Origin of the sequence: Cognatishimia sp. F0-27, from assembly GCF_020667845.1 — a bacterium.
In the GTDB taxonomy this organism is placed as follows: Bacteria; Pseudomonadota; Alphaproteobacteria; order Rhodobacterales; family Rhodobacteraceae; genus JAFMPQ01.
This window is the reverse complement of record NZ_JAFMPQ010000016.1, coordinates 57672-101164: the sequence shown is the minus strand read 5'-3', so window position 1 is coordinate 101164 and position 43493 is coordinate 57672. Positions and strand designations below refer to the sequence as shown.

The 43493-nt window shown below is 60.7% G+C and carries 40 protein-coding genes and 1 pseudogene; 16 read left to right on the top strand and 25 right to left on the bottom strand.

What is annotated here, in order from left to right; all coding sequences use genetic code 11:
- Positions 1-44: 44 nt before the first annotated feature.
- The 4 genes from J1C49_RS10680 to J1C49_RS10665 form a co-directional block, all read right to left on the bottom strand.
- On the bottom strand, positions 45-1376 hold the full coding sequence (locus J1C49_RS10680) for a TRAP transporter large permease (protein WP_227445811.1): 1332 nt from the start codon (positions 1374-1376) through the stop codon (positions 45-47).
- Positions 1377-1386: 10 nt separating this feature from the next.
- Positions 1387-1902 carry a TRAP transporter small permease gene (locus J1C49_RS10675; protein ID WP_227445810.1) on the bottom strand — a complete coding sequence of 172 codons (516 nt, stop codon included), beginning with the start codon at positions 1900-1902 and terminating at the stop codon, positions 1387-1389.
- A gap of 116 nt (positions 1903-2018) precedes the next feature.
- A complete protein-coding gene (locus J1C49_RS10670) occupies positions 2019-3167 on the bottom strand; it encodes a TRAP transporter substrate-binding protein (protein WP_227445809.1) in 1149 nt (382 codons plus the stop codon).
- A gap of 39 nt (positions 3168-3206) precedes the next feature.
- Positions 3207-3380: a hypothetical protein gene (locus J1C49_RS10665; RefSeq protein WP_227445808.1), complete on the bottom strand. Its 174-nt coding sequence runs from the start codon at positions 3378-3380 to the stop codon at positions 3207-3209.
- A gap of 175 nt (positions 3381-3555) precedes the next feature.
- Here J1C49_RS10665 and J1C49_RS10660 point away from each other — a divergent pair, with 175 nt between their 5' ends.
- The 4 genes from J1C49_RS10660 to J1C49_RS10645 all read left to right on the top strand — a co-directional run bounded on the left by J1C49_RS10660 (position 3556) and on the right by J1C49_RS10645 (position 6779).
- The gene (locus tag J1C49_RS10660) at positions 3556-3864 is read left to right on the top strand and encodes a hypothetical protein (RefSeq protein ID WP_227445807.1); all 309 of its coding nucleotides are present in this window, start codon (positions 3556-3558) and stop codon (positions 3862-3864) included.
- Positions 3865-4002: 138 nt separating this feature from the next.
- Positions 4003-4482 carry a TRAP transporter small permease gene (locus J1C49_RS10655; RefSeq protein ID WP_227445815.1) on the top strand — a complete coding sequence of 160 codons (480 nt, stop codon included), beginning with the start codon at positions 4003-4005 and terminating at the stop codon, positions 4480-4482.
- A gap of 3 nt (positions 4483-4485) precedes the next feature.
- The gene (locus J1C49_RS10650) at positions 4486-5757 is read left to right on the top strand and encodes a TRAP transporter large permease (RefSeq protein WP_227445806.1); all 1272 of its coding nucleotides are present in this window, start codon (positions 4486-4488) and stop codon (positions 5755-5757) included.
- Positions 5758-5789: 32 nt separating this feature from the next.
- Positions 5790-6779: a TRAP transporter substrate-binding protein gene (locus tag J1C49_RS10645; protein WP_227445805.1), complete on the top strand. Its 990-nt coding sequence runs from the start codon at positions 5790-5792 to the stop codon at positions 6777-6779.
- A 190-nt stretch (positions 6780-6969) separates the two neighbouring features.
- Here J1C49_RS10645 and gyrB read toward each other — a convergent pair whose 3' ends face one another.
- From gyrB to J1C49_RS10600, 9 genes are all read right to left on the bottom strand, one after another.
- A complete protein-coding gene (gene gyrB, locus J1C49_RS10640; RefSeq protein ID WP_227445804.1) occupies positions 6970-9387 on the bottom strand; it encodes a DNA topoisomerase (ATP-hydrolyzing) subunit B in 2418 nt (805 codons plus the stop codon).
- Positions 9388-9460: 73 nt separating this feature from the next.
- Positions 9461-10567, bottom strand: coding sequence for a DNA replication/repair protein RecF (gene recF, locus J1C49_RS10635; RefSeq protein ID WP_227445803.1), 1107 nt, complete (start codon positions 10565-10567; stop codon positions 9461-9463).
- A gap of 142 nt (positions 10568-10709) precedes the next feature.
- Positions 10710-11828: a DNA polymerase III subunit beta gene (dnaN, locus tag J1C49_RS10630; protein WP_227445802.1), complete on the bottom strand. Its 1119-nt coding sequence runs from the start codon at positions 11826-11828 to the stop codon at positions 10710-10712.
- A 200-nt stretch (positions 11829-12028) separates the two neighbouring features.
- On the bottom strand, positions 12029-13393 hold the full coding sequence (gene dnaA / locus J1C49_RS10625) for a chromosomal replication initiator protein DnaA (RefSeq protein WP_227445801.1): 1365 nt from the start codon (positions 13391-13393) through the stop codon (positions 12029-12031).
- A gap of 500 nt (positions 13394-13893) precedes the next feature.
- Positions 13894-14157, bottom strand: a complete 264-nt coding sequence (gene rpsT, locus J1C49_RS10620) for a 30S ribosomal protein S20 (protein ID WP_227445800.1) — start codon at positions 14155-14157, stop codon at positions 13894-13896.
- Between the two features lie 305 nt (positions 14158-14462).
- Positions 14463-15239: an enoyl-CoA hydratase gene (locus tag J1C49_RS10615; RefSeq protein WP_227445799.1), complete on the bottom strand. Its 777-nt coding sequence runs from the start codon at positions 15237-15239 to the stop codon at positions 14463-14465.
- Between the two features lie 64 nt (positions 15240-15303).
- Positions 15304-16155 (bottom strand): bifunctional DNA-formamidopyrimidine glycosylase/DNA-(apurinic or apyrimidinic site) lyase, encoded by an 852-nt coding sequence (mutM, locus tag J1C49_RS10610; protein ID WP_227445798.1) that lies wholly within the window; start codon positions 16153-16155, stop codon positions 15304-15306.
- Between the two features lie 124 nt (positions 16156-16279).
- Positions 16280-16921: a hypothetical protein gene (locus J1C49_RS10605; RefSeq protein WP_227445797.1), complete on the bottom strand. Its 642-nt coding sequence runs from the start codon at positions 16919-16921 to the stop codon at positions 16280-16282.
- A 26-nt stretch (positions 16922-16947) separates the two neighbouring features.
- Positions 16948-17625, bottom strand: a complete 678-nt coding sequence (locus J1C49_RS10600; protein ID WP_227445796.1) for a hypothetical protein — start codon at positions 17623-17625, stop codon at positions 16948-16950.
- 99 nt (positions 17626-17724) lie between these two features.
- Here J1C49_RS10600 and ubiE point away from each other — a divergent pair, with 99 nt between their 5' ends.
- Positions 17725-18477, top strand: a complete 753-nt coding sequence (ubiE, locus tag J1C49_RS10595; RefSeq protein ID WP_227445795.1) for a bifunctional demethylmenaquinone methyltransferase/2-methoxy-6-polyprenyl-1,4-benzoquinol methylase UbiE — start codon at positions 17725-17727, stop codon at positions 18475-18477.
- A gap of 4 nt (positions 18478-18481) precedes the next feature.
- Positions 18482-20023, top strand: coding sequence for a 2-polyprenylphenol 6-hydroxylase (gene ubiB, locus J1C49_RS10590; protein WP_227445794.1), 1542 nt, complete (start codon positions 18482-18484; stop codon positions 20021-20023).
- 221 nt (positions 20024-20244) lie between these two features.
- Here ubiB and J1C49_RS10585 read toward each other — a convergent pair.
- The 4 genes and pseudogenes from J1C49_RS10585 to J1C49_RS10570 form a co-directional block, all read right to left on the bottom strand.
- Positions 20245-20895: pseudogene (locus J1C49_RS10585) on the bottom strand (sugar transferase).
- A gap of 317 nt (positions 20896-21212) precedes the next feature.
- The gene (locus J1C49_RS10580; RefSeq protein ID WP_227445793.1) at positions 21213-21902 is read right to left on the bottom strand and encodes a metallophosphoesterase family protein; all 690 of its coding nucleotides are present in this window, start codon (positions 21900-21902) and stop codon (positions 21213-21215) included.
- Between the two features lie 180 nt (positions 21903-22082).
- The gene (locus J1C49_RS10575; RefSeq protein ID WP_227445792.1) at positions 22083-23501 is read right to left on the bottom strand and encodes a UdgX family uracil-DNA binding protein; all 1419 of its coding nucleotides are present in this window, start codon (positions 23499-23501) and stop codon (positions 22083-22085) included.
- A 7-nt stretch (positions 23502-23508) separates the two neighbouring features.
- Positions 23509-24744, bottom strand: a complete 1236-nt coding sequence (locus tag J1C49_RS10570; RefSeq protein WP_227445791.1) for a putative DNA modification/repair radical SAM protein — start codon at positions 24742-24744, stop codon at positions 23509-23511.
- 253 nt (positions 24745-24997) lie between these two features.
- Between J1C49_RS10570 and J1C49_RS10565 the strand changes: the two genes are divergently transcribed.
- The 8 genes from J1C49_RS10565 to infB all read left to right on the top strand — a co-directional run bounded on the left by J1C49_RS10565 (position 24998) and on the right by infB (position 34445).
- Positions 24998-25981 carry a tripartite tricarboxylate transporter substrate binding protein gene (locus J1C49_RS10565; RefSeq protein WP_227445814.1) on the top strand — a complete coding sequence of 328 codons (984 nt, stop codon included), beginning with the start codon at positions 24998-25000 and terminating at the stop codon, positions 25979-25981.
- A gap of 243 nt (positions 25982-26224) precedes the next feature.
- The gene (locus J1C49_RS10560; RefSeq protein ID WP_227445790.1) at positions 26225-26710 is read left to right on the top strand and encodes a tripartite tricarboxylate transporter TctB family protein; all 486 of its coding nucleotides are present in this window, start codon (positions 26225-26227) and stop codon (positions 26708-26710) included.
- A gap of 12 nt (positions 26711-26722) precedes the next feature.
- On the top strand, positions 26723-28240 hold the full coding sequence (locus J1C49_RS10555; protein WP_227445789.1) for a tripartite tricarboxylate transporter permease: 1518 nt from the start codon (positions 26723-26725) through the stop codon (positions 28238-28240).
- Positions 28241-28252: 12 nt separating this feature from the next.
- Positions 28253-28858 (top strand): HD domain-containing protein, encoded by a 606-nt coding sequence (locus tag J1C49_RS10550; protein WP_227445788.1) that lies wholly within the window; start codon positions 28253-28255, stop codon positions 28856-28858.
- Positions 28859-29062: 204 nt separating this feature from the next.
- Positions 29063-29653 carry a ribosome maturation factor RimP gene (gene rimP, locus J1C49_RS10545; RefSeq protein ID WP_227445787.1) on the top strand — a complete coding sequence of 197 codons (591 nt, stop codon included), beginning with the start codon at positions 29063-29065 and terminating at the stop codon, positions 29651-29653.
- A gap of 3 nt (positions 29654-29656) precedes the next feature.
- Complete coding sequence (gene nusA / locus J1C49_RS10540) at positions 29657-31291, top strand: transcription termination factor NusA (protein WP_227445786.1); 1635 nt, start codon at positions 29657-29659, stop codon at positions 31289-31291.
- 6 nt (positions 31292-31297) lie between these two features.
- Complete coding sequence (locus J1C49_RS10535) at positions 31298-31954, top strand: RNA-binding protein (protein ID WP_227445785.1); 657 nt, start codon at positions 31298-31300, stop codon at positions 31952-31954.
- Positions 31944-34445 carry a translation initiation factor IF-2 gene (gene infB, locus J1C49_RS10530; protein ID WP_227445784.1) on the top strand — a complete coding sequence of 834 codons (2502 nt, stop codon included), beginning with the start codon at positions 31944-31946 and terminating at the stop codon, positions 34443-34445. Before J1C49_RS10535 ends, infB begins: the two co-directional genes overlap by 11 nt.
- 72 nt (positions 34446-34517) lie before the next feature.
- Here infB and J1C49_RS10525 read toward each other — a convergent pair whose 3' ends face one another.
- Positions 34518-35357, bottom strand: a complete 840-nt coding sequence (locus J1C49_RS10525; RefSeq protein WP_227445783.1) for a hypothetical protein — start codon at positions 35355-35357, stop codon at positions 34518-34520.
- Between the two features lie 136 nt (positions 35358-35493).
- On the opposite strand from J1C49_RS10525, the gene J1C49_RS10520 reads away from it, so the two are divergent.
- Positions 35494-36204: an NYN domain-containing protein gene (locus J1C49_RS10520; protein ID WP_227445782.1), complete on the top strand. Its 711-nt coding sequence runs from the start codon at positions 35494-35496 to the stop codon at positions 36202-36204.
- Positions 36205-36220: 16 nt separating this feature from the next.
- Here J1C49_RS10520 and J1C49_RS10515 read toward each other — a convergent pair whose 3' ends face one another.
- From J1C49_RS10515 to J1C49_RS10490, 6 genes are all read right to left on the bottom strand, one after another.
- Positions 36221-37144, bottom strand: coding sequence for an AEC family transporter (locus J1C49_RS10515; protein ID WP_227445781.1), 924 nt, complete (start codon positions 37142-37144; stop codon positions 36221-36223).
- A 152-nt stretch (positions 37145-37296) separates the two neighbouring features.
- Positions 37297-37920 (bottom strand): HAD family phosphatase, encoded by a 624-nt coding sequence (locus tag J1C49_RS10510; protein WP_227445780.1) that lies wholly within the window; start codon positions 37918-37920, stop codon positions 37297-37299.
- Positions 37917-38375: a YaiI/YqxD family protein gene (locus tag J1C49_RS10505; RefSeq protein WP_227445779.1), complete on the bottom strand. Its 459-nt coding sequence runs from the start codon at positions 38373-38375 to the stop codon at positions 37917-37919. Before J1C49_RS10505 ends, J1C49_RS10510 begins: the two co-directional genes overlap by 4 nt.
- Positions 38372-39202: an S-formylglutathione hydrolase gene (fghA, locus tag J1C49_RS10500; RefSeq protein WP_227445778.1), complete on the bottom strand. Its 831-nt coding sequence runs from the start codon at positions 39200-39202 to the stop codon at positions 38372-38374. Before fghA ends, J1C49_RS10505 begins: the two co-directional genes overlap by 4 nt.
- A gap of 81 nt (positions 39203-39283) precedes the next feature.
- Positions 39284-39901 carry a TetR/AcrR family transcriptional regulator gene (locus J1C49_RS10495; RefSeq protein WP_227445777.1) on the bottom strand — a complete coding sequence of 206 codons (618 nt, stop codon included), beginning with the start codon at positions 39899-39901 and terminating at the stop codon, positions 39284-39286.
- Positions 39902-39970: 69 nt separating this feature from the next.
- Positions 39971-40159 carry a hypothetical protein gene (locus J1C49_RS10490; protein ID WP_227445776.1) on the bottom strand — a complete coding sequence of 63 codons (189 nt, stop codon included), beginning with the start codon at positions 40157-40159 and terminating at the stop codon, positions 39971-39973.
- Between the two features lie 154 nt (positions 40160-40313).
- On the opposite strand from J1C49_RS10490, the gene mbfA reads away from it, so the two are divergent.
- Entirely contained in the window at positions 40314-41288 is a 975-nt protein-coding gene (gene mbfA, locus J1C49_RS10485) for an iron exporter MbfA (protein WP_227445775.1), read from the top strand.
- 66 nt (positions 41289-41354) lie between these two features.
- On the opposite strand, the gene J1C49_RS10480 is transcribed toward mbfA, so the two are convergent.
- Positions 41355-42596 (bottom strand): MFS transporter, encoded by a 1242-nt coding sequence (locus J1C49_RS10480; RefSeq protein WP_227445774.1) that lies wholly within the window; start codon positions 42594-42596, stop codon positions 41355-41357.
- Between the last annotated feature and the right edge of the window lie 897 nt (positions 42597-43493).

The window sequence follows — 43493 nt, the reverse complement described above, 5'->3', positions numbered from 1 at the left end:
TCAGAACCGCCTTCTTCAGATACTCTCTCGCCATTCCTAAGGTCCTATCTGTAAATGTCCGGCAACAGCGCCGTCGAGATAAACGGCACGTATGCGATGAACAGGGTCACAATCAGCATGAACAGAACGAACGGTATGGCGCGGTAAGCGATCTTGAGGATCGACTCGCCGGTGATGCCAGACACGACGAACAGGTTCAGGCCAAGCGGGGGGGTGATGAAGCCAACGCCCAGAGCGGTGATCATCATGATACAGAACTGGATCTCGTTCATGCCGATATTGTCCGCCAGCGGCTTCAGGATCGGCGCAAGGATCACGATATTCGGTGTCGTCTCCATCACGCAGCCCGCGGCAACGAGAATCCCGACCATCATCAGGATCAAGACCCAAGGCTCTTCACTCACCGATGTCGCCGCAGCGACAAAACCCTGCGGGACTCCCATGATCGCGAGCGCCTGCGCCAGAGGCAGAGAGAAGGCGATGATTGGGAGGATCACACCGTTGACCTTGGCGGAACTCACCAGCATGGCGGGAAAGTCACTCAGTCTCAGGGTCCGCAGGATGAAGCCCATGATGATGGTGACAACCACTGCGGTTGCACCGGCTTCCGTGGGCGTCAGACGGCCGGAAAAGATGCCATAAAAGATGATGCCGGGCACGATGAAGGCATACCAGCCGGATTTCAGCGCCTTGCCGAGATTTGCCAGGTAGTCGGATAGAGAGATATTGCCGCCGCCCTCCCAGCCATAGAGCCGGTTCATGATGATGTTTGTCGCGAGGATCGACACGAGGATCGCAAGACCGGGGATGACGGCCGCCAGAAACAGGGTTGAGGCGGATATGCCCAGCACAAGGCCGATGATGATGTAGGCGATGGAGGGCGGGATCAGGATGCCTGTACAGGCACCGGCGGCAACAAGCGCGCAGGCGTAGGGCCGGGGATATCCGCTTTCGACGAGACGCGCGATGGTCATGCGGCCAACAGCCGCCGCGCCAGCGGCGTCCGAGCCGGATATCGCGGCGAACATGCCGCACACGAGCACCGTTGCAGAGCCAAAGCCGCCCTTCGCAAACTGGGTCAGCGCCTCGGCAACATCGAGAAACTTGCGGCTGAGGCCCGTGCGCACAAGCACGTCGCCGGTCAGGATAAACAGCGGCACGGCGGTCAGCGCGAAATGGTCGATCCCGTGAAAAAGGCTTTCACCGACAAGCGACAGCGGCAGCGCGCCAGACCACAGCAGCATCAGGATTGCCGCCGATCCGATCGCGGCCCAAACCGGCACCGCCAGCGCAACCAGCAAGACGAAAAGCAGCACGGGACCATAGAAATCCCAGCCGAGCTCGACGGTCTGGTTCTGGAGCTGATTCCAAAGCATGGCGTTTCCCTCAGTCGAAAAGTTTGTCGCCTTCGTAGACGGGCTTGCCCGCACGAAGGTCCGCGACATCGCGGAGGAAAGACTGCACAAGGCGGACCATCACCAAGGCGAAGCCAATCGGCACAGCGCTCAGAAAGAAGACCTGGCTGATCCGCAGACCGTGGGTCACGGACCCGAATTTCCAGGACACGTGGACCGCCTCGAATGACCAGTAGAACGCGATCAGCGCGACAACGAACATGACCAGATCGCCGAAGATATAGAGCAGGGCTTTCACCCGCCGGCCGACATATTGCATGAGAACATCGATGCGGATGTGTCCGCGCTCCTTGACGGCTGCTGCAGCGCCGATCCAGGCAAGATAAATGAAGCTGTAGCGCACGATTTCCTCGCCCCAGATGGAGCTGTAAGACAGGATTTCGCGGCGCAGCACCTCGATGAACATGGTCGCAACGAGCATGATATAGAACACCAGAAGCGCCCAGCGCTCCGCGTTCCGATTGAGGGCGTCAAGTATGCGGTGCATGGAGTTCTCCCGTCAGGCGCCGCACAGGCAAGCGCCGGGACTCATGTCAAAATGAAATCGGGTGACTGCGGTGTGTCGGGCGCGCCGGTCTCGGCGCGCCCGTGGTTTTACGCCGATCAGGCGTCGTGGACGTAGTAGCGGCCTTGCGTACCGGCGGCTTCTTCGAGCTTGGCAAAGGTCTCCATCGAACCGGCCAGCTCCGTCTTGAAGGTGTCCCATTCGGAACGCTGATATCCGCCGGTCTCCTTCCACACCGCCAACTGATCATCGGAGAGCGAGTGGAACTGAACACCGGCCTTGGCCAGCTCTGCCATGGCGTAGGTGCGTGCTGACGGCACCTTTGCGAGGTTCTGATGCGCGGTCATTTCGCCGGCAAACTCGATGCCTTCCTGCACATCGCCGGGAAGCGCGTTAAACCATTCGAGGTTCATCGAATAGACTTGGCTGTCAGGGACGGCCTGCGTGAATGTCACGTGGGACAGGATGTCGGAGAAGCCGAAGACATACAGTGCGCCCACCGATGGGTCGAGCGCGTCGGCAACGCCCTGCTTGATCGCGGAGGGTGTTTCGCCCCAGGCGACCGGCGTCGGGTTCGCGCCGACCATCCGGTAATACTGCTGAAGCATCTGGCTGCCCGGAACGCGGAACTTGACCCCCTTGAGGTCGTCCGGCGTGATCACGGGGCCCGCGCCACCGGCACGCACGGCGACGACACGCGGATCGATGTTGATGTAGAACAGCGCCTTGAAGCCGGACGCTTCGATCTTGGGATGCACTTCAGCTTTCCAGGTGTCGGATGTCACAAGGTTTGTGAAACGCTGGTTGGAACCGCAGAAATAAGGCAGGTTGATCAGGTCGACCGTGCTCGCGAACGGTGCAAAGTTTGCCAAGGAATGCTGCGCGCACTGGATCGTGCCGCCCTGAACCGCTTGCGCCAACGCACCACCGGCGCCGAGCTGTCCGCCCGGTGCGAGCTTCACATAGACCTTGCCGTTTGTGGCGTTCTGGATGTTCTCCTTGAGGTCGAGCTGCATGATCGGGTAGCTGCGCGATGCCCCCAGCACGTAAGCAGTGGCCAACGTCATCGTATGCTCGGCGGCACGCTCGCGGTCACGCTCTTCCTGTGCGGTTTGCGCTGCAGCCTCGGTGGACCAGAGCGTTCCGGCAGCGCCGGCAACAAGCGCGGCCGTGAAGCCGCCGGTTGTTGCAAGCTTCAGAAAGTTTCTGCGCTCTGTCGAGGCTAGCTCTTCCTTTTCGTAGGTCATGTGTCCCTCCCTTGAGACGTCGTTATGTCGGATGATTTGTTATTTTCGTGCGTCGCGTTCCCGTTTCAGGATCGCGATCGTGAAGGCTATCGAAGCTGTGAAAAGCACGATGGCTTCGCCGAGATCGCCCATGAATGCCGCCCCGCCCGTTGCGCCAAGCACGACATTTGCGACATAGGCAAAGAACAAAACCGCTGAGATGATCAATGCCATGGTCAAGCCCTCCCAAGCTTTCCGTAAGGTTAAATGTAAGCGCTTACATTTGCTTTTGGCAAGTGTTTTGTCACGTGCGATGCCGCGTCATCTCCGTTTTTGAGATACCTCTCTAGGTATATGAAAAGTCTCCATAATATCTGAATCGTGATGATGCGGGGAAACGGTCGCGCCGTTGCTGACCGGCCTTTCCCGCATCATGGTTGGCGACGCCGCGTTGCAGCATCCGGTGGCGTTCCACGTTTCGCCGAATCGTTATGCGCATTTGGTGGCGACTCTGCCAAACGAAGAGCCTCGGAGCAGTGTGCATGGAGAATTGTCGCAAGACGTCAAACGTTGGGGCGGGGCAAGGCGTCAGCTCGCTCGGATTAATGAGGTCTCCGAGACCGAGGCCGGCGGTTTGGGCGGCCCGGAGAAAGCCTCGGATGCGCTGACGGATGGCTTCGGTCTTTGGCGGCGCGTACCTCTGAAATCAGGGCGCTGAATTTCTCTTTGCTCTTTGCGCAGAATCGAATACCGTCAAATTCGAACAAAAAGTCGCGATGCGAACACTTTGGGGAGTGACTGCCGGGTGCTGCCGAGTTTTGTACAAGCGGTCGACCGAATGAACGCGGTCTTGACCATGATCGTCGGTTTCCTCCTCGCCATAGTTGCATTTGCCGTTTTATGGCAGGTACTTGTGAGGTTCGTTCTCACCGCGGCCGGGTATAACATCTCCGCTCCTTGGACAGAGGAACTGGCGCGCTATACGCTTATCTGGATGGTCTTTCTGGGCGCGGCAATCGGTGTCCGTCACGCGCGTATGATCGCACTAGAGTTCGGTGTGCGAAAAGTTCCGGCGAAGATTGGCGTCCCCATCAGATACGGTGTGATGTTGCTCTGCATCGGGTTTTTCGGGCTGCTTTTTTGGGTGGGGCTCGATTTCCTTGAATTGGGTCGGTCCGAAACCAGCCCTGTGCTCGGGATAAAAAAGGACAAGGTTTACTGGGCCATGCCCGTGTCGATGGTCATCATGATCATCAATTCGCTGGCCCTGATCGCAGAAACGATTTCGCTTGATCGCGATATCCGCTTTGCCGCTGATTTCGCGCCGGAGGATTGAGCCTTGGTCCTTCTGGTTGCTGTTCTCTTTGCCCTCTTCCTTGCCAGCGTCCCGATCGCGCTTTCCCTCGGTATGGCGTCTCTGGCGACGCTCATGGACAAGGGCATCCCCTTCATCGCCATTCCGCAGGTGGTGTTTGACGCGCTGGACAGTTTCGCGCTTATGGCGCTTCCGCTTTATGTTCTCGCTGGAAAGCTGATGCAGGAGGGCGGAATCGCGGCGCGCCTTGTGGGGTTTGCCAAGGCTTTGGTGTCGTGGATCCGTGGCGGGTTGGCAATCGCGGTCGTGATGACCTCGATGCTCTTTGCGACGATCTCGGGATCATCGGCCGCAACGGCAGCGGCGGTGGGGTCGATGCTGATCCCGGAAATGGAAAAACAGAAATACCCGCGCCCCTTCTCGGCGGCGACCACGGCATCCTCCGGAGAGCTTGGCGTGATCATTCCGCCCTCCGTCGCCATGGTGATCTACGGCGTCGTCAACGGCGTGTCGATCACCGACCTCTTCATTGCCGGGTTCCTGCCGGGGCTGATGATCGGGGTGTCGCTGATGACGACGGCGATCCTGATGGCCTGGATCATGGGCTATGGCGAGCGCCAGCCGTTCAAGCTGACCCCATGGCTTGCAGATGTGGCGGCGGCATTCTGGCGTGCCTCGCTTTCCCTGCTCCTGCCTGTCATCATTCTCGGGGGCATTTTCGGGGGGATCTTTACCGCAACCGAAGCCGCAGTCGTCGCGGTGTTCTATGCGCTGATCCTCGGGGTCGTGGTCTATCGCGAACTGCCGGTGTCCGCTTTGCCGCGCGTCTTTGCATCGGCGGCGGTGACGTCCTCGGTTGTCATGATCATTGTTGCGTTCGCGTCGATGTTCGGTTTCGCGCTGCACCTGTTGCGGGCACCGCAGCAAATTGGCCAATTGCTGACCACGATCACCGAAAATCCGATTTATTTCCTGCTGCTGGTCAACGTGTTCCTTCTCGTTGTCGGCATGTTCATGGAGACCTTTGCCGCAATCGTGATCCTGGGTCCGATCCTGTCACCCATTGCTGTCAGCTATGGCATCGATCCGGTTCATTTCGGACTGATCATGATCGTCAACCTCGCCGTCGGAATGGTGACCCCTCCTGTCGGCGTCAACTTGTTCATCGCCTGCGGTATCGCGCGCATCAGCATGGAGCAGCTCATGCGCCCGCTGGCGATCTTCCTGATGGTCCTCCTTACCAATCTGATGATCATCACCTACGTCCCGGGCCTGTCTCTGGTCCTGCTCCGATAATCGACAAGCACTCAACAACAGGGAACACAATCATGGGTATCACGAAAAAACTCTTTGGGCTGACAGCGGCGGCGATGCTTGCCGCGGGCGTCGCACAGGCGCAGAGCTACACGATGACGATGGCGCATGTGCTGTCTGACACGAGCCCCTATCAGGTGACGCTGAACGAGTTCAAAAAGCTCATCGAAGAGCGCTCTGGTGGCGATGTCGCTGTCGAGATCCAGTGCTGCGGACAGGCTGGCAACGAAGGTCGCGCGATCCAGTCGATGCGCACCGGCATCCTGACCGGGGGCTTCGTTGGCGGATCCACGCTGGAAACCGTGGTTGACGCTTATCGCGTGCTCTCCCTGCCGTATCTTTTCGAGGACAAGAGCCAGGCCTACGAGATCCTGCAAAGCGACATGGGTCGCGAGATGCTCGACCTTCTGGGTGAATATGGCATGTATGGGCTGGGATTCGGGTCGATCTACGAACGCTCCGTCGCCGCGAAGGATCCTGCCATGGTGTCAAGCATCGATGACATGCAGGGTCTGAAGATCCGCGTGTTGCCGACTCCGGGCTTTGTCGAGGCCTACAAGGCGATGGGCACGCAGCCGACCCCGATGTCCTATGGTGAACTGTTCATGGCGCTTCAGAACAACGTGGTGGACGCGATTGAAATCAGCCCGGACGCGCTTGTGGCTGACAAGTTCGTCGAGGTGGTGTCCTCCTACACCATGACCAAGGCGCACCAATCGACCACGATCATGGTTGTCTCCAAATCCTGGTGGGACGGTGTTCCCGCGGACATGCAGGAGATGATCCAGCAGGCCGCAACCGATGCAATTGCCGTTGGCATTGCCGCGCATGACGAACTTGCAGACGCAGGCATGGCCACTGCCGCCGAAATGGGCGTCGAGATCATCGAACCGGACCTCGCGCCATTCATGGAAAGCGCACGCAAGAGCTGGGATGTGATCCTCGCGGAATACCCGGATGCGCAAGCCTATCTTGAGCGTTTCCAGGCCGCGATGAGCGAATAATTCAGACGACACAAACGATGAAGGGCGGCCCTGACATGGGGCCGCCCTTTTCTGTGGTCGCATACGACACTTTGCCAAGTTGGACGCATGAGAGCGTCTGGTGACATTCCCGCAAGACGACGCATCACTCAACGCAATGAATTCTTTGATTTCAGGCAGCGTTGCGTGTTCAGGTTTTTCGCATTGCGCGTCAGAAGTCGAGATTTTCCACGCTCAGCGCATTGGTCTGGATGAATTCGCGCCGCGGCTCGACCACGTCTCCCATCAGCTTGGTAAAGAGGTCATCCGCTTCGGCCATGTCGTCAATCGTGACCCGCAAAAGCGTTCGCGCGTCCGGGTCGAGCGTGGTCTCCCAAAGCTGGCCGGGGTTCATCTCGCCGAGACCCTTGTAGCGTTGCAGCGTCAGACCCTTTTCCCCTTCGTCAAGGATCGCCTTGAGCAGTTCCAACGGTCCGTGGATCACCACGCGCCGGTCCTTGCGTTCCATCATGGCTTGCGTGCCATAGATCTGCTGTAGGCTTTCGGTAAAGCTGCCGGTGCGGCGCGCCTCGCCGGAGCGCAGCATCGGCCCATCCAGCGTCCGCACTTCTTCGACGCCGCGCAGGATCCGCGCCAGGCGGATGCCCTTGTCCTGCGTGATCCGGCCTGTCCAGCCGCGCTCATATTCCAGAGCCACCAGGTCGAGCCGTGCCGCCACCTTGTTCGCAACTCCTTGCAGATCGGCCTCCACGGCGCCCGGCACGAAGGCCCCGGCAATCGCGGCTTGTTCGAGGATGTGGCGCGGGTAATGCGTGGGAAAGGCATCCAGCACGCGCTTGAGCTGGCGGGCTTCTTCGACCACGCGCACAAGATCCTGGCCGGTGATGACCTCACCGGTGCCAAGCGTCAGATGGGTGCTCTCCACGCCTTGCTGCACAAGATAGTCCTCAAGGGCGGGCTGGTCCTTGAGGTACACCTCGGACTTGCCGCGTGCGACTTTGAACAGTGGCGGCTGCGCGATGTAGAGATAGCCGTTCTCGATGAGCTCCGGCATCTGGCGATAGAAGAACGTCAGGAGCAGCGTCCGGATATGCGCCCCATCCACATCCGCGTCGGTCATGATGACGATCTTGTGGTAGCGGATCTTGGAGACGTCAAACTCGTCGCGCCCGATCCCGGTGCCAAGCGCCATCACGAGGTTGCCGATCTCCTGGCTGCCAAGCATCTTGTCGAACCGCGCGCGCTCCACGTTGAGGATCTTGCCGCGCAGAGGCAGGATCGCCTGGGTGCGCCGGTCACGGCCGGTCTGCGCGGAGCCGCCAGCGCTGTCACCCTCGACAAGGAACAGCTCGGTCTTGGACGGATCCTTCTCCGAACAATCCTTGAGCTTGCCAGCGAGGAAGTTCACGTCCATCGCGGTCTTGCGCCGGGTCAGCTCGCGCGCCTTGCGGGCGGCTTCGCGCGCCAGAGCGGCCTCGACGATCTTTCCGACGATGATCTTGGCCTCGTTGGGGTTTTCTTCGAACCACTCGGCCAGTTTTTCATTCATCAAGCCCTCGACCGCCGGGCGCACCTCCGAGGAGACAAGCTTGTCCTTGGTCTGGCTGGAGAATTTCGGATCCGGCACTTTGACCGAAAGCACACAGGTCAGCCCTTCCCGGGCATCGTCCCCGGTGAAGCTCACCTTCTCCTTCTTGGAGATGCCGCTCTCGGCAGCATAGCGGGTGATGGTTCGCGTCAGCGCACCACGGAAGCCCGCCATATGCGTGCCGCCATCGCGCTGCGGGATGTTGTTGGTAAAGGGCAGGACATTTTCGTGATAGGTGTCGTTCCACCACATCGCGACCTCGACCCCGATGCCGTCCTTTTCCCCTTCCATGTAGATCGGTTCGGGCATCACCGACTGCTTCGAGCGGTCGAGATACTTGACGAACTCCCGCACGCCGCCTTCGTAATGCAGCTCCGTCTTGAGAGGCTCGGCCGGGCGCTCATCCTCAAGGATGATCCGCACGCCGGAATTCAGGAATGCCAGCTCTCGCAGGCGCTTTTCGAGCGTCTCGAAGCTGTAATCGAGATTGGAGAATGTTTCGGTCGAAGCGAGGAACCGGACTTCCGTGCCGGTCTCACCGTTGGAGTCGCCGACGACGCGCAGGTGTTCGACCGTGTCGCCATGCGCAAACTTGGCATAGTGCTCCTTCCCGTTGCGCCAGACCCGCAGTTCGAGCCAGACCGAAAGCGCGTTGACGACGGAGACTCCGACGCCATGCAGACCACCGGAGACCTTGTAGCTGTTCTGGTCGAACTTACCGCCTGCATGCAGCTGGGTCATGATGACTTCTGCGGCGGAAACGCCTTCCTCGGCATGCAAGTCGACGGGAATTCCGCGGCCATTGTCACGGACAGAAACCGAACTGTCGGCATGGATTTTCACACGCACGAAGTCGGCATGACCAGCCAGCGCCTCGTCAATCCCGTTATCGACGACCTCGTAGACCATGTGATGCAGGCCCGAGCCATCATCGGTGTCACCGATATACATGCCGGGGCGCTTGCGGACCGCCTCCAAGCCTTTGAGAACCTTAATAGAATCTGCGCCGTATGCGTTTGGATCGCCTGCGGGTTCGGACATCGCCGTTTCCTTTGTTCTTTTGCCTGATTTTATAGCCGCTTGCGCAAGGGATGTCACGCAATTGACCGCCGGTTCAGGCCTCCGGCATGTATGCAGAAACCTCTGAAATTCCCGCGTTTTCGGTAACGATGAATTGCTGCGCCCGTGCGCCCAGTTCCGCAAAGAGTTCCGGCCCGGTGCCGGTCATCCAGGCTTGTGCGCCAAGCGCGCAAATCTCGTCATAAAGCGCCGCGCGACGGCTTGCATCAAGATGCGCCGCAACCTCATCGAGTAGCACAAGCGGTGGCGTGCCGATGGTGTCTCGCAGGGCGCGGGCATTGGCGAGGATCAACGAGATCAGCAACGCCTTCTGCTCGCCGGTGGAGCAATCGGATGCGAGAATGCCCTTCGCGGCAAAGCGGCCTTGCAGATCGGTGCGGTGCGGACCGACAAGCGTGCGCCCCGCGCGCAGGTCAGTCGCGCGCCCGTCCTTCAACGCGTGTTCAAGCGCCTCGGCGGTCTCGGGAGCAGGCCCGTCGGGTGTCGAGAGCGCAAGATCTGCTGCCGGGAAGGCGGTTTCTGCCGCCGCCTGAGCCAACAGAAGGCGTTCCAGCGCCTCGGCGCGATTGGCAACGATAACGGCACCTGTGCGGGCCATCTGGTGTTCGAGAGCCCGATACCAATGCGGATCCCGGACTTGCTCCTTGAGCAAGCGGTTGCGTTCCCGCATGGCCTTTTCATAGTCGAGCGCAGCCTGGGCATGGTCGGGAAAGAAGCTGAGCGTCATCCGGTCGAGAAAGCGTCGCCGTCCTTCGGCGCCCTCGATCCAGAGCCGGTCCATGGTCGGAACCAGCCAGACAACCCGCGCGATCCGCCCTAGTGCGATCTGTGAGGCTGTCTTCCCGTCGATCTGCACGCGCCGCGCCGCGCCCTTGTCGGAGGCGAAGCTGATCTCGCTGACACCCTCCGCGTGATGCAGCAACCCGTCGATTTTCCAGCCGATCGCCTCGGGACGCCGCGTCATGTCCTGGGCGGAACCACGACGCAATCCACGGCCCGGCGAAAACAGTGATACTGCTTCGATCAGGTTTGTCTTGCCGGCGCCATTCGGCCCGTGGACAGCGACCGGCCGCCCGTCGATTTCAAGCCGGGACAGCCGGTGCGATCGGAAATGCGACAGGGAAAGCGACGTCAGGTGCATCGCGCGTCCGAGGGCTGGATTTCTTCACGACCTTGCATGACCAAACCCTGTCAAAGGCGCGACACTGTTTGAAACACATCACGAGAGCCGACTGCACTTCGGCACCAAGATCGGCTGTGCCAACCGGCGCGGTCTGGCGTCGTCACACGCGCATCGGCATGACCACATAGACGGCGGAGGTGTCATTGCCTTCGCGCATCAGGGTCGGATCACCCGAAGAGTTGAACATGAAAACCGCGTTTTCCCGGTCCACCTGATTGGCGATTTCAAGGAGATACTTTGCGTTGAAGCCGATCTCCAGCCGGTCGTCACCATAGGCGACGGCAAGCTCTTCTTCCGCCGCGCCGCTGTCTGGCGCATTCACGGAAAGGATGAGGCGGTCCTCGTCAAGCTGCAGCTTTACCGCGCGCGAGCGTTCCGACGACACAGTGGCGACGCGGTCCACGGCCTTGGCGAATTCCGCGGCATCCACTTCGAGCTTGCGGGTGTTGTTTTGCGGGATCACACGGGTGTAGTCCGGGAAGGTGCCGTCGATGACCTTGGAGGTCAACGTGATGTCGGGCGTTGCAAAGCGCACCTTGGTTTCGGAGACGGATACGGCGATATCCATGTCGTCCTCTTCCAGCAGTTTGCGCAACTCTCCCACCGTTTTGCGGGGCACGATTACGCCGGGCATGTCTTCTGCGCCAGTGGGCAGGTCGCTGTCGATCCGCGCGAGACGGTGTCCGTCAGTGGCCACACAGCGCAAGACACGCCCGCCATCGGCTTCTGCCACATGCATATAGACACCGTTGAGGTAATAGCGGGTCTCTTCGGTGGAAATCGCGAATTTCGACTTGTCGAACAGCCGGCGCAGCTGATTGGCCTTGGCCGTGAAGTTCGACGAATATTCCGAGGAGGCCATGACGGGAAAGTCCTCCTTCGGCAAGGTTGCGAGGTTGAACTGGGACCGTCCGGCAGACACGCTGAGCCGCCCTGCGGCCGCATCGTCTGAAAGCACGACCAGCGCGCCATCCGGCAGCTTGCGGACGATCTCGTGCAGGGTCACCGCAGAAACCGTCGTACCGCCAGACTTTTCGACCTGTGCGACCGCCTTGTCGAGCACTTCGATATCGAGATCGGTTGCCCGGAAGGTGACGGTTTCGCCTTCGGCTTCGATCAGCACATTGGCAAGGATCGGAATGGTGTTTCGCCGTTCCACAACCGATTGCGCCTGTGCGACGGCTCTCAGAAGCGTCGCGCGTTCCATGCTGATTTTCATGCCCATTTCCTTCGCTGCGGGACGCGTCCATCCCTGACCCGGACGCGCACGTTAGCCGCGCCAGCGTCCGCCGCCAAGCCCGTTTCGAACTTTCTCTGTAAAGGAACAAGACCCGTCAAGACAGTGCCGCTCCGCATGGCTGCGCAAAGCGGCACATGTGCCCGCCGGGACTCAATCTCAAGCGACGGGCCTTGCCGTGGTCAGGCTTCGAGCGACCGGCGCAGCATTTCGACATCCTCGTCGATCTGGCTGTCCTGTTGACGCAGCTCCTCGATCCGCTTCACCCCATGCATGACCGTGGTGTGGTCACGCCCACCGAAGCGGCGGCCGATTTCCGGCAACGATCGGCTTGTCAGGTGCTTGCACAGATACATGGCGACCTGTCGGGGCCGCGCGAAATTGCGAACCCGTTTGGGGCCGATCAGATCGCCAAGACGGATGTTGTAATGTTCGGCCACTTTGCGCTGGATCTCATCGATGGAGATCTTGCGCTCCGAGGCCCGCAAAACATCCGCGAGACTGTCGTGCACAAGCTCCATGTCGATCGGCCGTCCGACCAGTGACGCGAAGGCGAAGAGACGGGTCAGAGCCCCTTCGAGCACGCGGACGTTTGTCGAGATGCGATGAGCAAGGAATTCGAGCACCGATTGATCGATTTCCAGACCGCTGTAATGCAGCTTGTAGGTCTCTGCCTTGGACTGGAGAATCCCGAGGCGCAGTTCGTAATCCGTGGGATGCAGGTCAACAACCAGACCCGATTGCAGACGACTGCGAATGCGGTTCTCGAGATCCTTTATTTCATCCGGCGCCCGGTCGGCCGAGATGATGATCTGCTTGTTCTGATCGACAAGGGCATTGAACGTATGGAAGAACTCTTCCTGCGTGGAATCCTTCCCGGCGATGAATTGCACGTCGTCGACCATGAGCACGTCGACCGAGCGGAACATTTCCTTGAAGTCCAGCATCTTCTTTTCGCGCAGGGCCTGAACGAAGCGATACATGAATTGCTCCGCGGACAGGTAAAGCACGGTCATATCCGGCCGTCGGGCACGGAACTCCCAAGCGATGGCGTGCATGAGGTGGGTCTTGCCAAGGCCGACACCGCCGTAAAGAAACAGCGGGTTGAAAGCCACCGGACCGCCCTCTGCAACACGCCGCGCAGCCGCATGGGCCAACTCGTTCGGTTTGCCCACAACGAATGTGTCAAAGGTAAAGCGCTTGTCGAGCGGTGCGCCCGCGATCTCCGAGCCATTGACAGCAGAAGCCGTATCCCGGGACGCGCGAGTATCGGCCTTTCTGGCCGGCCGACCTGCTGGCACTCCGGTATCGACGCGGAAAGCGATGCGCCGCACATCCTCATCCACCTTGGCCATCTGCGAGAGGAGAAGATCACCGTAATTCTGAGATACGTAATTGCCGAAGAAGTTTGTCGGCGCCAGAAGCGTGACAACGCCTTCGTCCGACATCCCTTTGAATTTCAGGGGCTTTATCCAGGTATTGTAATTGTTCTTGCCGACTGTTTTCGACAGCACTTCCTGCAGCGTGCCCCAGTGATCTTTCGTCATCGGTCCCCCGTCTCGTCATTCGCCCTTGCGGAACCGACACCGGGATACCCGGGTTGGACCGCCATTGTTGGCACGCCACAACGCACAGGACACACGACGTATGCCGCATGCCACGTGGCACGCAGATACGCATAGGATGCAGGATACCGTTGCCTTCTGTCCCCACGGAAGGCATCGGGACCTACGACCCGTTGTATGTAATGGACTGGCCGGAATTTCTCCCGCACGTCCGGACCACCAAATCCAGACGAAGCAGACATTCTGGTTGTCACACCCTTGCCTGCTTACCTGTCCCCCCAGCGAGGCGACTCGCAGGCTCAAATTACCAAGGGGGGAGGAACCCGGGCAACCGAAAGTGACGCTTGACAGGCCACTTGCCTGAAAAGAATCTCGCACTGATCGAAAATTGACATCCCACGAAAAAAAGGCACCACATATAGCGGTGCCTCTTCGAGAAAATACCAAATTGACGATTGGTCAGAGTTGGTCAGTGTGGCTTTTCAGCCAAGCGCTTTTACGCGTGCCGACAGGCGCGAAATCTTGCGCGACGCGGTGTTCTTGTGAAAAACGCCCTTCGTCACACCGCGCATCAGCTCCGGCTGAGCAGCTTTGAGCGCGTCCTGTGCGGCGGCCTTGTCGCCGGATTCGATCGCCTCTTCCACCTTGCGAAGATACGTGCGGATACGCGAGCGACGCGCTTTGTTGACAGCGAAGCGTTTTTCGTTCTGGCGGGCGCGTTTTTTTGCCTGGGGCGAATTTGCCATGATGATCAGTCCTTTGAGGCGGCTAAAAGCCGGTGTCGGTTCGGAGCGCAACGCATTGCTTGACCCGTAACCAGTATCGGACCGATTCTTGCCAAGCGGGCATCACGCGCATTTCGAAGGCGCTCTTAGACCAATTCTTTCGCTTTGAAAACCCCTCTGCGGGAGCGACCGCGCCCAGCGCGATGATCGGATGAGTTCGATAGGCACCGCGAGAGACGCCACGTGACGGGCAGCCGCGCTGACACAAAAAAGCCCCGACGCCGAGGTCGGGGCTTGGACGTTGCTTCGCAGGAGCGTGCTGACGCTCACTTGTCGCGGAATTGCGCGGTGCGCTTGTCCATGAAGGCAGCCATGCCCTCTTTCTGATCTTCGGTTGCAAAGAGCGAATGGAACAGTCGCCGCTCATAAAGCAACCCTTCAGAGAGGGTTGTTTCATAGGCGCGGTTCACCGCTTCCTTCGCCGCGATGGTCGATGGGATCGACTTCTCGGCAATCTTCTCCGCAGCGGCACGCGCTTCTTCCATGAGCTTCTTGGCTGGCACGACCCTCGACACGAGGCCCGACCGTTCGGCCTCTTCCGCATCCATGAACCGTCCGGTGAGGTTCATGTCCATCGCCTTGGATTTGCCGATGAACCGCGTAAGACGCTGGGTGCCGCCAAGGCCGGCAATGACTCCGAGATTGATTTCGGGCTGGCCGAATTTGGCGTTGTCAGCGGCGATGATGAAATCGCACATCATTGCCAGTTCACAGCCGCCGCCGAGCGCATAGCCCGCCACAGCGGCGATCACCGGCTTGCGTGTCGACGTGATGGCGCGGCCTTCAGAGCCGAAGAAGTCCGACAGGAACATCTCCACATAGCTCTTTTCCGACATCTCCTTGATGTCTGCGCCGGCGGCAAAGGCTTTCTGCGAGCCCGTGATGATGATGCAACGCACCTTGTCATTGCCGTCGGCTTCTGCAAGCGCGGAACTCAACTCACCCAAAAGCTGGGTGTTGAGCGCGTTCAGGGCGTCAGGGCGATTCAGCTTGATGGTTGCGACGTGGTCTTCTTTCTCGACGATGATCGTCTCAAAGGCCATGATGCGGGGCTCCGTCCGGTTCCGTCAGAACCACAGGCTTAGCACGGGATTCGGGCAGTTCAAGCTATCTTTGACAGCTTGGGCAATAGAAGGACGACCGTCCGGATTGCACGATCCGCCGCACGGTATCGCTGCAACCGGGCGTGCGGCAGGGCGCTCCCTCGCGGCCATAGACATCGAAGCTGTGCTGAAAGTATCCAAGATTTCCATCGGCTTGCCTGAAATCTCGCAGGGATGATCCACCGGCTTCGATGGCTGCGCGAAGCACGTCGCGGATGATTGGAACGAGGCTGGCCGTTCGTGCGCGGGAAATGCGGCGGGTGCGTCGCGCCGGGTGGATGCCGCCACGGAACAGTGCTTCGCAAACATAGATATTGCCCAATCCGGCGACGATTTTCTGGTCCAGCAAGGCCGATTTGATCGGAGTGTTCCGCCCGGCCAGCGCCGAGACAAGGTGAGATTCGTCAAACGCGTTGCCCAATGGCTCCGGTCCGAGCGGCGCCAGAAGCTTGTGGCTCTCTGCGGTTGCGGTCTGCATGAGGTCCATGGCGCCGAAACGGCGCGGATCGTTGAAGGTGATGCGCGCGCCATTCTCCATGTCCAACACCACGTGGTCATGCTTTTCAGCGGCAGGATGGTCATGCACAAATTGACCGAGCGGATCGCCAGAAACGAGCATCCGCCCGGACATGCCGAGATGAATGAGCAGCGTTTCCCCGGTATCGAGATCGGCAAGAATGTATTTTGAGCGACGCCGCAGCCGCTCCACCCGGGCGCCGGTCAGGCGGCGGGCCATATCGCGCGGAAAGGGCCAGCGCAGGTCAGGGCGGTTGACGGCGGCCTGCGCAATGCGCACGCCCTCCATGGCTGGGGCAAGGCCTGCACGGACGGTTTCGACCTCTGGCAATTCTGGCATGATGGCGCTCTTTGGGCTGTTGCGCAGCAACAGGTGCGGCGCATACCCCCTGAAATCAAGCCCCTTATCACGCACATAGGCAAAGCCCGTATGCGGGCCTTCATTGCGCGTCTCGGCCAGATGCTCAGATTGACGCGCGTCGCGCGCCGGAGTTTGCGTGAGCGTGTTGCAAGCTGTGATGCTCGGCATTGAGCCGCAAGGCGGCCAGAATGACTTCGCGCAGCGCATCATGGCCGGTCACGTATTTGATCAGGTGACAGACCGAGCCATCACTGAATTCGAGCCTGTAACAGCCGTTTTTGTCTTTCTCGGCGCGCCTGAGCAAAGCGAGATCATAAACACGGTCGCGCAAGAGCAGGTCCATCGTGGCAAGCTGGTGCCCCGATACCTCCACCTTGAAAGCCCACATATAATAGGACCACCAGAGCGCGATGCCAAAAAGGACAAGGGCCGAAACACCGGCAGCAATGTTTGGAATGCCCTCCGCCAACAGCATGTACATGACGACACAAAGAAGTGTCGGCACCAGAATTTTGACCCCCAGATTGGACTCGCAAACAAGGACGTCATGTTCACGCCGGGCCGGACCGCTGCCCGCGGAGGAGATCTTTTCGACATAGGCCTCTTCTGCGCCGAGCGACCAGGGGCTCTCGCGTTCAAACATCTCGGAATAGCCGGACATCTTGCGAAACCACGCAAACCGGCTGAGCGGGATATAGAAAATTGCGGCGATAATGACGAGTTCTAGAAGGAATAGCGGTGCCATCGTGGATCTCCGGTAGGCAGTCTGGGTCAGCGCCCGTTGATATGAAGCGTGGAAAGAATGATTTCCTTGAGCGTGTCATGTCCTTCGACATATCGCGGGATCGGCGCACAGCCGCCGTCGGCAAAATGAAGGGTGTAGCTGTCATCGAAATCGCGCGCATGTGTCAGGGCGGCGAGATCGTAAGTGGTCATGTCGAAAAGCATCGTCATGCACCGCATCTCGGAGTGGTCAACTTCCACGCGAAAGCTCCAGATGTAGAATCCAAGCCAGACGATGAGCGCCCCGATGATGGTGAACGAGGCCACGTCAATGATCGTGGGCATGCCATCGGCCAATAAGAACGAGAGCAGCATCACTGCGACCACCGGGTAGCCGAGCCGCCAACCGAGTTTCGTTCTGAACACAAGCGTGGCGTTATCGCGGCGTGCGCGCTGCCGTCCCGCGCCATAGATGGTTTGGATGGCGCTTCCGGGATTGCCGCCGGGTAGGAGAAGATCGGCTCCGGCACTTGCCAGTTTTTCGAGCGCAGCACCGGGATTGCGATCGCGGATGTCGCGGCCCTCCTTTGCGTCGAAAAGCCAGCCAAGCTTATGGGCCAGCGCCAGACCGATCAGGAACGGTGAGAGCATGAGCAACACGCTCGTCGGCGTGCCCGCTTCTGCGAGACGGCCAGCCAGAAACTGCATCACCGGTGCTGCGTCCATGTTCCCCTGCGTCCCTTGTGCGCATTTGACTGTTTGTCCTCTGCGCACCATGTGTTTAGGCAGAAGTCGACAAGACAAAGGCCGGAACGGAACAATACGATGTCAGACACTGACGAAAAGACGACCCACTTCGGGTTCACAGATGTGCCTGAGGGTGAAAAAGCCGGGCGTGTTCAAGGGGTTTTCCGGTCCGTGGCGTCGAAATACGACGTGATGAACGACGCGATGTCCTTTGGTATTCACCGCATCTGGAAAGACGCGATGATGGACTGGCTCGCGCCGCGCGCCGGTCAGGCCCTGCTCGATGTTGCGGGGGGCACCGGTGACATATCGTTTCGATTTCTCAAGCGGGCGGGATACGGCCACGCCACGGTGCTCGACCTGACGGAGCCGATGCTGGTTGAGGGGCGCAAACGCGCGGAGGCCGAAGCCCGGGCCGATCAGCTTGACTGGGTCGTTGGCGACGCCATGGCGTTGCCCTTCGCGGATTACAGTTTTGATGTTTACACCATCAGCTTTGGCATCCGGAACGTGACGCGCCCGCAAGAGGCGCTCAACGAAGCCTTTCGCGTGCTCAAGCCCGGTGGGCGTCTCATGGTGCTGGAGTTCAGCCAGATTCCGAATGACATGATGCAGCAGGTCTATGACCTGTATTCCTTCAACATCATCCCGCGCATGGGACAGGTCATTGCCGGTGACCGTGACAGTTACCAATACCTCGTGGAATCAATCCGCAAATTTCCCGATCAGGAAACATTCCTTGGCATGGTCCGGGCCGCCGGTTTCGAAAATGCCAAATACCGCAACCTGACGATGGGCGTGGCCTGTCTGCATTCGGGCTGGAAGATCTGAACCCATGCGTGGTCCGCACAATCTTTGGCGCCTGGTGCGCACTGGCGCGACGCTGGAACGGACCGGCGCGATGGCCGTGGTTCTGGATGCGTTCGATGCGCCAGCCCCGTTGCGCGTGGCTGCACGGGTGCTTGGTTGGCCGTTCAAGTGGCTTGGCTACGAGGGCGACCGCTCTATCCCGCCGGTGGTGCGTGCGCTTCAGGCGCTTGGGCCCGCCTACATCAAATTTGGCCAGATCCTCTCGACGAGACCCGATCTTGTCGGCACGGACATGGCCAATGAATTGCGCGTCTTGCAGGACAAGCTTCCGCCGTTTGACGTGGCGGTGGCCCGCAGGGTGATTGCCGAAGAGCTGGGTATGCCGGTCGAAGCGGTGTTTTCAGACCTGTCGGAACCGGTTGCGGCAGCCTCCATCGCTCAAGTGCACCGCGCGACGCTTGCGGACAGCGGAGAGACCGTGGCCGTGAAGGTTCTGCGGCCGGGAATCGACCGGGCCTTCCGCAAAGACATCGACGCGTTCTATTTTGCTGCCGGAATGGTCGAACTCCTGTCGCCATCGTCGCGCCGCTTGCGTCCAAAGGACGTGATCGCACATTTCGAAGGCGTGGTGCTGGGGGAACTGGATCTCCGACTCGAGGCCGCGTCCGCCAGCGAGTTTTCCGCGAATACGAGCGGCGACGCCGGGTTTCAGCTCCCGGATGTCAAGTGGAACCATTCGAGCCGCCGCGTCATGACGATGGGCTGGGCCGAAGGGGCGCCGCTCGGTGACAATGATGCGCTTGATGCGGCGGGGCATGATCGCGTCGAGTTATCAGAGCGTATTCTCCAACTGTTCCTGAACCACGCATTGCGGGACGGGTTCTTTCATGGGGACATGCACCAGGGCAACCTCAAGGTTGCCGCCAATGGCGATGTGATTGCCTATGATTTCGGGATCATGGGTCACATCGATGAATACACCCGGCGTGTATATGCAGAGATTCTCTACGGCTTCATCCGGCGCGATTACAAGCGGGTGGCGGAGGTGCATTTCGAAGCGGGCTATGTTCCGGCCGATCGTGATGTGGACGAGTTTGCCCGTGCGCTCCGCGCGGTCGGTGAGCCGATCTTCGGAATGGACGCCACGCGGATTTCCATGGGCAAGTTGCTCGCCTACCTGTTTGAAGTGACAGAACGCTTTGGCATGGAGACCCGCACGGAGCTGATCCTCTTGCAGCGGACGATGGTGGTTGTCGAGGGCGTCGCGCGCTCGCTCAATCCCAAGATGAACATCTGGAAAGTCGCGCAGCCGGTCGTCGAGGCCTACATCAAAAACGCAATCGGCCCCAAGGCGGCGCTTCGCGATCTTGGCAAGACAGCTGTGGTCATGGCGCGGTTTGGTCCCCGGCTTCCGCAGCTTGTGGAGGCGGCGCTGATCCGCCAGGCCGACCCGCCACCACCGGAGACGGCACCTTTCTGGAGACGGCGGTCCGTTTGGGTTGCGGGAATGGTGGGGGTTGGCATTGGCCTGTCCCTCGCCGCACTGCTGGTTCAGCTGATCGACTGACCGGCCCAATGATGCGTGCCGAGGGGCGGTTTGCCGGGGGATGTGATGCAGTCTTTGGGGAGGACTGGTCCTTCCCCCCAACGCACACGTTCACGCGGGATGCGGCATAGTGTCGACATCAGAAGGCGGGGATTGACGGATTTCGGGTCCTGTCGGGCATGGGCAACCCGTCGACATACTCGGTAGAGTCGGGTTCGAGGTGCTTTGTCGAGCCCGGTGGATCAGGTGCCCTTGCGCCGAAACACCACCACAAGCGTGCGCCAGAAGATCCACATATCGAGGCGCATGCTCATCTGGCTGATATAGACCATGTCGGCGTGCACCTTCCGACGTGTCGCTTCAAGGCCTTCGGCGTAGCCAAGCTCTGTTTGAGCAAGCCCGCTGATGCCCGGCCTCACCACATGGCGCTGGTGATAGTGCGGAATTTCGCGCAAGAATTCGATTGCGTGATCGTAACAATCCGGACGCGGGCCGATCAGGCTCATCTCACCGCGCAGAACGTTAAGGACCTGAGGCAATTAATCCAGCCGGGACTTTCGCAGGAAACGTCCGAGCGATGTAATCCTGTCTGTTTCGAGCGGGTCGTCGGCATTCCGAACGGAGCCGGACACTGTCCGCATCGAGCGGAATTTGAACGCATTGAAAGGCTTGCAGCCCCGACCCATACGCGGTTGCACAAAGAACAGCGATCCGCGGTTGAAAAACGGGTTCAAAACCAACAACAGCAGTGCAACCACCACCATTGGGACGAGAAGCAGGGCGCCGAAGACAAGGTCGAAGGCCCTCTTGGCCGGGCCGTAAGTAGGGGATGCCGGCCGAACGTTCTGCTCACCAATATGCGGCAGATCTTCCGTCAGGGCTCTTGCGCTCACAAAATCAAACACTCGCCGCCTCTCGAGCGCCCTCTGGTAGAGGGTCACCAAATTTGACTCAAATTCGACCAATTAAGCTTTTATTTACCCGCAGTAAGCCGCTCAAGTCAATTGACTCGCCCTTCCCAACTGGCCGATTTCCGCCATATCGGGCTGAGACCTTGCGCCGGATGTCGGGTAACGCTCCCGAACTCAACCCCCAGTCGAAAAACGCGTTGATTTTGTTGGGTTTTTTACCGCGTCAGAAATATCGATACGTTAACCAATTTGTTAATTCGCAAAGGTCGCATCTGTGCTTGTTCACCTTTGCGCCGCGATCAGGCGCGGATGAACGAAACGCTCTCTGTTTCGATCAGCGCACAGGTCAGGCGTCCCGTTGCATAGGCACCGGTGTCGGTTGCAATGCGGCCTTGCACGGCGCGGGGCGTGTCGGTGATCGTGTGCCCGTGCACAATCCATAACCCGTCGTTCCGCGGGATCGTTTCGAACGACGGATGTCCCCAAAGCAGCACTTGGCTGCGTTGTTGGTCGATCGGCTTTGCAGGATCGGCACCGGCATGGGTCACAACCACATTGCCTGTTTGCCAAGACAAGGGAAGCGCGCGCAGCCAGTCTTCAAGCGTGGGGGTCATGGCGTCGCGCAAAGCGTCGCGCATGGTGATCCATGCCTGTGCGTCGGTTGTCCCGATGGGCGGCGGCACGCGAAAACTGGCCAACGTTTGCAGGCCGCCATGCCGCAGCCAGCGCGGGCCGGCCTGCACCGGATCGTCGAGCACGGCCAGCATCATGTCCTCATGGTTGCCCTTCAGACAGATCATGTTGTCACCTGCCTGGGATTGCAGATCGCACAGCCGCCGCAACACCGCTGCGCTTTGCTCTCCACGGTCGACATAGTCGCCGACGGTGACCAGCTTTGCATCCGGATGCCCTGCTTCTTCGAGCTTATCGAGCAGCGTTCCGAGCAGCGCGTCACAGCCGTGCAAATCTCCCACGGCATAGAACGGCACATCCGGTCTGATCGGCGCGTCGAAGCCAGGCGCCGGGGAAGGCGGCGCGGGACGCTTTTTGAAAAAGGGCAAACGCATCAGCATAATGTAAGCACGCAGGTCGGGCGAGAAAAGCGCAGACCTGAGCCAAAGTTGAAAACACTGCTCCAGGCGGGCGCGACGCTCTCACGGCCCGACCGATTACACCGGGCTTATGGATTGCACCGGCGGCGCGCCCGTCTTGGCCAGAAACTCCCGCGCGTTGCGCAGGTCCGCGGCGAACCTGCGCGCTTCGTAGATCCTGCTGGCAGGGTCGGGCTGACGCAGGATGGAGGACGGGTGCACTGTGAGAAGCACCGGCCTGCCGTCGCTGTCGCATTCGATTGTGCCGCGCCTGTCGCGGATCCTGTTTCCGTTGCCGGTCAACGCGAGCGCGGCGGTCGCACCGAGAGCGATGATGAGGCGCGGCTTGACGAAGGTTCGTTCGTGGTCGAGCCACCAGCGGCAGGCTTCGACCTCTGAGCGGTCAGGGCGCTGGTGGATGCGGCGCGTTCCCCGCCGGGTAAATTTGAAATGCTTCACCGCGTTCGTGAGATATACCCCGTCGCGGCCAATGTCGGCTTCCTGCAAGGCGGTGTCGAGAACGGCGCCTGCCGGACCGACGAAAGGCACGCCGGCGCGATCTTCCACGTCTCCGGGTTGCTCGCCGACGATCATCAACGGCGCATTGGCCGGGCCGGACCCTGTCACGGCACGCGTTGCGTGACAGCCGATTGTGCAGCGCTCGCATGCAGCAAGGGCTGCGGGCAAGGCGTCGAGCGACGTCACCGCCGCTTCTCTTGAAGCCGGGAGGGCGCCTTGGGAAATCATCGCGTCCCGCCGTGCCGAAGCCTCGGCGATCAGCCCGGGAATCAGTCCCGCCTCGGGCAGGTTGCGCCAATATTTGCGGGGCATTTCAGACGTCATCGCGGCGACCTTCAGTCGGGCCGGGTTGAAGATGTGGCTGTAATAACTGCACCAAAGCGCTTCGAGCGCATCGTCCGTGATTTCCCGGGTGTTGATCTGGGAGGTGATGCGGGTCACGCCTTGCGTAAAGCTGATCGTGACCTCTGGCGTGCGGATGATCCAGTCCATGTCGCCGAAGCGTTTGGCAAAGAACGGCGCGGCCGCGTCCTCGATGCGATGATCCGGTTCGAACCACGCGGTGAACCGTCGGCGCGTCCCATGGGGCGTCACCTCCTTGAAGCGCACGAACGCGTGCATTTTGTGCAAGTCCCGGTGCACCGACTTTGCAAGCACACGGGCACGGGCGATGTCGGGATCGGCGCGATCTTCGAGAGCGAGCCGGCCTGTGTGGGCGCGCCACAGCAATCTGTAGGCCAGGCTCAGTCCTTCAGGACCGCGCACGGCCGTGAGATCCGTGAGCAAGCCGGCAAGGCTGCGTTTGAGGGTCATTGCGGCGCCTTTGGCGTCCGGGACCGGATCGGCAAAAAGCCCGGTTGGCACGCCTTCGACGTCCCAGTCGATCATGTCAGGCGTGATCCGAGCGCCAAGAAGCCGGCGCGCCGTGTCGCGGAACGCTGGCCAGAGACCTGTGCGGGGGAGACGGACGGCGATCATTGCGACCTCAGAAAAGCGACAGTTGCGTGGGTTTTGGCGCGTATCGGTCGGCAAGGTGGGCCGCGTCCGTCAGCCCGCCGGGCGACCAGTCGCGCGCGGTGAAAAATGGCTCGGCGTGTTTCAGGCGCGCGCCGATCCGCAGCAGATCGCCATAGCCCAAGCGCCCGTTCCGCCGGGCGGACAGGATCCTGTCTACCGTCTTGGTGCCAAAGCCCGGAACCCGAAGAAGCGCTTCGCGCGTGGCGCTGTTCACATCGACGGGGAAAGCGGCCCTGTTGCGCAAGGCCCAGGCGAGCTTGGGGTCAAGATCGAGATCCAGCATGCCTGACAGATCGGGGGGTGCGATTTCAGTGGCCTCAAAGCCATAAAACCGCATCAGCCAATCCGCTTGATACAGCCTGTGTTCCCGCAGCAGCGGGGGGGCGGCAAGCGGCAGCGTCCGGGAGGCATCCGGGATCGGCGAGAATGCGGAGTAATAGACCCGCTTGAGACGATAGTCGCCATACAGCTTGGTCGATGTGCCAAGGATCGTGCGATCATCTGCTCCGTCGGCCCCGACGATCATCTGGGTCGATTGTCCGGCCGGGGCGAACCGCGGCGGGCGTTTGCCCTTGTGAGAGCGCTCGCGCGCAGCCGACCGGCGTTCTCGCACGCCCGCCATGGCCTGCCGAATCGTCGCGGGGTTCTTCTCCGGTGCGTAGCGGGCCACCCCCTGGTCGGTCGGCAGTTCGATATTGATCGAGATCCGGTCCGCCAGCCGCCCGGCTTCGGCGATGAGTTCGGGTGATGCGTCCGGGATCGTCTTGAGATGGATGTAGCCGCGAAAGTCATGATCAACCCGCAGGCTGCGGGCAATGCGGTTCATGTCCTCCATGGTGGCGTCCGGTGAACGGATGATGCCGGAGGACAGAAAAAGCCCTTCTATATAGTTGCGGCGATAAAATTCGGTGGTCAGATAAACCACCTCTTCTGGCGTGAAACGTGCCCGTTCGACACCGGAAGAGGCACGGTTGATGCAGAACGCGCAATCGTAAATACAGAAATTGGTCATCAGGATCTTGAGCAGTGAAATGCAGCGCCCATCCGGTGCATAGCTGTGGCAGATGCCCGATCCCGTGGTCGAGCCGAGCCCCTTGCCATCGCCGCTGTCGCGCCGCGTGGTGCCCGAAGACGCGCAGGATGCATCGTATTTCGCCGCATCCGCGAGAATTTCCAATTTTCTTTGCAATGTGATCTTTGCCATTTGTTCACTGTATGTTCTGTTTTGTGCCATTGGCAAGCCCGGAAGGCAGGTGCCTCGATTTGAGGGCGGTCGCCGCACCCGGTCGGGAGCTCCCGCGCGTCAGGCACCGCGCTGCCCACTCAAATCCGCATGGTCGCGGAGGCCATAAACTTTGCGCGCGTAAAATGCTTGTTTCGCAGAACTGTTTCTGCAAGGGTAATCGCCGATAGGGGTCACGCGACGATGGCCCTGTCTTTTGGGAGGAAGATCCATGATGAAAACGACGTTTGGCCGCCGGGCGTTGATGGCGGCCGTAGCAGCGGCTTCCCTGGTGGGCGCGCCGCTTTATGCGGGCGGGCATCAAGTGCTCGATTCTGTGCATTTCCTGATCCCCGGCGGGGCCGGTGGCGGATGGGACGGGACCGCACGCGGCACGGGTGAGGCCCTGACCAATGCGGGTCTCGTCGGTTCGGCGAGCTACGAAAACATGTCCGGCGGTGGCGGCGGCAAGGCCATCGGCTACATGATCGAAAACGCCGAGAGCCTTGAAGGCACGTTGATGGTGAATTCGACGCCGATCGTCATTCGCTCGCTCACGGGTGTGTTTCCGCACAACTTCCGGGATCTGACACTGATTGCTGGAACGATCGGTGACTATGCTGCGATGGTGGTGCCAGCCGACAGCCCGCTCAACTCGATGGCGGATCTGCTGGCCGCATACCAGGAAAACCCGGGCGATACCGCGATCGGCGGCGGCTCCGTTCCCGGCGGCATGGACCATCTCGTGGCGGCCATGGTGATGAAAGCCGCGGGTGAAGACCCGACCGCGGTCAAGTACATCCCCTACGATGCCGGCGGTAAGGCGATGGCCGCACTCCTGTCTGGCGAGATCAAGGCTCTGTCCACCGGTTTCTCCGAGGCGGTGGCCCTTGCGGAGCAGGGCGAAGTCAAGATCCTTGGTGTGACGTCAGATGAACGCGTGGATGCCTTTGCCGATGCGGCAACGATGAAAGAGCAGGGCATCGATACGACCTTCGTCAACTGGCGTGGTTTCTTCGGCGCTCCGGGCCTTTCCGAAGACAAGGTCTCGGCCTACCAGATGGCCATCGAGAAGATGTATGACACCGAAGAATGGGAAGCCGTGCGTGCGCGCAACGGTTGGGTCAACATCCACAATTCCGGCGAGGATTTCCAAAGCTTTCTCGAAAACCAGGAGAAGGTCATTGGCGATCTGATGCGCGAACTCGGCTTCCTGTGAGGCATGGGGACGTCCAATTGAGCGGCTGACGCCGCACAATTTGGATTGTGCGAGGGGCGTGGCCCCTCGCGCTCCCCGAGTATTTCGGGACAGAAGAAACAGGAGCGGCGGGTCAAACCCGCACCCAAAAGCATAAAATTCCCAGGGTTCTTTGGGTCTTCGCCATGCCGGGGACGCAAGATCGCAAACAAGAAGCGGCGGTAGGCGCGCAACGCGCCAACCGGCAGACGGGGGGTATTCAACATGGCGCTGGATCGCTGGATCGCGTTGATCATTCTCGGGATCGCGTTGGCTTATGGCTACGCGGCCTATTTCACCATGGACGACCTGTTACCGCCCTTCATGCAACGCAATCCTGTCTGGCCGTCGACCTTTCCGAAGGTGCTGTCGGTTCTGGCGATCATCACCGCGTTGATCATCCTTCTGGGGATCGAAAAACCGTCCGGTGACCAGAAGGAGCCCGATATCGATTATCGCAAGCTCGGCCAATACAAGATCGGGCAGGCGGGATTGTTGCTCGGTTTGATGGTGTTGTACGCGCTCATGCTCAGGCCGGCCGGGTTCCTGATTTCCACGGTCGGGTTTCTGGCCATCGGAGCGATGATCCTTGGCGAGCGCAAGGTGCATATCCTGCTTCCCGTTGCCGCTCTGGCGACCGGGATTGTCTGGTATCTGGTCGAGGGGGTGCTTGGAATTTTCCTGCGCCCGTTGCCGTTTTTTCTGGGGTGAGGGAGAGATACCATGCTTGAAGGGCTGCTGATCGGTCTGACGACCGCGCTCTCTCTGACGAACCTCGCCATGGTCATCGGCGGCTGTCTGATCGGCACATTCATCGGGATGTTGCCGGGACTCGGGCCGATGTCGATCATTGCTATCATGATCCCCGTGGCGATCACGCTGGGCGATCCGTCGGCTGCATTGATCCTTCTTGCGGGGGTCTATTACGGCGCGATCTTCGGGGGATCGACCTCGTCGATCCTGCTCAACGCGCCGGGGGTTGCGGGCACGGTTGCGACCAGTTTCGACGGATACCCGATGGCGCGTGACGGCAAGGCCGGCAAGGCGCTGACGATCGCCGCCATCGCGAGCTTTGCGGGTGGCACGCTTGGCGCCGTGTTGTTGATGATCTTCGCGCCGATGCTGTCGACGATCGCGCTGTTGTTCCATTCGGCGGAGTATTTCGCGCTGATGGTTGTGGGGCTTTCAGCGATTGCGGCCTTTGCCGGCACCGGGAATGTCGCCAAGGCGGTCTTGATGACGCTGCTTGGGCTGATCATGGCAACGGTGGGTGAAGGGGCGCTCTTCAACATGCCGCGCTTCACCATGGGTCTGATGGACCTGCAATCGGGTTTCAGCTTCATCACGCTTGCGATGGCGATGTTTGCGCTGCCCGAGGCGATCTTTCTCGTGATGAACCCGGCCCGCGGGGCGCAAGGCGCCGGTTCGGGCAAGATCGAAAACCTGCGGATCACCCGGGCGGAAGCCAGGAGCATCGCGCCGGTGATCGGCCGGCAATCGGTGCAGGGGTTCTTCATCGGCGTGTTGCCGGGGGCCGGCGCCACGATTGCGTCCTTCCTCGGCTATGCGGTTGAGCGCAACATCGCGTCCGAGGAAGAGCAGAAACAGTTTGGCAAGGGCTCCATCAAGGGGCTGGCGGCGCCTGAAACTGCCAACAATGCGGCCTGCACCGGGTCTTTCGTTCCGCTTCTGACCTTGGGTATTCCGGGGTCGGGCACCACGGCGATCCTGCTTGGTGCGCTCATCGCACTCAATGTGACACCCGGCCCGCGCCTGATGGTCGACAGCCCGGATGTGTTCTGGGCGGTGATCATGTCGATGTTCATTGGCAATCTTGTCCTGTTGATCCTCAATCTGCCGTTGATTCCGTATATCGCAAAGGTGCTGACGATCCCGCGCACCTATCTTATTCCGTTCATCCTCTTCTTCACGCTGATGGGCAGCTATATCGGGCAGAACAATGCCACGGAGCTGTTGATCCTCGTCGGGCTCGGGGTCTGTGCGACGGTGCTGCGCTTTGCCGATTACCCGCTCGCGCCGCTTCTGATCGGGTTCATCCTCGGGCGCATGCTGGAAGACAATTTCTCTCGGTCGATGCAGCTCTATGACGGGGTCGGCTTTATCCTGGACCGGCCGATGACGCTCGGGCTTCTGGTGATTGCCGCGCTTTTGGTCATCGTGCCGAGTTACCGGGCCCGGAGAGCGCGGGCGCGCAAGAGCGGTGTGGCGGATGGCGATTGAGCGGGGCGCGCCATGAGCAACGGGACCACGGTTTCATTCACGCAGATGAAAGACGGCACGCGTGACGATTACGCGCTGCTGGACCGGTTGGAGAAGCCTTACCTCGCCCAGACCGCTGATCGCGTGCTTGCCGAGCTGCGCCGTCAGGGCGCGGCGAGCTTGGATGGGTACCGGATCACACGGTTGCAGCACGGGTTGCAATCGGCCACGCGAGCCCAGCGGGATGGCGCTGATGAGGATTGGGTTGTCGGCGCCTTGCTGCATGATATCGGCGATGGTCTGGCGCCCCAGAATCATGACAGGTTCTCTGCGGAAGTGATCCGGCCCTTCGTGCGCTGGGATGTGGCCTGGGTGGTCGAGCATCACGGGATCTTCCAGATGCTCTATTATGCCAAGCACTACGGATGGGACGAAAATGCGCGTGACCGCTTTCGCGATCACCCCTGTTTCGAGAGCTGCGCGGCGTTCTGCGAGCGATGGGACCAGGCTTCTTTCGATCCGGACTACGACACGTTGCCACTTGAGCATTTCGAGCCGGTCCTGCGCGCGGTCTTTGCCCGCAAGGCTTACGATCCGGCAGTCATCCGCGAGGGGTTTGTCTCTGCGCTGGGCCGTTGAGTTGGTCAAGCCTCTTGCCGACTCGCCGTTCAGTGCGTATATGGCCTTCAACAGCGGCGTGCCGGGGTCCAAACCCGGCCCCACCGGATCGACGATAACGGGCCGCGCGGCCCGTTTTTTTGTGCCCGGGCCATGGCGGACGATGGGGCGCCCCGCGGCAGGGGCATGACATCGCCGCGGCACGGCCAAGGAGAGACAAGACCGATGAGCGACATGATCGCCAAGACCAGCATGGACAAGCGACTGGCCGAGATCGTGACCCCCGTGATCGAAGACATGGGGTTCGAACTCGTGCGCCTGCGGCTGATGTCCGGCGAAACGCCGACTTTGCAGATCATGGCGGAGCGCCCTGATGGTGGTATCGACGTGGACCAATGCGCCGAGATCTCCAACGGTGTCAGCGCGGTGCTCGATGTCGAGGATCCTCTGCTCGATGCTTATACGCTCGAAGTGTCCAGCCCCGGGATCGATCGTCCTTTGACGCGGCTGCAGGACTTCGACACCTATGAGGGATACGAGGCCAAGCTTGAAACCCAGGAGATGATCGATGGCCGCAAACGCTTTCGTGGTGTGCTGGCCGGGATCGAGGGCAACGAAGTGCTGCTCAATGTTCAGGAAGGTACCATTGGCCTCGCCTTCGACTGGCTGACCGATGCGAAGCTTGTGATGACTGACGAGCTGGTGCGCGAGATGCTCAAGGCACGCAAGGCTGCGGGCACGGCGCCCGCGAATCTTGACGAGACAAAATTCGACGAAATCGCGACCGATGAGAGCGGCGCGCAGGAGGAGAAATAACCCATGGCGATTACCTCAGCCAATCAGCTTGAGCTGCTTCAGACCGCAGAGGCCGTGGCCCGCGAAAAGATGATCGACCCCTCTTTGGTCGTCGAAGCGATGGAAGAAAGCCTCGCCCGCGCCGCCAAGTCGCGTTACGGCGCAGAGATGGACATTCGTGTGAGCATCGACCGCAAGACCGGCCGGGCCACCTTCACCCGTGTGCGCACCGTGGTGGAAGAGGAAGAGCTTGAGAACTACCAGGCCGAGATGACGGTCGAGACCGCCAAGCAGTATCTCGAAAACCCGCAGATCGGGGATACCTACGTCGAGGAGGTTCCGCCCGTCGAGCTGGGACGGATCGCGGCGCAGAGCGCCAAGCAAGTCATCCTGCAGAAGGTGCGCGAAGCGGAGCGCGACCGCCAGTACGAAGAATTCAAGGATCGCGCCGGGACCATCATCAACGGCACCGTCAAGCGCGAAGAATACGGCAACGTCATCGTTGACGTGGGCCGTGGCGAGGCGATCCTGCGCCGCAACGAAAAGATCGGCCGCGAAGCCTACCGGCCGGGCGACCGGATCCGATGCTACATCAAGGATGTGCGCCGTGAAGCACGCGGACCGCAGATCTTCCTGTCGCGCACCGCACCGGAATTCATGGCCGAGCTGTTCAAGATGGAAGTGCCGGAGATCTACGATGGCATCATCGAGATCAAGGCAGTGGCCCGCGACCCCGGCAGCCGCGCCAAGATCGGCGTGATCTCCTATGACGGCTCCATCGACCCGGTCGGGGCTTGCGTCGGTATGCGCGGCAGCCGTGTGCAGGCGGTTGTCAACGAGCTTCAGGGCGAGAAGATTGACATCATCCCGTGGAACGAGGACATGCCGACCTTCCTTGTGAACGCGTTGCAGCCCGCAGAGGTCGCCAAGGTTGTTCTCGATGAGGATGCGGAGCGAATCGAGGTTGTCGTCCCGGACGAGCAGCTTTCGCTCGCCATCGGCCGCCGCGGTCAGAACGTGCGTCTGGCGTCGCAGCTCACCGGTCTGGATATCGACATCATGACCGAGGAAGAAGAATCGGCCCGCCGCCAGAAGGAATTCGAAGAGCGCACGCAGCTCTTCATGGCGGCGCTCGATCTTGATGAGTTCTTCGCACAGCTTCTGGTCTCCGAAGGGTTCTCGAACCTCGAAGAAGTGGCCTATGTCGAAGTGGACGAGCTGCTTGTCATCGACGGTGTCGACGAGGATACGGCCAACGAGCTTCAGGCGCGGGCCCGCGACGTGCTCGAAGAGCAGGCGCAACGCGCGCTTGCCCGCGCGCGCGAGCTTGGGGCGCAGGACGATCTGATTGGCTTTGACGGGCTGAGCCCGCAGATGGTCGAGGCATTGGCCGAGGATGGCGTGAAGACGCTCGAAGACTTCGCGACATGCGCGGATTGGGAATTGGCTGGTGGCTGGACGAGCGTCGACGGTCAGCGAGTGAAGGACGATGGGCTTCTCGAAAAGTTCGACGTGTCGCTCGACGAAGCGCAGAACATGGTGATGACCGCACGGGTGATGCTCGGATGGGTCGATCCTGACGAGCTGGCGGCGGAGCAAGCGGCGGCCGAGGCCGAAGCGGCCGCTGCTGATGGCGCCGACGCCGAAGCAGAGGCGTAAAGCGGTATGGGTCGGGGCGGCGCACACAAAGACCGGTCGGAGGGACCGTTTCGAACCTGTATCGCAACCGGGCAGGAGCTTCCCAAGTCCCGCCTGATCCGCTTCGTGCTTGGCCCCGACGCCACGGCGGTTCCGGATGTGACTGGAAAATTGCCGGGCCGTGGACTATATGTCGTTCCTGATCGCGCGGCGCTGGACCGCGCGGCCGCCAAAAAATTGTTTTCCCGCGGGTTCAAGACGCAGACAAGCGTTCCGGACGGGTTGAGCGATCTGGTGGAACGAATGGTTGTGCGTCGGGTGGTCGATCTGATCAGCCTCGCACGGAAATCCGGGGATGCGGTTTCCGGTTACGAGAAGGTGAAGGACTGGCTCTCCAAGGAAGAGGCCGAGATCCTGATCCAGGCCGAAGATGGATCGGCGCGCGGAAAGTCGAAACTCAGCACGCCCTATGGCGGATCGTATATCGGCTGGCTCACGGCAGATGAGCTTGGCATGGCCTTTGGTCGACAATCTGCGATACATGCAGCGCTTCGTGCTGGCGGTCTTGCGCCGCGTGTTGTAGAGGAAGCCCAAAGATTGAAGGGATTGCGCATCGGACATGCCGATGCGGCAAGTGGCGACAGGGGTCGCCCCGAAAGGATGAAGAAGCTTAATGAGCGATAACGACGGCAAGAAGACATTGGGTTTGCGCGGTGGCGCTCGTTCCGGAAACGTGAAGCAAAGCTTCAGCCACGGACGGACCAAGAACGTCGTGGTGGAAACCAAACGCAAGCGCGTTGTGGTGCCCAAACCGGCGGCCCCCGGGGTCAAGCCGGGCGCAGGCAGCGCTTCGAGCGCCGGCGCGCCGAAGGCGCCGCTTGGCGGCGCGAAGCGTCCCGCCGGGATTTCCGATGCTGAGATGGAGCGCCGCCTCAAGGCGCTTCAGGCTGCCAAGGCCCGCGAAGCCGAAGAGGCCGCCCGGCGTGAAGCCGAGGAAAAGGCCCGTGCCGAAGAGCGGGCGCGGCAGCGTGCGGAAAAGGAAGCCAAGGAGCGCGAGCAGCGCGAAGCCGAAGAGCGCCTCAAGGCGAAGGCAGAGGAAGAGGAACGCAAGGCACGGGAGGCCGCGGAAGCGGCCAAGCGCGCCGCGGAACCCGCTCCGGCGCCGCAGGCGCGCGAAGAGCGTGGCGGCGGTGGTGCTAAGCCGTCCAGCGCACCGCGCAAGACGGACCGTGACAACGACCGCAACACCCGCGGCAAGGGTCGCGATGATGGCGGTCGCCGTTCGGGCAAGTTGACCCTGAACCAGGCATTGGGTGCCGGCGGTGGACGTCAGAAATCCATGGCGGCCATGAAGCGCAAGCAGGAGCGCGCGCGTCAGAAAGCCATGGGCGGCACGCAGCAGCGCGAAAAGGTCGTGCGTGAGGTGAAGCTGCCAGAGGCCATTACCGTGGCCGAACTGGCCAACCGAATGACCGAAAAGGTCGGCGATGTTGTCAAGGCGCTGATGAACAACGGCATCATGGCAACGCAGAACCAGACGATTGATCAGGATACCGCCGAACTCATCATCGAGGAATTCGGGCATACCGTGACGCGTGTTTCCGATGCCGATGTCGAAGACGTCATCAAGGAAATCGTCGATGACGAGGCCGATCTCAAGCCGCGGCCTCCCGTGATCACGATCATGGGGCATGTCGACCACGGCAAGACATCGCTGCTCGACGCGATTCGCGATGCCAAGGTGACAGCCGGCGAAGCCGGGGGAATCACGCAGCATATCGGGGCCTATCAGGTCATAACCGACAGCGGTGCGATCTTGTCGTTCCTCGATACGCCCGGCCACGCCGCGTTTACATCCATGCGCTCCCGCGGTGCGCAGGTGACCGATATAGTTGTTCTGGTTGTCGCGGCCGATGACGCCGTGATGCCGCAGACGGTCGAGGCGATCAATCACGCAAAGGCGGCCGAGGTGCCGATGATCGTGGCGATCAACAAGATCGACAAACCGGAAGCAAACCCGACAAAGGTGCGCACCGACCTTCTCCAGCACGAAGTGATCGTCGAAGAGATGTCGGGCGACGTGCAGGACGTCGAAGTGTCTGCTATTTCCGGACAGGGGCTTGATCAACTGCTCGAAGCCATCGCGCTTCAGGCCGAGATCCTCGAACTCAAGGCAAACCCGGACCGCGCGGCACAAGGTGCGGTGATCGAAGCGCAACTTGATGTCGGGCGCGGCCCGGTGGCCACGGTTCTTGTTCAGAACGGCACTCTGCGACAGGGGGATATCTTTGTCGTGGGCGAGCAGTACGGCAAGGTCCGCGCGTTGATCAACGACAAGGGTGAGCGCATCAAGGAAGCTGGCCCGTCGGTGCCTGTCGAGGTGCTTGGCCTCAACGGAACGCCGGAAGCCGGCGACGTGCTCAACGTGACGGAGACCGAGGCGCAGGCGCGCGAGATTGCGGAATACCGAGCCAATGTCGCCAAGGAGAAGCGCGCCGCTGCCGGTGCCGCTACCACCCTTGAACAGCTCATGCAGAAGGCCAAGGACGACGAGAACGTTTCCGAACTGCCGGTTCTGGTAAAAGCCGACGTGCAGGGGTCGAGCGAAGCGATTGTTCAGGCGCTTGAAAAGGTCGGCAACGATGAGGTGCGCGTGCGCGTGTTGCATTCCGGTGTGGGTGCGATCACGGAAACGGATGTGGGCCTTGCGGAAGCGTCCGGCGCGCCGGTGATCGGTTTCAACGTCCGTGCCAATGCATCTGCGCGGAACGTGGCCAACCAGAAGGGCGTCGAGATCCGCTACTACAGCGTGATTTACGATCTTGTGGACGACGTGAAGGCGGCGGCCTCCGGCCTCTTGTCTGCGGAGGTTCGCGAAACCTTCATCGGCTATGCCGAGATCAAGGAAGTCTTCAAGGTTTCCGGTGTCGGCAAGGTTGCGGGCTGTCTTGTCACCGAAGGTGTGGCGCGTCGGTCCGCCGGTGTGCGCCTGCTGCGCGACAACGTCGTGATCCACGAAGGCACGCTGAAGACCTTGAAGCGCTTCAAGGATGAGGTTGCCGAAGTGCAATCCGGTCAGGAATGCGGCATGGCGTTCGAGAACTATGATGACATCCGTCCGAAGGATGTGATCGAAATCTTCGAGCGCGAAGAGGTTGAGCGGAAGCTCGACTAAGGCTCAAGCCCCTTGAGACAGCATCAAAGGCGCGGCACTTGTCGCGCCTTTTTTCTTGTCCTGCGCTTGGGGTCAGTCTCGCGGCATCGGCTCTGCTTCGGGACCGAGTATCGCGTCAATGGTGTTGTGTAGCCTCTGTAGGTCGGAAAACAGCTTGTGCAGCGCGGTTTCCAAGCCGTCGATGCCGTCGTCGAACGAAGCCAGCTGCAGAAAATTATCGGTCCGGTCCTGCGCCATCAGAACGTATTGATCGGTGATCACCACGTGAGAAACGCCCGCGGCTGCGTCATAGACGGAACTGCGGTCTTCAATCGGCAGAACGCTTCCATCTTCCGCCCTCGGTCGCACGATCCGGATAAGCACGCCGGAAAAGACGGTCTCCAACTGCACCCGAGTCTCGCCATTGATATACTGGGAGACTTCCTTGCTCAGAAGCGCTTCGACAATCGAATAGCGCACGTCGCGATGATGGCCATCGATCAGATCTTCGTAGCGCGCCTTGTCAAACCGCGGCACCATGCCCGCGTCGCGAAGAAGGGATGTCGCAAATCCAGCGCGAGCCGACTTGTCGTATTGTGTTCTGCCAAGGAAATCGCAAACCACCGGCATGATCGCGGCGGCGACTTCCTTATCCAGCTTCACATCGCGCATGGAGCGCAGAAACCAGCCCAAACCCACTCCACCCGCAAGCATCAGCGCACCGGCGATATACCCTCCAACCTCGGTTTCCGCGATTTCGAGCATCAAATAGGCGAGCGGGATCGACCCGGCGACTGGCAAAAAGAACAGAATCCATCCCGTGCGGCTCATCTTGGCCCGCTTGGCTTCCAGATCGTCCATCTGTGGCGCGATCTTCGCGGCAAAAACGTCTGAAAAGCCGGCTTCAATTGGCAATTGTTCCGAATAGCCCACGGAACTCTCCTTTTCTTCAATACCGAAACCCTATCCGCCGCCTCTCGAAAATCCATTGATTTTCATACGCCCCCTCGCAAAAACTGCGCAGACCGCGTAGTCAGGAGCCAGGGGTTCCGAACATAAGGACGGCAGCGTGGCCAAAGCCAATCTTCTTGCGGTGTTGATTGACGCCGACAACACTTCGCCGAAATACACCAAAGCCCTGTTTGACGAAATTGCGTCGCTTGGTGAGGCCAGCGTCCGTCGGTGTTATGGTGATTTCTCCTCACAGCAGATGGCGGGATGGTCGAAGGTGCAGGCAGAGTTCGGGCTCGTTCCGCATCACCAGCCGGCCAACACCGTCGGCAAGAACGCCTCCGATATTGCGCTGGTCATCGATGCGATGGACCTGATGCATTCCAACCGCTTCGACGGTTTTGTCCTTGTGAGTTCCGACAGCGATTTCACGCGCCTCGCCAGCCGCATACGGGAACAAGGGCTGGACGTGTTTGGCATGGGGATGAAAAAGACGCCGGATGCGTTCCGTAAGGCATGCAAGCGGTTCATCTTTCTCGAAAACCTCGAAAACGCGCCAGAGAGCGGGCAGGCGACCAAGTCCAAACCGAAGATCGGTGATCTCAACGCTGTCCGTGACCTGATCTTCAAGGCCATGGACGGGATCGAGCAGGATGATGAATGGTATCGCCTTGGTCAGATTGGTCAGTATCTGACCACAACGGATCCCGATTTCGACACCCGGACCTATGGCAAGCGCAAGCTGTCCGATCTGGTGGCGGAGCTCAAGGTTTTCGAAACGCGCAAGGCGGAAAGCACCAATCAGCTCCTGGTGCGCCGCCGCGACTAACCGGGCTTGGCCGGCATCACGAGACCAGTGAGATCACCACGCTGACCGTGACAACGGAAATTGCGGTGGAGATCAGGATCGAGGCTGAGACCCGCGCAGGCGCGATGCCATAATGCTGCGCGAGGATGAAGACGTTCCCTGCCACGGGCAACGCCGCAGCGGAGACAGCCACGGCCGCCTTGTAGGGATCCGCAGCGAAAAATCCGAAGGCCGCGACCCCCACGAACAGCGGGTGCAACACCAGTTTGCACAGGCTCAGCCATCCCGCAACGGCAAGGCGCTCGGCGGATTTGGAGGCCAGCGATGCGCCAATCGCAAACAGGGCACAGGGTGTGGCGGCATTCCCCAGAATGGTCAGGAATTCGTTGGCGACCGCCGGAATTGGCAGGCTGAGCGCCGAAACAAAAAGCCCAAGCGTGATGGAGACGATCATTGGGTTCTTGAGTAAGCCCATGCCCACCGTTGGTAACACCCGCCGCGCGCCCCCATCTCCACGCGATCCGGTCACGAGGATGACCAGCAACGAGGAAAACACGATCAGGTCAATGGCGAGGATCAGAATAATCGGCCCAATCGCTTCCTGACCGAGAAGCAAGGCCAGCATGGGCACACCGAGAAAGCCGGTGTTCCCGATCGCGGCGCATTGCGCCTCTATGGCCGCGGTGGGGGTGTCAAGTCCGCGCAAAAAGGCCACCGCCATGGCCACGCCATACACAAAAGCCGTGCCCCAGAGATAGGCCATGGCCAGACGTGCATCGAAGATTTCGGTCAAGGAGAGGTTCGCGGAGAACCGGAAGAGCATCGCCGACAGGGCAAAGTAGAAAACGAACTTGGTCAGCCAGGCGGTCGCGTCTTCAGTAAAAAACCCGGTGCGCCCCGCGCCATAGCCGAGGCCGATAAGCCCGAAAAAGGGCAAGGTTTTCAGGAACACCTCGATCATGACACGGGGATAACAGGAACGCCACGGGCGTCAATTCCCTATGCTTTGCTGCCTATAGCCGTGCGTTCAATTGAGGCGGCGGATGCCTTGAAACAATCCCGTGAGTTTTGAGCAGTAAAGAACCCTTGCGGCGGGCCTTTGGCCGTTGATCTCTACAGTGCTTCGCGCTCGTCGAGCAGACCATGCCCCACAAGACACGCAGCCCAGCCCTCCGGTCCATCGAAGAGGTGGGTCTGCCACCCGCGAGCCTGTGCAGCGCGTATATTGTCCACCCGGTCATCGGTAAAAAGCAGGGTTTCCGGGGCCAACCCGCAATCGCGCTCGACCGCTGCATAGATCTCCGCGTCCGGCTTGATGACCTGCAATGCACCGGAGATGTAGTGCTTGTCGAACGCGTTCAGAAACGGATAGCGGGGCGTGGCAATGGCCCAGGTGCCGATACCGAAATTGGTCAGCGCAAAAACCGGGATGCCCTTGGCGCGCAATGCCGCCTTGAGCCTCACAGACCGTTCGATGGCGGGGCTGGCAAGCTCCAGCCAGCGGTCATGCCACATGCGGATTTCGCGGCGCCAGTGCGGATAACGCTCCGCCGTGGCATAGATGACATCGCGGAAATCGCCGCCGCGGTCGATTTCATCGTTCATGCCATGCAGGTCCACCTCTGCAAACATCGCGCGCCGGCGCTCCGCGCCAATCTCCGCGTCATAGAACCGTTCCGGTTGCCATTCGATCAGCACATTTCCGATATCGAAGATCACGGCGGCAGGTCTGGTCATGGCGTTTCCTTCGCAGCCCGGCGCAAAGCGGTTTCCAAGGCGTTGAGGAAGCGGGATCGGTCCGATTTTGAAAAGCTCCGGCCGGAGCCTTGCCGAAACGGGTCCGCGGCCCGCAAATCCGACATCAGGTCACGCATCGCCAGCTGTTGCCCGATATTGCGCGCGGTGAGTTCAGACCCGTCATGTCGAAGAACCTGCGCTCCCGCCTCCACGCATTTCGCCGCTAACGGCATATCCGAGGTCACCACCACGTCGCCGCGTCCGGCGCGCTCCGCAATCCACATATCGGCCACGTCTGGTCCGTCGGGCACAATGACGGTTTCGACAAAGGGATTCTGTGAGGGCCGCAAGCCGCCATTGGCCACCAGTTTCATGGCGACACGGTGGCGGGTGGCCACGCGTTCCGCCTCGGCTTTTACCGGGCAGGCATCGGCGTCGACATAGAGCGTTGTCACGCGTAGAGCGCCTCCGCGTGAAAGGCGACATGGTGCTCCATGAAAGTGGAGACAAAGAAATACGAGTGGTCATACCCGGCGCGAATGTTCACCTGCGCGCGCTGACGGCGCGCCGCGATTGCGTGGGCAAGCGCTTCTGGCCGCAGCAGATCGAGGAACTGATCTGCGCCGCCCTGATCGATCAGCACCGGCCCGTCAAAGCCGACCGCCGTCATCTGGAGCGTGGAGTCATGCTTGGTCCAGCGCGCCTCATCATCGCCGAGATAGGCGGAGAGCTGTTTCCGGCCCCAGTCCGACGCCGTCGGGTTGGCGATGGGCGCGAAAGCGGATACGGACCGGAAACGGCCGGGATGGGCCATGGCCAAGGTCAGGGCGCCGTGGCCCCCCATGGAATGCCCGGTGATCGCCTGCCGTTCGAGATCGATGGGAAAGTGATCGGCCAGCAGCGCGGGAAGATCCGCTGCAATGTAATCCCACATGTTGAAATGTGGCGCCCAAGGCGCCTCGGTTGCGTTGACATAGAATCCCGCGCCCTGTCCAAGGTCATAGGCATCGTCATCTGCCACATCTTCGCCGCGTGGTGAGGTATCGGGAAAGAAAAGGGCAATCCCGGTTTCGGCCGCCCATGTCTGCGCGCCGGCCTTCGTCATGGCGTTCTCATGCGTGCAGGTCAGCCCGGACAGATACCACAGCACGGGCACCGGCCCGTCCGAGGCCGCGGGCGGCAGATAGAGACCAAAGGTCATGTCACAGGCGCAGGATGCGGAGCGATGCGAATAGACACCTTGGGTTCCGCCAAAGGCGCGGTTTTCGGACACGGTCTGCATGGAAGTTCTCCCTCGGGCGTTGTTGCGCGCACCCTGCCATGTCGCGGGCGTCTGTGCCAGAGCGGTGGTGTGACGACCGGCCTAACGCCCGTAACGCGCCATGAACGTCTTGATCGCTCCGTCCACCACGCGGGTCACTTCGGCATCGGTGAACCGCGTTTGCAATCCAAAGATCAGCTTGGGCCAGAGATCGGCCTTGCACAGCTCGGCGAACTGGTCGGCCGCGAGGTTGAGATCGTCGATCTCCACTTCATTGCGATCCTGCGCGGCCCGAAGGTAGGAGACAAGGGCGCTGCGCATGGTCATGGGCCCGGATTTATAGAATTCCCTCCCAAGATCCGGGAAGCGATCCGCCTCCGCCACGCAAATTCGGAAGATGCGTTGGCCCATGTCCGAAAAGATGAACCCGAGAAAGCTTGTGGCCACGTAGCGCAGGGTTTCCTCCAGCGGCTTGCTGGGGTCGAGCGTGTCGAGCGCCTCTTCGGCCTGTCGCTGGCACTGGGCCTTGGCGACCTCCATGAACAGAAGCCGCTTGTCGGGGAAATAGCTGTAGAGCGTGGCCTTGGACACGGCTGACGTGCGCGCGATTTCATCGACACTTGCGCCTTCGAAACCGTCGCGCAGGAAGACCTCTCTCGCGCCTTCCAGAACCTGGTCGAACTTGCGCCCCTTACGCACCGCCATCATGTCAGTTGCCATGCCGTCCCCTGCCTGTCTTGCCTTGCATACCATAAACCGAACGGTTCATTTTCAGCAAGCGAACCGCGACTACGGGCATCGCGAAACATCCGCGTCGGGGTGACACTCCAAAGGCGTGCTGTCCGGCTCGGGTAGCGGTGCGGGCATTGCCGGATCGGGAGACAAAAACCCATGCGGGAGCGCCTGCGCGCCGGAAATGGCCAACGCCATCAAAACACCCGACAGGGCTGCGACGAAGAGTGGTTTGGACACTGTCATGAGATATCCTTATCAAACTGAACTAACCGGTTCAGAAGACTTAGGCAGGGCAGTTGCGCGTTCAATGCATAAAGTGAACTGTATCGTTCACATTTCCGGATTGCAATTTGGCGGGTGATCCATAAATTAGAATCATTCTAAGGTGGGGTGAGATATGCGGTTTTTGACCCAGAGACGGCGTTTCAAGGATTTGTCCGAGAGGGAAGTGCTCGCGCTGGCCATATCCTCCGAAGAAGACGATGCGCGGATTTATCGGAGCTATGCGGACAAGTTGCGAGAGAGCTATCCCGACACCGCAAAGGTTTTTGAGGGGATGGCCAAGGAAGAGGATCAGCACCGCGCGGCCTTGATCGAGATGCACCGGGCACGGTTCGGCGATGTGATCCCGCTGATCCGTCGGGAGCATGTGGCAGGCTTTTACGCGCGGCGACCGGTCTGGCTGCTCGATACGCTTCCGCTGGAGCGGATCCGCGAGGAAGCCGCGACCATGGAGAGCAATGCCGAGCGCTTCTATACATTGGCAGCACAGGCCACGCAGGATGCCGCGACGCGCAAACTGCTTGGCGATCTTGCGGCCGCTGAAGCCGGACATCACATCAAGGCCCAGTCCCTTGAAAAGACGCATCTTGATCAAGAGGCAAGGGAGGCCGAGGATGCCGTCGAAAAGCGCCGGTTCATCCTCACCTGGGTGCAGCCGGGGCTTGCCGGGTTGATGGACGGTTCGGTGTCGACCCTCGCGCCGATCTTTGCCACCGCCTTTGCGACGCAGGATACCTGGACAACCTTTCTCGTCGGGCTTGCCGCGTCCGTCGGGGCGGGGATTTCCATGGGCTTCACCGAAGCGGCTTCCGATGACGGGCAACTGTCCGGCCGCGGTTCCCCGATCAAGCGCGGGCTGTCTTCCGGGATCATGACGACCGTTGGCGGTTTGGGGCACGCCCTGCCCTACCTGATCCCGGACTTCTGGACCGCGACGATCACTGCGATCATCGTTGTGTTCATCGAACTCTGGGCGATTGCGTGGATCCAGAACCGCTACATGGAAACACCCTTCTTCCGCGCGGCCTTTCAGGTCGTGCTCGGCGGGGCGCTCGTGTTCGCAGCCGGTGTGCTCATCGGGTCGGGCTAGGTGGCAGGCTCCCCGACCGCATGAGAGGCAACCGGGCATCCAGACTGTCCGGTTGCGCCTTTGTGGCTATGCCGGGTTCGGCACGGGCGCGGGTCTTTCCTCGATCGGAAGATGCACAAGCGCGCTCACCGTCCCGACGGCAATGCCGATCCACCAGACAAGGGTATAATCCCCGGTCACATCATACAGGCGTCCGCCGAGCCAAACCCCCAGGAAGCTGCCAAGCTGGTGGCTCAGGAACACCAGACCGACCAGGGTTCCGAGATGGCGCAGACCAAAGATATGCGCGATCAGCCCCGAGGTCAGCGGTACGGTTGCAAGCCAGAGGATGCCCATCACCGCTGCAAAGACGAGAACCGTTTCCGGTGTCATCGGGGTCAGGATGAAGATCACCGATGCGACCGCGCGCCCTGCATAGATGCTCGACAACAGGTATTTCTTGGGGACGCGGTTGCCGGCCCACCCGGCCGCAAGCGTGCCCACGATGTTGAACAGGCCGATCACCGAAATTGTCAGCGCACCGAGCGCCGATGTGGTTGTGATGCCGATGCTGTCGAGCAAACCGCCCGGTGCCACCGGGCCGCAGCGTTCGGTGACGAAGGCCGGAAAATGCGCCGTCAGGAAGGCCACGTGATAGCCGCAACTGAAAAAGCCAAGTGCGATCAGGCCGAAATTGGGATCTCGCGCCACACGAGACAGCATTGCGCCAAAGTCTTCGCGGATTTCGGTTGCGCTTGTCGGGCCTGGTGCCCGCATTGCCGGGAGCAGCAGCATTGAAGCCGCGACCATCCCGGCAAAGACCACAAAAACGCTTTGCCACGGCATCACGGCAAGCAGTGCTTCGGTCAGGGGCGGGGCAAAGATCTGCCCGGCGCTGCCGGCGGCCGTGGTGATCGCCAGCGCCATGGAGCGATTGGCGTCCGAACTGCTGCGCGCGACCATGGCAAGGATCACGCCAAAGCCGGTTCCCGCCACGCCAAAACCCACCAGCCAGGACAGCTGTTGCATGGCGAAAGGGGTTGTGGCCTCTGCCGATAAAAGCAGACCGATCACATAGAGCAACGCGCCAAGCAACAGGGCCTTGCGGTCGCCGATCCGTTCTGCGAGCGCGCCAAAAAACGGCTGGCCCACGCCCCATGCGAGGTTCTGGATGGCAATGGCGATGGAAAAATCCGCACGCATCCACCCGAGATCTTCGGCGATGGGAATCTGGAACAGGCCAAAGCTGGCCCGGATCCCGAAGGACACGATGATGATCAGGCATCCAACGATCAGAACGGGCGTAAAGAGAGAAGGCGTTCGAACCAAGGTGGCTCCAGTTCTGCAAAGCGTGATCGCGTCCGGGCGACCATGTGGAGACCGGGTGCGGCGATACCATGGCTGCAACGGGGAGGGGAGACAAGCGGTTGCGAGCGGCTTCCGGGTGCGCGCGTGGTTCACAAACGGCACCGGGTGGCGTGATGATCGACAGTCCTGCCCCTGACGCAACGGTGGCTTCTGCCTGCCGAAGATGGTTGACCGGTTCGGGGCAACGCCCGGGTTGCGGGACGACGGTGGCGTAGGGGCATTGATTTGGGGCGCTTGCTCTCTGTCCCACCGGCCACGGGGCCACAGACTGGCCCAAAGGGCTGTCGGTTTCGCGGGCTCCCCGAGGTCAAGCGATCCTCCATCGCGGATCATGCCTGACAAGTCGGTCCCAAGCCCAAAGACTCGTCAGATTGCTCCCGGATGGCCCCAAACGGGTCTTTGCTCCCAAAAAACAAACCGGTCCACTAAGGCGCGGGACCCCTGCACGATCCTGCTCCGGACAGTGGATGCAACGTCACGCGCGCCGCCCATGCAACGACACAAAAGCCGTCGCACGATTTCCTCGATACCGACCTTGATGCGCGTCTTCCCCGGCATTGGAAACCCGGGGCGACGACACGCGCGCCAATCGTCTTTGCCATGGCTTCCAGCAACCACGCAGTCTGCAACGGATGCGGGAAACAGGGGTGTCTCTTTGACCAAGGTGGCTGATCGCGCGTTACCAAACATGCTCTGGCTTTGCCCGACAGCCTGCCCCCTGCCAGCATGCTGAGGGCGAAACACGGACGCCACGCAAGCCGGTTCAAGAGGGGGCAAACGCTGCATCAACGCACGCATCGCTGCACGTGACGGAGGACCGACCCATCTGACGATGACGCCAGTTTGTGACGCGAACGC

What these genes read in the sequence shown, in the direction of transcription:
- J1C49_RS10680 (WP_227445811.1), bottom strand. Translation starts at nt 1,376, where the DNA reads ATGCTTTGGAATCAGCTCCAGAACCAGACCGTCGAGCTCGGCTGGGAT.
- J1C49_RS10675 (WP_227445810.1), bottom strand. Translation starts at nt 1,902, where the DNA reads ATGCACCGCATACTTGACGCCCTCAATCGGAACGCGGAGCGCTGGGCG.
- J1C49_RS10670 (WP_227445809.1), bottom strand. Translation starts at nt 3,167, where the DNA reads ATGACCTACGAAAAGGAAGAGCTAGCCTCGACAGAGCGCAGAAACTTT.
- J1C49_RS10665 (WP_227445808.1), bottom strand. Translation starts at nt 3,380, where the DNA reads ATGGCATTGATCATCTCAGCGGTTTTGTTCTTTGCCTATGTCGCAAAT.
- J1C49_RS10655 (WP_227445815.1), top strand. Translation starts at nt 4,003, where the DNA reads ATGATCGTCGGTTTCCTCCTCGCCATAGTTGCATTTGCCGTTTTATGG.
- J1C49_RS10645 (WP_227445805.1), top strand. Translation starts at nt 5,790, where the DNA reads ATGGGTATCACGAAAAAACTCTTTGGGCTGACAGCGGCGGCGATGCTT.
- gyrB (WP_227445804.1), bottom strand. Translation starts at nt 9,387, where the DNA reads ATGTCCGAACCCGCAGGCGATCCAAACGCATACGGCGCAGATTCTATT.
- recF (WP_227445803.1), bottom strand. Translation starts at nt 10,567, where the DNA reads ATGCACCTGACGTCGCTTTCCCTGTCGCATTTCCGATCGCACCGGCTG.
- dnaN (WP_227445802.1), bottom strand. Translation starts at nt 11,828, where the DNA reads ATGAAAATCAGCATGGAACGCGCGACGCTTCTGAGAGCCGTCGCACAG.
- dnaA (WP_227445801.1), bottom strand. Translation starts at nt 13,393, where the DNA reads ATGACGAAAGATCACTGGGGCACGCTGCAGGAAGTGCTGTCGAAAACA.
- rpsT (WP_227445800.1), bottom strand. Translation starts at nt 14,157, where the DNA reads ATGGCAAATTCGCCCCAGGCAAAAAAACGCGCCCGCCAGAACGAAAAA.
- J1C49_RS10615 (WP_227445799.1), bottom strand. Translation starts at nt 15,239, where the DNA reads ATGGCCTTTGAGACGATCATCGTCGAGAAAGAAGACCACGTCGCAACC.
- mutM (WP_227445798.1), bottom strand. Translation starts at nt 16,155, where the DNA reads ATGCCAGAATTGCCAGAGGTCGAAACCGTCCGTGCAGGCCTTGCCCCA.
- J1C49_RS10605 (WP_227445797.1), bottom strand. Translation starts at nt 16,921, where the DNA reads ATGGCACCGCTATTCCTTCTAGAACTCGTCATTATCGCCGCAATTTTC.
- J1C49_RS10600 (WP_227445796.1), bottom strand. Translation starts at nt 17,625, where the DNA reads ATGGACGCAGCACCGGTGATGCAGTTTCTGGCTGGCCGTCTCGCAGAA.
- ubiE (WP_227445795.1), top strand. Translation starts at nt 17,725, where the DNA reads ATGTCAGACACTGACGAAAAGACGACCCACTTCGGGTTCACAGATGTG.
- ubiB (WP_227445794.1), top strand. Translation starts at nt 18,482, where the DNA reads ATGCGTGGTCCGCACAATCTTTGGCGCCTGGTGCGCACTGGCGCGACG.
- J1C49_RS10575 (WP_227445792.1), bottom strand. Translation starts at nt 23,501, where the DNA reads ATGATCGCCGTCCGTCTCCCCCGCACAGGTCTCTGGCCAGCGTTCCGC.
- J1C49_RS10570 (WP_227445791.1), bottom strand. Translation starts at nt 24,744, where the DNA reads ATGGCAAAGATCACATTGCAAAGAAAATTGGAAATTCTCGCGGATGCG.
- J1C49_RS10565 (WP_227445814.1), top strand. Translation starts at nt 24,998, where the DNA reads ATGAAAACGACGTTTGGCCGCCGGGCGTTGATGGCGGCCGTAGCAGCG.
- J1C49_RS10560 (WP_227445790.1), top strand. Translation starts at nt 26,225, where the DNA reads ATGGCGCTGGATCGCTGGATCGCGTTGATCATTCTCGGGATCGCGTTG.
- J1C49_RS10555 (WP_227445789.1), top strand. Translation starts at nt 26,723, where the DNA reads ATGCTTGAAGGGCTGCTGATCGGTCTGACGACCGCGCTCTCTCTGACG.
- J1C49_RS10550 (WP_227445788.1), top strand. Translation starts at nt 28,253, where the DNA reads ATGAGCAACGGGACCACGGTTTCATTCACGCAGATGAAAGACGGCACG.
- rimP (WP_227445787.1), top strand. Translation starts at nt 29,063, where the DNA reads ATGAGCGACATGATCGCCAAGACCAGCATGGACAAGCGACTGGCCGAG.
- nusA (WP_227445786.1), top strand. Translation starts at nt 29,657, where the DNA reads ATGGCGATTACCTCAGCCAATCAGCTTGAGCTGCTTCAGACCGCAGAG.
- J1C49_RS10535 (WP_227445785.1), top strand. Translation starts at nt 31,298, where the DNA reads ATGGGTCGGGGCGGCGCACACAAAGACCGGTCGGAGGGACCGTTTCGA.
- infB (WP_227445784.1), top strand. Translation starts at nt 31,944, where the DNA reads ATGAGCGATAACGACGGCAAGAAGACATTGGGTTTGCGCGGTGGCGCT.
- J1C49_RS10515 (WP_227445781.1), bottom strand. Translation starts at nt 37,144, where the DNA reads ATGATCGAGGTGTTCCTGAAAACCTTGCCCTTTTTCGGGCTTATCGGC.
- J1C49_RS10510 (WP_227445780.1), bottom strand. Translation starts at nt 37,920, where the DNA reads ATGACCAGACCTGCCGCCGTGATCTTCGATATCGGAAATGTGCTGATC.
- fghA (WP_227445778.1), bottom strand. Translation starts at nt 39,202, where the DNA reads ATGCAGACCGTGTCCGAAAACCGCGCCTTTGGCGGAACCCAAGGTGTC.
- J1C49_RS10495 (WP_227445777.1), bottom strand. Translation starts at nt 39,901, where the DNA reads ATGGCAACTGACATGATGGCGGTGCGTAAGGGGCGCAAGTTCGACCAG.
- J1C49_RS10490 (WP_227445776.1), bottom strand. Translation starts at nt 40,159, where the DNA reads ATGACAGTGTCCAAACCACTCTTCGTCGCAGCCCTGTCGGGTGTTTTG.
- mbfA (WP_227445775.1), top strand. Translation starts at nt 40,314, where the DNA reads ATGCGGTTTTTGACCCAGAGACGGCGTTTCAAGGATTTGTCCGAGAGG.